At 48.8% G+C, this 56,184-nt stretch carries 63 protein-coding genes, 1 other RNA gene, 1 riboswitch and 1 other annotated feature (1 of these 66 only partly in view); of the genes, 50 read left to right on the forward strand and 14 right to left on the reverse strand.

The annotated features are described in order from the left end of the window. On the forward strand, positions 1–253 hold a 253-nt coding region (locus ACKTSG_RS02990), incomplete at its 5' end, for a transposase (protein ID WP_407891817.1). An 81-nt stretch (positions 254–334) separates the two neighbouring features. Here ACKTSG_RS02990 and ACKTSG_RS02995 read toward each other — a convergent pair. From ACKTSG_RS02995 to ACKTSG_RS03030, 8 genes are all read right to left on the reverse strand, one after another. Continuing rightward, complete coding sequence (locus tag ACKTSG_RS02995) at positions 335–1,111, reverse strand: acyltransferase family protein (protein WP_407891819.1); 777 nt, start codon at positions 1,109–1,111, stop codon at positions 335–337. Between the two features lie 3 nt (positions 1,112–1,114). Beyond that, positions 1,115–1,819, reverse strand: coding sequence for an ABC transporter ATP-binding protein (locus ACKTSG_RS03000; RefSeq protein WP_407891820.1), 705 nt, complete (start codon positions 1,817–1,819; stop codon positions 1,115–1,117). Between the two features lies 1 nt (position 1,820). Continuing rightward, a complete protein-coding gene (locus ACKTSG_RS03005; protein WP_407891822.1) occupies positions 1,821–2,627 on the reverse strand; it encodes an ABC transporter permease subunit in 807 nt (268 codons plus the stop codon). Positions 2,628–2,779: 152 nt separating this feature from the next. Beyond that, positions 2,780–3,292, reverse strand: coding sequence for a sigma factor (locus ACKTSG_RS03010; protein WP_407891977.1), 513 nt, complete (start codon positions 3,290–3,292; stop codon positions 2,780–2,782). A 174-nt stretch (positions 3,293–3,466) separates the two neighbouring features. Then, positions 3,467–4,447, reverse strand: a complete 981-nt coding sequence (locus ACKTSG_RS03015) for a polyprenyl synthetase family protein (RefSeq protein ID WP_407891824.1) — start codon at positions 4,445–4,447, stop codon at positions 3,467–3,469. Continuing rightward, positions 4,441–4,995, reverse strand: a complete 555-nt coding sequence (locus tag ACKTSG_RS03020) for a Gx transporter family protein (protein WP_407891826.1) — start codon at positions 4,993–4,995, stop codon at positions 4,441–4,443. The genes ACKTSG_RS03015 and ACKTSG_RS03020 overlap by 7 nt, the downstream gene beginning before the upstream one ends. Beyond that, a complete protein-coding gene (locus tag ACKTSG_RS03025; RefSeq protein WP_407891828.1) occupies positions 4,992–5,426 on the reverse strand; it encodes a NusG domain II-containing protein in 435 nt (144 codons plus the stop codon). Before ACKTSG_RS03025 ends, ACKTSG_RS03020 begins: the two co-directional genes overlap by 4 nt. Positions 5,427–5,535: 109 nt before the next feature. Further along, entirely contained in the window at positions 5,536–7,443 is a 1,908-nt protein-coding gene (locus tag ACKTSG_RS03030; protein ID WP_407891830.1) for an FAD-dependent oxidoreductase, read from the reverse strand. A gap of 298 nt (positions 7,444–7,741) precedes the next feature. On the opposite strand from ACKTSG_RS03030, the gene pplA reads away from it, so the two are divergent. The 9 genes from pplA to rplA all read left to right on the forward strand — a co-directional run bounded on the left by pplA (position 7,742) and on the right by rplA (position 14,625). Then, positions 7,742–8,620 carry an extracellular electron transfer flavoprotein PplA gene (gene pplA, locus ACKTSG_RS03035; RefSeq protein ID WP_407891832.1) on the forward strand — a complete coding sequence of 293 codons (879 nt, stop codon included), beginning with the start codon at positions 7,742–7,744 and terminating at the stop codon, positions 8,618–8,620. Positions 8,621–8,725: 105 nt separating this feature from the next. Next, positions 8,726–9,799: an FAD:protein FMN transferase gene (locus ACKTSG_RS03040; protein ID WP_407891834.1), complete on the forward strand. Its 1,074-nt coding sequence runs from the start codon at positions 8,726–8,728 to the stop codon at positions 9,797–9,799. Continuing rightward, positions 9,796–10,740, forward strand: a complete 945-nt coding sequence (locus ACKTSG_RS03045; RefSeq protein WP_407891835.1) for a 1,4-dihydroxy-2-naphthoate polyprenyltransferase — start codon at positions 9,796–9,798, stop codon at positions 10,738–10,740. The genes ACKTSG_RS03040 and ACKTSG_RS03045 overlap by 4 nt, the downstream gene beginning before the upstream one ends. After that, positions 10,737–11,693, forward strand: a complete 957-nt coding sequence (locus tag ACKTSG_RS03050; protein WP_407891836.1) for a UbiA family prenyltransferase — start codon at positions 10,737–10,739, stop codon at positions 11,691–11,693. Before ACKTSG_RS03045 ends, ACKTSG_RS03050 begins: the two co-directional genes overlap by 4 nt. A gap of 31 nt (positions 11,694–11,724) precedes the next feature. Further along, positions 11,725–11,874, forward strand: a complete 150-nt coding sequence (gene rpmG / locus ACKTSG_RS03055) for a 50S ribosomal protein L33 (RefSeq protein WP_407891837.1) — start codon at positions 11,725–11,727, stop codon at positions 11,872–11,874. A gap of 26 nt (positions 11,875–11,900) precedes the next feature. Continuing rightward, complete coding sequence (gene secE / locus ACKTSG_RS03060) at positions 11,901–12,071, forward strand: preprotein translocase subunit SecE (protein ID WP_407891838.1); 171 nt, start codon at positions 11,901–11,903, stop codon at positions 12,069–12,071. 92 nt (positions 12,072–12,163) lie between these two features. Beyond that, positions 12,164–12,712 (forward strand): transcription termination/antitermination protein NusG, encoded by a 549-nt coding sequence (gene nusG / locus ACKTSG_RS03065; protein ID WP_407891840.1) that lies wholly within the window; start codon positions 12,164–12,166, stop codon positions 12,710–12,712. A gap of 707 nt (positions 12,713–13,419) precedes the next feature. After that, a complete protein-coding gene (rplK, locus tag ACKTSG_RS03070) occupies positions 13,420–13,845 on the forward strand; it encodes a 50S ribosomal protein L11 (protein ID WP_125711125.1) in 426 nt (141 codons plus the stop codon). Positions 13,846–13,935: 90 nt separating this feature from the next. Next, positions 13,936–14,625, forward strand: a complete 690-nt coding sequence (gene rplA / locus ACKTSG_RS03075) for a 50S ribosomal protein L1 (RefSeq protein ID WP_407891843.1) — start codon at positions 13,936–13,938, stop codon at positions 14,623–14,625. A gap of 72 nt (positions 14,626–14,697) precedes the next feature. Here the strand turns inward: rplA and ACKTSG_RS03080 are convergent, their stop codons facing one another. Continuing rightward, positions 14,698–15,249 (reverse strand): GNAT family N-acetyltransferase, encoded by a 552-nt coding sequence (locus ACKTSG_RS03080; protein ID WP_407891845.1) that lies wholly within the window; start codon positions 15,247–15,249, stop codon positions 14,698–14,700. Positions 15,250–15,468: 219 nt separating this feature from the next. On the opposite strand from ACKTSG_RS03080, the gene ACKTSG_RS03085 reads away from it, so the two are divergent. The 13 genes from ACKTSG_RS03085 (at position 15,469) to ACKTSG_RS03145 (ending at position 30,590) form a co-directional block, all read left to right on the forward strand. Continuing rightward, a complete protein-coding gene (locus ACKTSG_RS03085) occupies positions 15,469–17,196 on the forward strand; it encodes an ABC transporter ATP-binding protein (RefSeq protein WP_407891847.1) in 1,728 nt (575 codons plus the stop codon). Next, a complete protein-coding gene (locus ACKTSG_RS03090) occupies positions 17,189–18,946 on the forward strand; it encodes an ABC transporter ATP-binding protein (RefSeq protein WP_407891849.1) in 1,758 nt (585 codons plus the stop codon). Before ACKTSG_RS03085 ends, ACKTSG_RS03090 begins: the two co-directional genes overlap by 8 nt. Positions 18,947–19,185: 239 nt before the next feature. Continuing rightward, positions 19,186–20,106, forward strand: coding sequence for a hypothetical protein (locus ACKTSG_RS03095; RefSeq protein ID WP_407891851.1), 921 nt, complete (start codon positions 19,186–19,188; stop codon positions 20,104–20,106). A 46-nt stretch (positions 20,107–20,152) separates the two neighbouring features. Next, positions 20,153–20,614 (forward strand): hypothetical protein, encoded by a 462-nt coding sequence (locus ACKTSG_RS03100; protein WP_407891853.1) that lies wholly within the window; start codon positions 20,153–20,155, stop codon positions 20,612–20,614. A gap of 419 nt (positions 20,615–21,033) precedes the next feature. Continuing rightward, on the forward strand, positions 21,034–21,693 hold the full coding sequence (locus ACKTSG_RS03105) for an EAL domain-containing protein (protein ID WP_407891855.1): 660 nt from the start codon (positions 21,034–21,036) through the stop codon (positions 21,691–21,693). Positions 21,694–22,353: 660 nt separating this feature from the next. Next, complete coding sequence (locus tag ACKTSG_RS03110) at positions 22,354–23,004, forward strand: WxL domain-containing protein (protein ID WP_407891857.1); 651 nt, start codon at positions 22,354–22,356, stop codon at positions 23,002–23,004. 178 nt (positions 23,005–23,182) lie between these two features. Beyond that, positions 23,183–24,235: a WxLIP family cell surface protein gene (locus ACKTSG_RS03115; RefSeq protein ID WP_407891858.1), complete on the forward strand. Its 1,053-nt coding sequence runs from the start codon at positions 23,183–23,185 to the stop codon at positions 24,233–24,235. A 41-nt stretch (positions 24,236–24,276) separates the two neighbouring features. Next, positions 24,277–27,042 carry a hypothetical protein gene (locus ACKTSG_RS03120; RefSeq protein WP_407891860.1) on the forward strand — a complete coding sequence of 922 codons (2,766 nt, stop codon included), beginning with the start codon at positions 24,277–24,279 and terminating at the stop codon, positions 27,040–27,042. A gap of 287 nt (positions 27,043–27,329) precedes the next feature. Further along, complete coding sequence (locus tag ACKTSG_RS03125; RefSeq protein WP_407891862.1) at positions 27,330–27,926, forward strand: WxL domain-containing protein; 597 nt, start codon at positions 27,330–27,332, stop codon at positions 27,924–27,926. Positions 27,927–28,122: 196 nt separating this feature from the next. Beyond that, entirely contained in the window at positions 28,123–28,731 is a 609-nt protein-coding gene (locus ACKTSG_RS03130) for a WxL domain-containing protein (protein WP_407891864.1), read from the forward strand. 48 nt (positions 28,732–28,779) lie between these two features. Continuing rightward, positions 28,780–28,899, forward strand: a sequence feature (ribosomal protein L10 leader region). Positions 28,900–28,929: 30 nt separating this feature from the next. Next, positions 28,930–29,436 (forward strand): 50S ribosomal protein L10, encoded by a 507-nt coding sequence (gene rplJ, locus ACKTSG_RS03135; protein ID WP_407891866.1) that lies wholly within the window; start codon positions 28,930–28,932, stop codon positions 29,434–29,436. Positions 29,437–29,484: 48 nt separating this feature from the next. Further along, on the forward strand, positions 29,485–29,853 hold the full coding sequence (gene rplL, locus ACKTSG_RS03140; RefSeq protein WP_407891868.1) for a 50S ribosomal protein L7/L12: 369 nt from the start codon (positions 29,485–29,487) through the stop codon (positions 29,851–29,853). Positions 29,854–29,993: 140 nt separating this feature from the next. After that, positions 29,994–30,590 carry a class I SAM-dependent methyltransferase gene (locus ACKTSG_RS03145; protein WP_407891870.1) on the forward strand — a complete coding sequence of 199 codons (597 nt, stop codon included), beginning with the start codon at positions 29,994–29,996 and terminating at the stop codon, positions 30,588–30,590. Between the two features lie 65 nt (positions 30,591–30,655). Here ACKTSG_RS03145 and ACKTSG_RS03150 read toward each other — a convergent pair whose 3' ends face one another. Further along, positions 30,656–31,477, reverse strand: a complete 822-nt coding sequence (locus tag ACKTSG_RS03150; protein WP_407891872.1) for a PucR family transcriptional regulator — start codon at positions 31,475–31,477, stop codon at positions 30,656–30,658. Positions 31,478–31,819: 342 nt separating this feature from the next. On the opposite strand from ACKTSG_RS03150, the gene ACKTSG_RS03155 reads away from it, so the two are divergent. The 16 genes from ACKTSG_RS03155 to ACKTSG_RS03230 all read left to right on the forward strand — a co-directional run bounded on the left by ACKTSG_RS03155 (position 31,820) and on the right by ACKTSG_RS03230 (position 42,597). Further along, on the forward strand, positions 31,820–31,993 hold the full coding sequence (locus ACKTSG_RS03155; RefSeq protein ID WP_407891874.1) for a hypothetical protein: 174 nt from the start codon (positions 31,820–31,822) through the stop codon (positions 31,991–31,993). A 203-nt stretch (positions 31,994–32,196) separates the two neighbouring features. After that, positions 32,197–32,523, forward strand: coding sequence for a tyrosine-type recombinase/integrase (locus ACKTSG_RS03160; RefSeq protein ID WP_407891876.1), 327 nt, complete (start codon positions 32,197–32,199; stop codon positions 32,521–32,523). 298 nt (positions 32,524–32,821) lie between these two features. Continuing rightward, complete coding sequence (gene tadA / locus ACKTSG_RS03165) at positions 32,822–33,328, forward strand: tRNA adenosine(34) deaminase TadA (RefSeq protein ID WP_407891979.1); 507 nt, start codon at positions 32,822–32,824, stop codon at positions 33,326–33,328. A 60-nt stretch (positions 33,329–33,388) separates the two neighbouring features. Continuing rightward, an RNA gene (gene ffs, locus ACKTSG_RS03170) (signal recognition particle sRNA small type) lies at positions 33,389–33,475 on the forward strand. Positions 33,476–33,550: 75 nt separating this feature from the next. Beyond that, a complete protein-coding gene (gene dnaX / locus ACKTSG_RS03175; protein ID WP_407891878.1) occupies positions 33,551–35,221 on the forward strand; it encodes a DNA polymerase III subunit gamma/tau in 1,671 nt (556 codons plus the stop codon). A gap of 18 nt (positions 35,222–35,239) precedes the next feature. Then, on the forward strand, positions 35,240–35,551 hold the full coding sequence (locus ACKTSG_RS03180) for a YbaB/EbfC family nucleoid-associated protein (protein ID WP_407891981.1): 312 nt from the start codon (positions 35,240–35,242) through the stop codon (positions 35,549–35,551). 11 nt (positions 35,552–35,562) lie between these two features. Next, positions 35,563–36,162 (forward strand): recombination mediator RecR, encoded by a 600-nt coding sequence (recR, locus tag ACKTSG_RS03185; RefSeq protein ID WP_407891880.1) that lies wholly within the window; start codon positions 35,563–35,565, stop codon positions 36,160–36,162. Positions 36,163–36,392: 230 nt separating this feature from the next. Next, positions 36,393–36,653: a YaaL family protein gene (locus ACKTSG_RS03190; protein WP_407891882.1), complete on the forward strand. Its 261-nt coding sequence runs from the start codon at positions 36,393–36,395 to the stop codon at positions 36,651–36,653. A gap of 86 nt (positions 36,654–36,739) precedes the next feature. Then, complete coding sequence (tmk, locus tag ACKTSG_RS03195) at positions 36,740–37,372, forward strand: dTMP kinase (RefSeq protein ID WP_407891883.1); 633 nt, start codon at positions 36,740–36,742, stop codon at positions 37,370–37,372. A gap of 12 nt (positions 37,373–37,384) precedes the next feature. Next, positions 37,385–37,714, forward strand: a complete 330-nt coding sequence (darA, locus tag ACKTSG_RS03200; protein ID WP_407891885.1) for a cyclic di-AMP receptor DarA — start codon at positions 37,385–37,387, stop codon at positions 37,712–37,714. Next, positions 37,714–38,691 (forward strand): DNA polymerase III subunit delta', encoded by a 978-nt coding sequence (gene holB, locus ACKTSG_RS03205; protein ID WP_407891887.1) that lies wholly within the window; start codon positions 37,714–37,716, stop codon positions 38,689–38,691. The genes darA and holB overlap by 1 nt, the downstream gene beginning before the upstream one ends. Positions 38,692–38,802: 111 nt before the next feature. Beyond that, positions 38,803–39,141 carry a DNA replication initiation control protein YabA gene (locus tag ACKTSG_RS03210; RefSeq protein ID WP_407891889.1) on the forward strand — a complete coding sequence of 113 codons (339 nt, stop codon included), beginning with the start codon at positions 38,803–38,805 and terminating at the stop codon, positions 39,139–39,141. Continuing rightward, positions 39,141–40,004: a 16S rRNA (cytidine(1402)-2'-O)-methyltransferase gene (gene rsmI, locus ACKTSG_RS03215; RefSeq protein WP_407891891.1), complete on the forward strand. Its 864-nt coding sequence runs from the start codon at positions 39,141–39,143 to the stop codon at positions 40,002–40,004. Before ACKTSG_RS03210 ends, rsmI begins: the two co-directional genes overlap by 1 nt. Beyond that, a complete protein-coding gene (locus ACKTSG_RS03220; RefSeq protein WP_407891893.1) occupies positions 40,001–40,723 on the forward strand; it encodes an acyl-[acyl-carrier-protein] thioesterase in 723 nt (240 codons plus the stop codon). The genes rsmI and ACKTSG_RS03220 overlap by 4 nt, the downstream gene beginning before the upstream one ends. Continuing rightward, complete coding sequence (locus ACKTSG_RS03225; protein ID WP_407891895.1) at positions 40,720–41,457, forward strand: TSUP family transporter; 738 nt, start codon at positions 40,720–40,722, stop codon at positions 41,455–41,457. The genes ACKTSG_RS03220 and ACKTSG_RS03225 overlap by 4 nt, the downstream gene beginning before the upstream one ends. Positions 41,458–41,529: 72 nt before the next feature. Continuing rightward, on the forward strand, positions 41,530–42,597 hold the full coding sequence (locus ACKTSG_RS03230) for an endonuclease/exonuclease/phosphatase family protein (protein WP_407891897.1): 1,068 nt from the start codon (positions 41,530–41,532) through the stop codon (positions 42,595–42,597). Positions 42,598–42,622: 25 nt separating this feature from the next. Here ACKTSG_RS03230 and ACKTSG_RS03235 read toward each other — a convergent pair whose 3' ends face one another. Next, positions 42,623–43,264: an endonuclease III domain-containing protein gene (locus tag ACKTSG_RS03235; RefSeq protein ID WP_407891899.1), complete on the reverse strand. Its 642-nt coding sequence runs from the start codon at positions 43,262–43,264 to the stop codon at positions 42,623–42,625. Then, complete coding sequence (locus ACKTSG_RS03240; RefSeq protein WP_407891901.1) at positions 43,251–44,222, reverse strand: asparaginase; 972 nt, start codon at positions 44,220–44,222, stop codon at positions 43,251–43,253. Before ACKTSG_RS03240 ends, ACKTSG_RS03235 begins: the two co-directional genes overlap by 14 nt. Before the next feature lie 390 nt (positions 44,223–44,612). Beyond that, a riboswitch (THF riboswitch) is annotated at positions 44,613–44,707 on the forward strand. 69 nt (positions 44,708–44,776) lie between these two features. On the opposite strand from ACKTSG_RS03240, the gene ACKTSG_RS03245 reads away from it, so the two are divergent. From ACKTSG_RS03245 to ACKTSG_RS03265, 5 genes are all read left to right on the forward strand, one after another. Continuing rightward, entirely contained in the window at positions 44,777–45,292 is a 516-nt protein-coding gene (locus ACKTSG_RS03245) for a folate family ECF transporter S component (protein WP_407891903.1), read from the forward strand. A 111-nt stretch (positions 45,293–45,403) separates the two neighbouring features. Continuing rightward, positions 45,404–46,126, forward strand: a complete 723-nt coding sequence (gene tsaB, locus ACKTSG_RS03250; protein WP_407891905.1) for a tRNA (adenosine(37)-N6)-threonylcarbamoyltransferase complex dimerization subunit type 1 TsaB — start codon at positions 45,404–45,406, stop codon at positions 46,124–46,126. Then, the gene (gene rimI / locus ACKTSG_RS03255; protein ID WP_407891907.1) at positions 46,110–46,655 is read left to right on the forward strand and encodes a ribosomal protein S18-alanine N-acetyltransferase; all 546 of its coding nucleotides are present in this window, start codon (positions 46,110–46,112) and stop codon (positions 46,653–46,655) included. Before tsaB ends, rimI begins: the two co-directional genes overlap by 17 nt. Before the next feature lie 10 nt (positions 46,656–46,665). Next, on the forward strand, positions 46,666–47,682 hold the full coding sequence (gene tsaD, locus ACKTSG_RS03260; RefSeq protein ID WP_407891909.1) for a tRNA (adenosine(37)-N6)-threonylcarbamoyltransferase complex transferase subunit TsaD: 1,017 nt from the start codon (positions 46,666–46,668) through the stop codon (positions 47,680–47,682). Continuing rightward, positions 47,675–48,499, forward strand: coding sequence for an HAD family hydrolase (locus tag ACKTSG_RS03265; protein WP_407891911.1), 825 nt, complete (start codon positions 47,675–47,677; stop codon positions 48,497–48,499). The genes tsaD and ACKTSG_RS03265 overlap by 8 nt, the downstream gene beginning before the upstream one ends. Positions 48,500–48,588: 89 nt before the next feature. Here ACKTSG_RS03265 and ACKTSG_RS03270 read toward each other — a convergent pair whose 3' ends face one another. Continuing rightward, entirely contained in the window at positions 48,589–50,532 is a 1,944-nt protein-coding gene (locus tag ACKTSG_RS03270) for an ABC-F family ATP-binding cassette domain-containing protein (protein WP_407891913.1), read from the reverse strand. Positions 50,533–50,743: 211 nt separating this feature from the next. Between ACKTSG_RS03270 and ACKTSG_RS03275 the strand changes: the two genes are divergently transcribed. Beyond that, positions 50,744–51,400 (forward strand): redox-sensing transcriptional repressor Rex, encoded by a 657-nt coding sequence (locus tag ACKTSG_RS03275; RefSeq protein WP_407891915.1) that lies wholly within the window; start codon positions 50,744–50,746, stop codon positions 51,398–51,400. A 305-nt stretch (positions 51,401–51,705) separates the two neighbouring features. Here ACKTSG_RS03275 and ACKTSG_RS03280 read toward each other — a convergent pair whose 3' ends face one another. Continuing rightward, positions 51,706–52,785 carry an LCP family glycopolymer transferase gene (locus tag ACKTSG_RS03280; protein WP_407891917.1) on the reverse strand — a complete coding sequence of 360 codons (1,080 nt, stop codon included), beginning with the start codon at positions 52,783–52,785 and terminating at the stop codon, positions 51,706–51,708. A gap of 221 nt (positions 52,786–53,006) precedes the next feature. Between ACKTSG_RS03280 and groES the strand changes: the two genes are divergently transcribed. From groES to ACKTSG_RS03305, 5 genes are all read left to right on the forward strand, one after another. Then, positions 53,007–53,291 carry a co-chaperone GroES gene (gene groES, locus ACKTSG_RS03285; RefSeq protein WP_407891919.1) on the forward strand — a complete coding sequence of 95 codons (285 nt, stop codon included), beginning with the start codon at positions 53,007–53,009 and terminating at the stop codon, positions 53,289–53,291. Between the two features lie 42 nt (positions 53,292–53,333). Further along, positions 53,334–54,959, forward strand: coding sequence for a chaperonin GroEL (gene groL, locus ACKTSG_RS03290; protein ID WP_407891921.1), 1,626 nt, complete (start codon positions 53,334–53,336; stop codon positions 54,957–54,959). A gap of 195 nt (positions 54,960–55,154) precedes the next feature. Continuing rightward, positions 55,155–55,427, forward strand: coding sequence for a hypothetical protein (locus ACKTSG_RS03295; protein ID WP_407891923.1), 273 nt, complete (start codon positions 55,155–55,157; stop codon positions 55,425–55,427). Between the two features lie 35 nt (positions 55,428–55,462). Further along, entirely contained in the window at positions 55,463–55,819 is a 357-nt protein-coding gene (locus tag ACKTSG_RS03300) for a DUF1827 family protein (protein ID WP_407891925.1), read from the forward strand. Between the two features lie 275 nt (positions 55,820–56,094). Continuing rightward, positions 56,095–56,184 carry the beginning of an APC family permease gene (locus ACKTSG_RS03305; protein WP_407891927.1) on the forward strand. Its footprint extends 1,746 nt past the window's final position, so only the first 90 of its 1,836 coding nucleotides appear in the window; the start codon lies at positions 56,095–56,097; its stop codon lies beyond the right edge, outside the window.

Genomic DNA, 56,184 nt, shown 5'->3' on the forward strand with positions numbered 1-56,184 from the left:
CTCAACTTTTGCACGGAACACTGCACGAGCCTTGATCACCGGTATTGCCTATAACCTGGTTCAGCTCTTTAAACAGCTCTTTGTCTCGGAAGACCGTCGTTCAACCATCTCCTCGCTACGGTTCAGTCTCTTTCACATCGCCGGTAGGATTACTTGGCACGCCCGTCGTGTGGTGATCCATCTTGCTTCTAACTATGTTTACAAGAACTGGTTTAGTCGGCTCATGGACGAAGTCCATCAGTTGGCGACCTGAACTGAGTAACTGAATAGGTCGTGCGTCGAGCCGAAAACTGGGTCGGTCTGTTCGTGGTGCATCGATCACCAACTTCTCCGCTCAGTCAGTATTCGCAACGCTCCAAACGTTGCTTTCAGACCGGCCAGATGCGATTTCATGTCCCAAATACCGAGGTGAATAATCCAGGTTGATGAAGGCGACCATGGCTTGATAATGCAGCGACGTGAACGCACCGAAGATAAAGTAGAACTGATAAGTGAAGACATTGACGCCATAAGCGCGCAGCCACCAGATCCAATGCGAATCATCGATATGTGGCAAGCCGTATTTGATCGCCACCATCAACAGCATTTGGATGGCGAAACTGATGCCTAATACCCAGCCGTGATGGCCAGTGGTTTTTTTAAATAGCCACACCAAAAACGGAAACAGCACATACAGCTGCAAGGTGACTAAAATGTAGTACATGTAGAATTGATTGCCGTGAATGATCGCGCTGTAATAAGTCGATGCGAAGTTATTCAAGGAAAATCCTGGGGTGCCGACTAGCAAGGCAAACACCATCAAAATGAAATTCCATAACAAGTAAGGCCAACCTGATCCAGCAAAGCGCTTCTTGAAGAAATTCGGCCAGTCGTCTTTTTTGTAGTAGTTCAGCGTCAAAACCAAGCCAGTCATAAACATGAAGCCCATTCGAGTGAAGTGGATGGTCAAATGCGTCGACAGCAACAGCATATGCGCCCAGCCAGTGGCATTGGTCATACTTTGCGCAAAAGCGGTGGTGGTGTGGTTCAACAACACGCCAAAAATAAACATGATGCGCATGGCATCGACTTCATATAAGTATTTGCGTTTTTTCTTTTGTCCGGTTGCCAACGATCAAACCTCCTGTGCCGTGTTTAAGATCACGCCTAACACGTCTTCTGAAACAGTGGCGATGGTGGCGGCATCTTTGCCTTTGGCCCCGTCAGCTTCATAAACATTGGTGCCATCTTTGACCACGATCACCCGATCAGCCATGCGCGCCGCTTCTTCGACATCATGGGTGATCAACAAGGTGGTGAGGTGTTGTTGTTCGCAGATCTGGGTGATCGAATCTTGCATTTTACGCCGCGTTAAAGCATCAAGCGCCCCGAGGGGTTCATCCAACAACAACAACTGCGGGTCGGCCATCAACGCTCGGCCTAATGCCAAGCGCTGTTTTTGCCCACCAGATAACGAGCTGGGGTAAGAATCCGCGAAATCTGCTAAGCCAACAGTTTCAAGCATGGCTTTGGCGCGGTTTTGTTGGGTTTTGTCACTGGACTTAAAAGATAAGTTTTGCACATTGGTCATCCAAGGCAATAAGCGATCATTTTGAAACATGACGCGGGTGACCATCGCTTTTTTGGCGTAATGGATCGTGCCGCTAGTGGGTTGTTCCAATTGAGCAATCAAGCGCAAGATCGTGGATTTACCGCCGCCAGACATCCCGACTAAAGCGATGAATTCGCCTGGATAAATGGAGAAGTTGACGTCATGCAAAGCCGTTTTGTCACCATAAACTTTGCCGAGGCGTGCTAAAGTTACTAAAGGTTCAGTCATGTTAACGGCTCCTTTCTGCTTGCCAATCTAAGCAAATGTCTTCTAGTAATTTGGCGATCAGATCTGAGATCTTGCCTAATAACGCGTAGATCACGATACATAACAAAACAGTTTTCATGTTCATGAACTCTTGGGCGTTAGTGGCCATGTAGCCGATACCTGACGTGGAGCTGATGGTTTCAGCCACGATCAAAGTCGTCCACATCACCCCAAGCGCATAGCGGACGCCTACTAAGATCGTTGGCAACGCGCCTGGGAAAACGATTTTTGTCAGCATTTCGCGTTTGGATAAGCCATATGCTTGACCCATTTCGATCAATTCTGGATCCACACTGGTGATGCCATGGAAGGTGTTGATATAAATCGGAAACATCACGCCGACAGTGACCAAGGAGATCTTGGCGGTTTCGCCGATCCCAAACAAAATGATCACCACTGGGATCAAAGACAAATGGGGGATGTTGCGCAACATTTGGATCGTGGAATCAAACAAGGCGCGCGCAGTTTTGGATAAGCCGTTGAGGAGGCCAAAGATAAAGCCCACCGAACCACCAATGGCAAACCCGACTAAGGCGCGATATAAACTGATGCCCATGTTTTTTTGTAATTCGCCGCTTTGCCACAAGCTCACGCCATCTTGAAAAACTGACCAAGGCGTCGGCAACAGCTTCGTCGAGATCCACCCAAAGTTGCCGGCGATCTGCCAAATGACGATCAAGCCAATTGGGATCAACCAAGGCAAGAACTGCTTGAAACTATAGGTGTGGGATCGTTTTGCGTGGCGCGTCAAGTCCGTCGCGTTATCCATAATGTCATCTCCATCGATTAATTGTTTAATGAGGTTATGTTGCCCATACTAATCAGACAAGCTTAAACCCAACTTAAAAGACGATACTTTTGTGAAAATGGCGGTGGCGGTGGTTAAAAAAAGTCGAGGTGATCGACCTCGACTAAGATGCGTTACTGGTGGTAGTCAGCGATATAGTTTTCCAATTTGCGCCGTGTGCGTTCGCGGGCGCGGCGCACTTTAAGCGGTTGTTGGCTCAAGGTGCCATTCATTTCGGCGATAAAACTTTGGGCTTCGATCGCCGACAAGTGATCGAGAAACTCCCGAAATTCGATCCCCATCAACAAGGCATCTTCATAAGCACGCGGGGATTCGTGCACGCGATTTTCTGGGACTTTGGGCATGAGTAAGGCATTTTGATCGATGGCGCGTTTCAATGCAAAGTTGAGCCGCACCAAACCGTTGAGTTGTGAGTAGACGACGAGGCGAAAATAAGCACCGAATTTCGATCCTGAAGTGCCGTTAAAGCTAAGGATCGTGCGCAACAATGCCGCTCGGGATTCTTGCAGCCAATCATCGCGGTCAAAGCCTTTTAAGTGATAGCGTGCCACCACATGCAACAACAAAGGCTGATATTGCGCAAACAGCGCTTCAAAGGCATCAGAATCATGGGCGGCAACTTTCACCAAAGCCAAGATCTCTGCTTCTGTGATGTTCTCACCCCCAATGATCGGGCAGTGACTACCCCATGCTTACATTATATAAGCACAAAGGCCGTCGACCTAAAATTTCCCCGCCGACGCGTTGATGCCCAAGCACAAAAAAAGCCTTGACCCCATGTGGGTCAAGGCTTAACGCATTTAACTGCGGCGGCGCAAAAGCTGTTTGGTCAAGCGGATCAAGGTGTGCTTAACTGGCGCTTCTGGCAAGCGCGCCAAACCATCCAGTGCCTGTTTTGTGTAATCTGCCGCCATGTCGCGCGCTTGTTCGACGCCGCGATATTTGGTCACCAGCGCCATCACCGCTTGTAAGTCTGCTGCGGTCATCTGCTGTTGCTGCTGCAAATATGGTAAAAAAGCGGCGCGATCTTGGCTCATCGCTAAGATCAATGGGGCAGAGTACACGCCTTGTTTCATATCTTCATGGACTGGTTTGCCTAAGGTGTTAGCGTCTGCGGTGTAATCTAAAATATCATCTAACAATTGAAAGGCGATGCCGATATTTAAACCGATGGCTTCGACTTTTTTGGCAAAGCGCAGTGGTTGACCACTTTCATAACTGCCAATAAAACTCGACAGCGCAAACAGCTGACCGGTTTTGCCAGAGACTTGCTTTAAATACTGATCAATGGTCATTTCGTAGTTGTAGCGCGTGGCCATTTGTTCTAACTCACCGTTGAGCAAGCGCTCCATGGACCCAGCATCTTGTTGCACTGAGCGCAAGTCACTGGCGTATTTGGCGATCAACTTAAAGCACACCACAAACAAATAATCGCCAGCATACACCGCCACGTCTTCGCCAAATTGCGCTGAGATCGTGGGCAACCCACGCCGTACGCTGGATTTGTCGATGATGTCATCATGCACCAACGTGGCGTTATGCAACGCTTCAACCGCTGCTGCCAAGGCGATCATTTTGTCTGGGTCGCGCTTGGTGGAAAATTGTGAAAACAATAAACAATATGCCGGGCGCAACAGCTTGCCACCAGCGTTGATCATGTCGATCAAGGCGTCGGCGACTTTGGTATTTTGTGGTTTGATCTCTTGTTGGATCAGTTGCAAGGTATCAGTAAGTTCAGAGGCGACTTCAGGATAGTCCGCCCACATTGGATGGATCAACATGCTTTTCTCCTTTGATGGCGATCAAAGCGCAATCGACTGAGGGTTTGAATATGTTCAAATAAGAAGTTAGCGGCGACCCCAACGGCGATCCCGGCTAATATGCCCATAAAACTGAGGATCGGCAAGTACAACATCACGGTCCAAGATTGTGCGATCCAACTGGCTACCACCAACTGGCCGACATTATGCAAAATGCCACCAGCGGCACTGATGCCGATCATCGACACGCGTTTTTCACCAAGTTGTTTGATCATGAGCATCCCCAGCCACGATAAGATCGCGCCAGCCCCTGAATACATGAAGGTCGATAACGTCCCGCCTAGCAACGTCGTCAACACGATGCGCAAGATCATCAATAAGAAGCTGTCAGATGTGGACATGGTGAATAAGGAAATGATCGTGATCAAATTGGCTAAGCCGAGTTTGGCGCCAGGCGCAAAGGCAAAAGGAAAGGGGATCATGCGCTCTAGCAAGCCGATGATCACGCCTTGGGCACACAATAAGGCGATAAAAATGACTTGACGGGTCCGGTCTGGTCGATAATTCATTCTGTTACCATCCCTCCCGTATTGTTGCCGCTACTGTGGCCAGTGGATTTGATCTCGACGAGTAATTTGTGCGGCAAGCACACAATGGTTTGTCCAGGTTTGGAGATCTTACCTTTGCGCACACAGACTTGGTCTTGGCAGTTGGCATCTTTAATCTGGATCTGGTTGCCAGTGGCGACGATGGTGTTCCAGTCATGGCCGTCATTGTATCGCCAAGTGGTGGTGCCTTTGTGCCCAGTCAACTTCAAGCGGTAAACTTCTTTGCCGTTATGCGTGACTACCGCCGTATACACTGGCTGGCTGGCTGAACGGGTAGCTTGTTGCGTTGCTTCTTGATGGGCAAACACGACGTAAGGGATAAACGACGCCACCAACAACAAGATCACAATGATGTAATCGAAGGGCTTGATCATGTGTAAATAGTGTTTCATAAAAAGCTCCCTTCGAAAATAGTTTGTGGCAGGTTTGGCGCTGATAAGAAAAAAGGTCCTGGGGTCAATTTTACCCCAGAACCCAAATCCGGAAAACCGTTATTCCCAACTACTTGGCATCATTGCCATATAGTGCTTGGGGTTTGCCATACCACCACTTGCCAAAGGTCTTTTGCAAGTAAGGAACGACCCACTTATCCAAGCCAAAGGAGCGACCGGAACCATTCATTGTGGCCAAGGCCATTGGGATCATCCAAATGTTGACCCAATAAAACATCCCGCTTAAGCAGAAGATCACAGTGAAGGCCACAGACATCCCACCAGCGACCCAAGTGAACAAGCCAGCGACTAAAGCTAACCCGATCAAAATTTCGATGACCGTCATCGACTTTTGCATGAAGAAAGCCACTTGTTGGTTTGGAATGAAGATCTTGGTCACTGAAGCCATCCAATCAGGCATCACGTTAAACACAGCCATTGGGTCTTTGCCGTATTGATAAGACAACGAGAAGACTTGCTTGGCGGTGCTGGCTGCACTAGCTGCAGCATCAGCGCCACCACCAGAAGCAGCAGACGTGGCATCAGCACCAGCGGCACTGGCACCAGATGTGGCAGCGGGCTGCAACCAAGTGAATGGCAAGTGCAGTTTGTCGATGAACCAAGATTCTTTGCCAGAAACTTTATAAGCACAATCGACTAACCACATAGCGCCTAAGAAGATCCGCGCCGGCACTGCCCACAACACGTTACCTTGACGGGAAATGTGGCCACGCATCAAGTTGCGATCGTTGCGGGTACGGAAGAATTCGTGCATCAAGTATTGGAACAAGTAGTAACCAGAATAGATCTGCACGAAATACAACATGTTGACCAAATGCTTCATCAACATCGCAAAGAAGCCGGACAAATGCATGAAGCCCATTAAGTTGGCCACACCATAACGCGAGCCTAAGCTGACCATGAAACCAGAATAAGAAGCTTTGTAGTCAGCGTCTGGGGTTTGACCATTCATTTGCTTGGTGATGTTATCCAAAGCTGTTTGGGCACTGGCTTCAGCGCCTTGCACGATTTGCGGTTCACCACGATCGGAATTGCCGCCAAAGAAGGACACATCCCCGACGACATAGATCTTGTCATCGTCAACAGATTGCATGTGGGAGTTGACCACGATGCGCCCGGCGCGGCCTTGGGTCAACTTGAAGTTGGCCGCTTGGCTGGAGGCTTTGACCCCGGCAGTCCAGATCAACGTGGCCGTGGGATATGTGGACCCATCTTTTAAGTCCACATGATCTTCGTGCACACCGACCACACCAGTGTTTTTCATCACGTTGATGCCGCGCTTGCGCATGTACTTTTCGGCTTTAGCCGCATCGGTACGATCGAGCATATTCATGATGGTTGGCGCCATTTCCATTAAAGTGAACGTCAACTCGGCTGGATCAAGTTTGAATTCTTTGGCTAAGCTTTCACGCCAGTCACGTAATTCACCAATGGTTTCCGTCCCAGTAAAGCCGGAGCCGACGACCACGATAGATAACAAGGCCTTGCGTTTTTCAGGGTCATGTTCAGTGGCGCCACGACGCACCACGTCACGCACATGTTCTTTAAGTTGGATGGCTTGTTCCCATGAACCTAAAGTGAAGCCATGTTCTTTGACCCCTGGGGTGCCAAAGTCATTTGGTTCTGAACCGATACCTAACATCACGTAATCGTATGGGTAAGCCCCATGCTTGGTTTTGACCAGCTGGTTTTTACGATCGATCGTGGTGACTTCATCGGTGACCAGTTTGACGTTCTTGCGACGACAGAACAAACGTTGTAAATCGTATTGGATCGCATTTTCGTCGACGCGGTCAGCGGCGATTTCATGCAATTCAGTCATATAAGTGAAGTATGAATGCTTATCGATCAAGGTGATGGTGACATCTGGATCTTTTTTAAACTTCTTGGCTAACCGCTTAGTTGCATAAACCCCTGCAAATCCGGCGCCGATGACGACGATATTTTTTTGCGTCATGGCAATAACACTCCTTGTGTGAATTCTTGATTAAATGATTGCTGATTACGCTTGTCATTATACCTTTAACCCAATCTGTTTGTCCATAATTTCACACGGTTTGAAATGGTTTCTCATAATCAACTCGCAATTCAACAACGACGTACACTTGTAAGCGGTAATTGGTCTAGTAAGAATCTGGTGTGAAAGCGCTAAATTTTTTCGGAATTTGTTGCTTTTTGCACAAACACTGAGTACACTTATTTTGTGTGAAAGGTAACACAAATTTAGGCATTATTCAAAAAAGGGGTACTGACAGATGAAATTAAAGACAGTGACTAGCATTTCCGTGATCGCATTGACCGCCTTAAGCTTAGCTGCTTTTGGGAACCCGTCCACCAACACCGTTGATGCTGCAAGCAAAGCTGCAGCCAAACAAATCGCTGGCGGCAAGTTGAAGAATGGTAAATACAAGCTGCAAGAAACGGGCTATTCTCATGGCTACAAAGTCAAGATGGGCATGACCGTTAAAAAAGGCAAGATCACCAAGACCACATATGACTATGTCGACAAAAACGGCAAGTCCAAGACCAAAGACAAAGCTTACGAAAAGCAAATGAAGAAAGTCGCTAAGACTGGTCCTAAAGAATACATCCCACAACTGAACAAAGCCTTCAAGAAGGCTGGCAGCAACACGTCTGCTATTGAAGTTGTTTCTGGTGCCACTGAATCTTCATGGTCTTTCAAGAACTATGCGGCACAATTAGTTCAAGCTGCCCAAGCTGGCAACCACAAGACCATCAAGATCCAAAACACCAAGAAGATGAAAGACGGCACCTACTCCTTGGCTGAAAAGAACTATTCTCATGGCTACCGTGTGGTATTTTCCATCACTGTTAAAGACGGCAAGATCACCGCTTCTAACTATGACAACGTCGACAAGAACGGCAAGTCCAAGACTAAAGACACTGACTACGAAAAGTCGATGAAGAAAGTTAACAAAGTCGGCCCTGTTGAATACACTAAGGAATTGAACGAAGCTTTAGTTAAGAAGCAAACACCTGCTGAAGTTGACGTGGTTTCTGGTGCCACTCACAGTTCCACTTCCTTCATTCAATATGCTGAACAATTGATCAACGCTGCGCAAGCTGGCAACACCAAGAAGATCACTGTTGACAACGTCGTGTACGCTGAATAAGCACACACATTTGCACACAATAATGGGTAGTATCCTTGTGGGTACTACCTGTTTTTGTTCTCAACTGGTATCCTAGAATTATTCTGTGCTGGAAGGAATTTGATAATGAAAAAGTTTTGGATCGGCGTCGCGACGCTGTTGTTGGCCGTCACGACGCTTGCAGGCTGTGGGCAACAAGCCGCCCCAGTGAAAAAAGCCCCAACATTGCTGAAGACGCCTTATGAAGACACCCAATTTCTGATGGGTACAGTCGTCACCTTGCGGGTGTATGACAAAGGCAAAGAAAATGCGTTAAATGACGCGTTTGATCGCATCAAAGTCCTAGCGCGCGAAACCACGGTCAACCAAAAAGGCTCTGAAGTCGATGCCGTCAATGCGCAAGCCGGCAAAAAAGCCGTTAAAGTGACACCGGCGATCTATTCGATGATCAAATATGCCAAAAGTTACTCTGATCGCTCGCAAGGCGCTTTTGACTTGGCCATTGGGCCGATCACCAGTTTGTGGCATATCGGCTTTTCTGATGCGCGCAAACCCAGTCAAGCTGAGATCGATGCCAAATTACCATTAGTCAACTATAAAGACGTGGTGCTCAACGACAAAAAACAAACCGTTTATTTGAAAAAACCAGGCATGGCCATTGACCTTGGGGGTATCGCCAAAGGCTTCATCACCGATCAAGTGGTGAAAGTTTTAAAGCGCGAGCATGTGTCCACTGCCATCATTGACCTTGGCGGCAATATTTATGTTTTAGGCCACTCACCAAAAGGCGCCAACAAGCCTTGGACTGTCGGGATCCAAGATCCGAAGAAGTCTCGCGGTACCGCCATTGGGACAGTCCCAGAAAAGAACATGACCATTGTCACCAGTGGGATCTATGAACGCTACTTGAAAGTTGACGGTCACGTTTATTCGCACTTGATGGATCCCAAAACTGGCTATCCATTTGAAAATAACTTAATGGGCGTGTCGATCATCACCAAAAAGTCTGTCGATGGGGATGCCTTGTCCACGGCAACTTTTGATAAAGGGTTGCAAGGCGGCATGGCCTTCATTGAAAAAACCGGCTATGCACAAGCGATCTTTATCACCAAAGATAAGAAAGTCTATGTTTCTAGCGGCTTGAAGAAAGACTTTAAGTTGTTGCCAAACTCAGGCTATACGTTGGCTGAATTGAAATGAGTATCGCCGCTTTCTTAGAAGTGGTTGAAGCACGCACCAAGTTGGCTAGCATTTTGCCATGTTTGGTGGGAGCCGGCTTCAGCTTGGCTTACTTTCATCAATTCAACTGGCTCAACAGTTTCTTGTTTTTTGTCGCGCTTTTGGCCATTGATATGGCGACTACGGCGATCAACAACTTAATGGATTACCATCACGCAAAGGCAAAAGATTATCAACGCCACACCAATGTGATCGGGCGCCGGCATTTAAAGCCACAAAGCGTCTTGCATCTGATCATGACTTTATTGCTTTTGGCGTTGGTGCTGGGGTTGGTGTTAGTATGGCGGACGCAATGGGTCTTGTTTTTCATCGGCGGATTTTGTGTGCTGATCGGGATCTTTTATACCAGCGGACCGTTGCCGTTGAACCGCTTGCCTTTAGGCGAAGTGTTTTCTGGCGTCACCATGGGCTTGGGCATTCCCGCTTTAATGGTGTTTGTGAATGTGTTGCCGCAAAGTTTCATCGCGGTGACTTGGCAATGGCCAGATCTGTTTGTATCAGGCAACTGGGTGGCTTTATTGACCTTGGGGCTGGTGTGCGTGATGCCCATGGGCACGATTGCCAATGTGATGTTGGCCAATAACTTGTGTGACTTAACTGAAGATCAAGCCAATCACCGCATGACGCTACCGATGTATTTGACCCACAACCAAGCGTTAGGGTTATATGCAACCCTGGCATTTGGCGGGTTTGTCGCGATTTTAGCGGCGGTGATGTTTGGCCTGTTGCGCTGGCCGGCATTGTTGGTGTTGGTGGTGTTGCCATTGGTGTGGCACAATACCCGCAAATTCTTGGCCGCTCAGATCAAAGCACAAACTTTTAAAACCGCCTTGGTCTCATTAGTCGCGGAAAATGCGGCGTTGGTTTTGGCGCTGCTAGTGGATTGGGGGACCAGCAGATGACGACGAAGAAATTAACTTGGCCGCTATTTTTAGAACTGATCCGCTTGCCTGCCAAAGCCGCCAGCTTATTGCCGTTTTTGTTCGGGGTCAGTTACGCTTGGGTGCATTACCACCAGCTTAACTGGGGCAACACGGTGATCTATTTCATCGGGCAAATGAGCATTGCGTTATTTGTGACTGGCTTTAACAACGTGCAAGACTTCTACAAAGCCAAAGATGACCATTACCGGACCACCCAAAATATCATCGGCCGCGAGCACTTGGACCCTAAGCGTATTTTGGCGTTGATGCTAGGCTTTTTGGCGGTGGCGTGCTTGGCTGGTTTATGGTTGGTGTGGCGCACCAATTTAAGCTTGTTGGTGATCGGCGGCGCCGCGATTTTTGTGGCGATCTTTTATACCTTTGGGCCAGTGCCGCTGTCGCGGATCCCTAGCGGCGAATTTCTGGCCGGGATGTGTGAAGGCTTTGGCACGATCTTCATCGCCGTATTCGTCAATGTGGTGCCGCAACCGCTGACGTTGGCGCTGAATTGGTCACAGTTTCGCTTTGGTATCGACATGGCGCAGTGCTTGCAGCTGTTGTTGGTGGCATTGCCGATCGTGATTTTAGACGGCACGGTGATGTTTGCCGATAACATTTGCGACTTGGCGCAAGATCAGCGCAATCAGCGGTTTACCTTACCTTATTATTTAGGCAAGCGACAGGCGCTGAAAGTTTATCCTTGGTTGCCACGCGTGGCGTTTTTGGCTATTGTGTTGGCTGTGTTATTGCGCGTGTTGCCATGGCCTTTGTTGTTGACGTTGTTGTTGTGGCCGGCAGTGGCGAAAAATACTGCTGGGTTCATGGGGGTGCAAGACAAGCAGCAAACCTTTAACTTGGCGATCAAAACGCTTTTGACCACAGCGGCGGCAGAAGTTGGCTTACTCTTAGTTGCAGGGGTTTTGAATTTCTGATACATTGTAACTAGTCTGGAGGAAATTCCTAATGTCTGTAAAAAAAATCGCGATGGCATGTTCCGTATGTGGACGTCGCAATTACTTTGTCCCTGAAAACAAGAAACGTACCGAACGCTTGACTTTAAACAAATACTGTAAGTACTGCAAAAAAGTGACTGAACACCGAGAAACCAAATAAGCCATTTGGCGTTGGGAGGAAAATTCATGAAATTTATCAAAAGTGTGATCCAAGAAATGAAAGCTGTCACTTGGCCCAACGCCACTGAAACGCGGCGTGATACCTCAACTGTGGTGGGGACGTCGATTTTATTTGCGATCTACTTTGCCTTAGCTGACTTTGTGATCTTGGCCTTGTTGAAGGCATTTGTATTCTGATATCAGTTTTGCTATACTGAAAGCAACGAAAAAACCGTGCCGGTAATGGACGGTTTTTTATTTTGCCGCAATCAAATTAAAAGGAGCGCATCATGGTAGAATCTGTCGAAAAACAATGGTATGTCTTGCATACTTACTCTGGTTACGAAAATAAAGTTAAACAAAACTTGGAATCCCGGGCTGGATCCATGGGCATGGGCGACTACATTTTTCGGGTGATCGTACCAGAAGAAGAAGAGACCCAAACCAAAAATGGGAAAGCCAAGCAAGTGATGGAAAAAACCTTCCCTGGTTACGTCTTAGTGGAAATGATCATGACAGATGAATCTTGGTTCGTGGTGCGTAACACCCCAGGTGTGACTGGCTTTGTTGGTTCTCACGGCGCAGGTTCCAAGCCGGCACCACTGGAACCAGAAGAGATCACTAGCATCCTGCATTCCTTAGGCATGAGCGCCCGCAAAACGGCTAACGTTGAATTTGATCTTGGCGAAACCGTCACCATCATCGACGGCGCCTTTGCTGGAATGGAAGGTAAAGTCACAGCCAACGACAAAGAAAAGCAAAAGTTGCGCGTGACCATCAACATGTTCGATCGCGAAACTGCCGCCGAACTGGATTACGAACAAGTCGACAAAAACTAATGGCTTTAAGCGCCTTGGCCCACGATGTAAATCGCGGGGCCAAGGCGCTTTTTTCGAATAAACGTTTTGACCTTTTGTACTTGTTTTTAGTTTACAATGGTGTCATGATAATGCCAGGAGAAGTAGACGACTTAGCGCAGGCCGCCTGTACCACTTCATGGCAAGGCGGCAGAGCCTTGTTAAACCGAATGAGACTGACCCGCAGTGTCTGGGCGCAAGTTCAGCTCCGCTGGCTCTCTCGTGTCAGAAATGCCGGCATCGAAGGACCCCCGTGGGGTTCAATCAAAGATGACAACGGGTTGTAGTCCCCATGGCAACATGGGCAGCAAGCGAAGCCTGTGGATGAAAGGCAATGCAGAGCTTAGTAGTCCCCAACCGTGGTCTTGGGCCAAGCCCCCAAGGCGACACAGAAACGCACTTGATACACAGCCAATACGGCACTATCGTAATTGAATCGGCTAAACGCCAACCGTCCACGAAATTGGTTTCAGTTTCGTGGACTTTGTGTGCCGTCGACCAGTTTGCGCGCTGTTTTTTCCATTATCAGGTGGTTGTGGAAACATTTTGTTTGGTGGGGTTGGGGTTTTCGCTTGCAAAGCCGGCTGTTGTCTGATATTCTATTCTGGTATGTTTTGTGCATACAAGTGGGAGGCCAAAATTGACTTGGCCATCATGACCACATCACGGACTTAAGGAGGTTATGTTTCGTGGCTAAAAAAGTAGCAAACATCGTTAAACTCCAGATCCCTGCGGGGAAGGCAACTCCAGCTCCTCCAGTAGGTCCTGCTTTAGGGCAGGCCGGGATCAACATCATGGGTTTCACCAAGGATTTCAATGCACGCACTGCTGATCAAGCAGGCATGATCATCCCTGTAGTGATCACTGTGTTCGAAGATCGTTCCTTCGAATTCGTTACTAAGACCCCTCCGGCTGCTATCTTGCTGAAGAAAGCCGCTGGCGTTGAACACGGTTCTGGCGAACCAAACACCAAGAAAGTCGCTACTGTGACTAAGGATCAAGTTCGTCAAATCGCTGAAACGAAGATGCAAGACCTTAACGCAGCAGACGTTGAAGCTGCTATGCGCATGGTTGAAGGGACAGCTCGTTCCATGGGCTTCGTTGTCGAAGGCTAAGAACTGTCCGGATCCCCGGCAAAAGCCGAGTGAATCAAGTGGAAGGGCTAAGGCCCGCTGACCACATTTGCAAGGAGGAAAATTCCCAAAATGGCTAAAAAAGCAAAGAAGTTTCTTGAAGCACAAAAAAAGGTTGATGCCACTAAAGCTTATACCCCAGCAGAAGCTGTCGCATTAGTTAAAGACATCGACTTCGCTAAGTTTGACGCAACTGTTGAAGTTGCTTACAACTTAAACATCGACGTAAAACAAGCTGACCAACAGATCCGTGGGGCCGTTGTGCTTCCTAACGGGACTGGCCGTAGCCAAACTGTTATCGTCTTCGCCGAAGGCCCACAAGCCAAAATGGCTGAAGAAGCCGGCGCTGACTTTGTTGGCGGCGACGACTTGGTTCAAAAGATCCAAGATGGCTGGTTGGACTTTGACGTTGCTGTGGCAACGCCACCGATGATGGCTAAAGTTGGTCGTTTAGGCCGGGTCCTCGGTCCTAAAGGCTTGATGCCAAACCCAAAGACCGGTACTGTAACGATGGACGTGACCAAAGCGGTCAACGATATCAAAGCAGGTCAAGTGGCTTACCGTGCCGACAAGGCTGGTATCGTTCACGCACCGATCGGTAAGGTTTCCTTCTCTGAAGAAAAGCTTACAGAAAACTTCAAAGCGATGAACGACGTGATCACCAAAGCACGTCCTGCATCCACGAAGGGTGTTTACATCAAGAGCTTGACTTTGACTTCCACCTTCGGGCCTGGTGTCAAAGTTGACGTCCAAGCTTTCTAATCAACTGATTATGAAGTAAAAGCCACCATCGGGAATTTTTCTCGATGGTGGCTTTTTTTATTTGGACGATGGTCAAGCCGTGTGCGCTTGGGGACGTTTTGCAAGTTGGGCAAACGGAATGAACGGTTGCGGCTGGCTGGTTGTGAGGCGCTTTTCAAACCAGTGGATATCGACCCACTGGCCAAGCTTGTAGCCGATCTGTTCAAAATGTCCCACTTCATGAAAACCTAACTGGGTGTGAAACGCTAAGCTGCGCTGATTATTGCCGGTGACACACGCCATCATGATCTGGACATGTTGTTGCTTGAGGATCTGCGTTAACGCGGCATATAGCGCAGAACCCACACCTTGGCCGGGCTGGCCGACGTAAATACTGGTTTCCACCGTCCAATTATAGCCAAGGCGTTCTTTATAGCGATGTGCGTAGGCATAACCTAAGATCTCGCCATGATCACCACAGGCGACTAAATAAGGGTAATATGGCAACGTGGTGGCAATGCGCTGGGCAAATGCCGCAATGGTAGGCAATTCAGTTTCTAACGTCACAGTGGTATCCGTGACAAACGGCGCGTAGATCGTGAGTAATGCCGCGGCGTCTTGGACTTGTGCTTGGCGAATCAACATCGCAAACCCTCCAAAATTCGATATGCCTTAGTTTACCGCGAGAAGCTTGTGGCGTAAATATCAGAATCATTGGCGAGATCGTGAGTTTTCATGGTAGGATTAAAACATTAATAACTGATGAGCGTTTCGGCGAAAGGAACTTGTGGGATGAAAAAGGCGAGCCAGCCGGTTTGACTGGCTTGGTAACAGAATTTTTATTTAACCGCGGTAGGGGGAAACATGAAAACTTTATGGCCGTACTTACGGCGTTTTGGCAAACCAGCGATCATTGCCACAGTGGCAACGGTGATCATGGCGTTTGCCACACTTTGGCAACCACGCTTATTACAGCTGATGATGACGGCTATCATCGCCAATGACCAACCAACGGTGTTGCGTTTAGGGATCTGGCTATTGGTGTTGGCTGGATTAGGCATTGTCGCTGGGATCGTGAACACGTATTATTCAGCCCGCACGGCTGTTGGCGTGGCCACCACGATGCGGCGCGATCTATATGCGCAAGTGCAAAAATTTGCTTTTGCCGATATTGAGCAGTTCGCCGCCAGCAACTTGGTGGTGCGCATGACCAATGACGTCAACCAAGTGCAAGGCATGTTGATGTCAGTCTTTCAAATCGTCTTTCGGGTGCCGGTATTATTTGTCGGTGCGCTGATCCTAGCGCTGATCACGATCCCGCGGATGTGGTGGGTCGTGGTATTGATGATCGCCGTGGTGGTGGTGATCGCCATTGTCGGCACCAAGAAAATGGGTGGCTTGTTTGCCCAAGTGCAATCCGACATCGATGATGTCAACACCATCGCCCGCGAGAACTTAATGGGCGTGCGGGTGGTGAAATCCTTTAATCAAGAACCGCAACAGATCAAACAATTCACCACCGCCTCTGATCGCATGGTCAAAATCACCGTGAAGATCGGGTATACCTTTTCTTATATGATGCCAGGGTTCTTTTTGATCGCCAACTTGACTAACGTCTTGGTGCTGTTTTTGGTGGGACGCAGTATCGGCGCGCATCCAGGCGACTTGGCGGCGCTGTCGAGTTTCATCGGGTATGTGATGCAATTGTTGATGGCGATCATCAACGCGTCGTTTATTTTAACTGGTGCCACGCGGGCGTTTGTATCGCTAGGGCGGATCGGCAAAGTGCTCGATCATGAACCATCGATGGTATTACCGGCGGGTCCTGAAGAAAAGCTTACCGGCAGTTTGGAGTTCAATGATGTCACCTTTACTTATCCTGGCGACACGACCCCGACGTTAAAAGACATCAGCTTTACGGTGCGACCTGGAGAAATGCTTGGGATCGTGGGCGCTACTGGGTCTGGCAAGTCGACGCTGGCGCAATTGATCCCGCGGCTGTTTGATGTGGATCGCGGGACCATCCGCATCGGCGGGCGTGATGTGCGCGATTTAAACGCCGCTACATTGCGCAGTAATGTGGCCATGGTGTTGCAGCGGGCAACGCTTTTTTCAGGCACCATTGCCAATAACTTGCGCCAAGGCAAACCTGACGCGACTTTGCCAGATATGCGCTGGGCGGCCAATGTTGCGCAATCTGCGGAATTTATCGATCGTTTGGATGCGCATTATGATGCCCAAGTGGAAGAACGCTCCGCCAACTTCTCTGGTGGCCAAAAGCAGCGCTTGGCCATCACGCGAGGGGTGATCGGCAAGCCGACGATTTTGATCATGGATGATTCCACGTCGGCGCTAGATGCGCGCAGTGAACGCATGGTGCAAGACGCGTTGAATCATGAGCTCAAAGATACCACCACCGTGTTGATCGCCGAAAAGCTTTCAGCGGTGATCCGCGCCGATCAGATCTTAGTGATCGATCATGGCCAGATCGTCGCTGCTGGTACGCATGCGCAATTGGTCAAAACCAGTCCGGTTTATCAAGAGATCTATCAAACCCAACGTGCTTTGGAAGGAAGTGAACCGCATGCGTGATTTTAAATTAGCGATGCATTTTTATCGCGTGTACCTGGGACGCTTTTCTTGGTGGCTGATTGCCGCCATCGCCACGGTGTTGGTGTTTGCCGTCACCAATGCGGCGTCGCCAATGTTTTTAGGTCGCGCGATCAACGCCTTGACCAACACGGTGCAACATGGGCAAAGCTTGTCGGTGTTTTACGTGAATGCAGTGATCTTAGCGGCATTGTACACCGCGTCGAGTTTTGGCGACTGGGCCACGTCGATGATCTTGTCATGGGTCGGCGGCACGGCCACTGGTGACATGCGGACTGGTTTGTTCAAAAAAATGCAGCGCCTGCCAGTTAAATATTTTGATACCCATTCAGATGGGGACATTTTGGCACGGTACACCTCGGATCTGGATAACATTTTTAACGCGATGAATGAAGTTTTCGTGCAAATGTTTTATTCGATCTCGCAGTTCATCGGGGCGATCTATGTGATGTTTGCCGCGTCGCAACAACTGGCTTGGGTGACGTTGGCCACCACGCCACTGGCGGCCATCATTGCAGTGATCAATATTCGCCAAGCCAGCCGGGCGGTGAACTTGCAACAAGATAATGTCGGCAAGCTCAACGGCTACATCAATGAGCAAGTCACCGGCCAAAAGGTGATCATCACCAACGGCTTGCAAGCAGAATCGCTGAAAGGCTTTGACGACTTGAACGCTGAAGTGGCCAAAACCACTTTCCGCGGCCAAGTGTGGTCTGGCGTCTTACAACCATTGATGAGTGGCTTGATGTTGTTGACCACTGCCATCGTGATCTTTTTTGGCAGTTGGTTAGTGCTGCAAGGCAACCTGGCCACTGGCGCCGCCTTGGCGTTAGTGGTGGTGTTTGTCCAATACGCGCAACAATACTTCCAGCCGATCGTGATGATGACTAGCTTATATGCGCAGATCCAATTGGCGATCACTGGGGCCAGACGTGTGGCTGAAGTGCATGAAAACCAAGAAGAAGTGCGGCCTGCTGACGGGTTGCCAGTGACTGAGATCAAACATGCCTTGCGCGTGGATGATGTGCGCTTTTCATATTTGCCAGACAAAGAAGTGCTACATGGCGTTTCTTTTGAAGCCCGCCGCGGCGAAATGGTCGCATTAGTCGGGCCGACTGGATCGGGGAAAACCACGATCATGAACTTGTTGAATCGCTTCTATGATGTGGATAGTGGCGCGATCGAAGTCGATGGCGTGGATGTGCGTAAACTTGATTTGACTCAGTTGCGCGATACAGTTGGCATCGTGTTACAAGATCCACAACTGTTTTCTGGTACGGTGGCGACGAACTTGTGCTTTGGCAAACCTGACGCCAGTTATGATGAAATGGTGGCTGCAGCCAAACAAGCCTATATCCATGACTACATCATGAGCTTGCCTCAAGGTTACGACACGCCATTGTCCGATGAACAAAGCCTGTTTTCTGCCGGGCAAAAGCAGTTGTTGAGTATTGCACGGACGATTTTGACTGATCCGAAACTGCTGATTTTGGATGAAGCCACGTCTAATGTGGATACTGTGACTGAAGCTTCGATCCAAAAGGCGATGGATAATGTGATCGCTGGGCGCACCAGCTTTGTGATCGCGCATCGCTTGAAAACGATCCTAGCCGCTGATCGTATCGAAGTCTTGCAACATGGCCGCATCATCGAAGCCGGCACGCATCAAGAATTATTGGCGGCCAACGGTTTTTATGCCAGCTTGTATCAAAAGCAAATGGTATTTGATTAAAGGCTGGCTGAGCCCAAAAGCGGTTTTAGCATCAAGTACACGCCCTCTGACGAGTAGATCCTGCACTTAGGATCTGCTTGGCAGAGGGCGTGTGCGCAAATGCGTTGCTTTTGGGGTCGTACATCTGAGTAACTGTCACATTCAAGCGCTGATTTTAACGATCAGCGCTATTTTAATGCGTGAAATTTGGCAGAATCGCCATTCGCTGATACCCTGAGGTCACATTGGAGGTGACTAAAATGAAAACTTGGGCATATCGCCTCGGCTTTGACCTACCGATCGCGTCGACTGAAGCGTTGAATCAAGCTGATCAAGTGGTGGGTACCGCAGCATTATGGGCAAAAGGCGCTTGTTTGCTGGCGTGTTTGTTGGCGGCGTGGCGGCATCCAGATCAAGGGCTTCTATGGGGACAATGGGTCTTGGCAAGTATCGTGATCGACTGTTTGTACCACAAACGCGTCCAGCACATCGCCAAAGCCGATTCTGCAAAGGTGGCCTTGTTGCGCCACAATGCGCTTTACTATAGTTTATTTTGGTGGGTGATCTTAGCTAGCGGTAGTGGCGCGATATCGAGACGTTGGGGGATGGCGATCATCATCAGCGGCGGGTTGGCGGCTTTAGTCGGGTGGATCAGCTACGCCAAGCATCAACAGCCTGCGCGCCAAGCTCGCCTTGAAATTCAGCCGCCATCTCAGCCCTGGCATCGGTGGGTGTATCGCTGGGTTTTAGGCGCGGCAGTATTAGATGAAGCGGCGGTGCGCCAAGTGGATGCCCGCTTTGGCATGCCGTTGGTTGGGTTACAGTTGTTGAGCTTTTGGAGCTATATCGTTCCGGGGTTGATGCAGGCGGATTCAGGAGACTGGTGGATCGGTTTGTGGGTGGCGTTTACCGTTTTTGAGGCAGTTGCGCATCAAGTGTCAACCAGTGGGTTAGATCAAGAAGTTTATCACGAAGTCGCGCAATTCAATCGCCGGCGCCGGCAACTGATGATTTGGCAATTCGTGAACATGACAATTTTTGCCGGTGCGCTTGGCGGATTGGCTTGGTTAAGTGGTGGGGACACCTTTGTGATGGTGATCGATATTGGGATAGGCATCGGGATGGGCCATGCCTTATACACGAATCGACTGGCGAAAGTATTTTTCAGTGCAAAACGCTGACGAATTTGATATGCTTTGGACAAAATCAGCTTGGAGGAAGCCTGTCATGATGCGATGGTTGTATTGGTGGCTATTTGACGTGGAGATCATGAGCGTTGCGCAAGCACAAAAAGTCCAAAAGGTGATCCCCAGAGCCTTTGTGGCGGCGCTGGTCGGTATATTGGTGATCCTTGCTGGGTTAGTGGTCGTTTATGGCAATACGACTTGGTATGTGTTTGCTGTAGCGGTGGCAGTATGTGGGCTGTTTTTGCTGTTTTGGTATCACGCTAAGGTATCGGCACTGGTCGATCAAAATCCCAGTCGGTATTTGCCTGATGAGACCAAAGCATTTATTTGGGTGAAACGCCTCATGTACTTGGTGCAATTCGTGTGGTTCCTGCAAGCGCTGCAAGTCCATCAAATGTGGCAGCGAGCGTTGTGGCTAGCGGGCTTGGCGCTAGTTGCTGGCGTTTGGTCTTGGTGGCAGTGGCGACGCTTAAATCAGAGGCTCCACATTCGTTATCAGTGATATTTTCATGATTTTAGCTGTGAAAATCGATATTGTCTTGCAAATATGTAACCGGCGCGATAGAATCAAACTTGTACTTGAGAACAAATGAATAAATCTGCTCACCTCAACGTGGTCTTTGATCAGTTGAGGACGACCCGCACACAGAGACGAATTCGGTCTGCTGTGGCGGGTCGTTTTATTCTCAAATCGATATGCGATGATCTTCCCCCAAACCATCATCGCAGGTGTGTGCAACGCGAGCCTTAAGTGGCAACAGTTTTGTAAATGAGTCATCGCTAGGATGGCTTTTTTTCGTGAGATCGCTTTGAAATTATTTCACAAACTGTGGAATTTTAGCTATTGATTTCACACAATCATTCTAAAAAGCGACGGTCACGCAAACCAGCTAAGGTGATCGACGAGAAAGTGAGCCGGTTATGATCAGATTCTTCGGGCAACCTAAATATTCCCTTGACGAGCCTCAAACCTTGATCGGGTACGAGTTTTTATTGCGCGAGTGGCATGAAGATCACTGGCAAGTGCCTGATGATTTCAGCCAGTTTCAAGCCAGTGAGATCGTGACGCTGTTGGATCAAACATTAGCGGCTTTGCCTGAAGATTTGCCTTTGTTGTCGTTCAACTTGGACCAAGCACAATTCATCGATCCGGCTTTTGAAGAGGCTTTAGTGAAGCTACACGCCAAGCGTCCAGTGCATCTGGTCGTTGAGCTGACTGAACAAGATGATCATGTGCCGTTACCAGCATTGAGCCAAGCCGCTTCAAAATACGCGGCATCAGGGCTACGCGTTTGTGTGGATGACGTCGGCACCGGCGCCAACAATCGCGACTTAGTGGAAGCTTTAGCGCCTTATATCGCGGAGTACAAATTTGCACTACAAAACTTCCGCGCCTTGGGCACCACCAAAGAAGCGTTGCCTTGGTTGAAGTTTTGGCGCGATCTGGCCACTAAAGAGCACAAAGTCTTTGCTCTTGAAGGTATTGAAGATCAAAGTGATCTGGACATTGTGTCTGAATATGCGCCTGATGTGTTGCAAGGCTACTATTATGGCAAGCCGCAGCTGATCGAAGTGGCATGATTTAAGCCATCTGATGAAAGATGGCTTTTTGTTTGGAAAAAACTATACCAATTTGTGATTTTCGTCTCTTATCGGCAATTTTTTTGGCGGATGATGACGAATAAGACAAGTATGCGGTTACAATTGACGACGCATGTTAGCATTGCTGAACTTTAATTAAAGAGAAATTGATGTGAAACCAGTTGACGATTTTGCTAGATGTGCGAATCGTGTTGCGACGATTTTGATACCGATTTAGCGAAATATATTTTGGTGAAGCTGGTGCTGTCCTTTTCAAAAGAACGCCGATATCACAACGAATGTCGGTTTTGAAAGCGTAAAGCATCCAGATAACCAGCAGACACCTGCACTTAAACGTTCAGTAATCACTTAATTATTTATCACTGTTTGGCACACCTAAAATCAACCCTGCGAAACGCTTAAGTTTTTCCGAATAAATTGTTCAAAACCGGTTGACCTTTATGCGAATATTGCGAATATTACATATTTGTAAGCATTCGATTTATTAGATATACCAATTTAATTTAACTGCTCACCTTTTCCGCATCTCGAAAAGGACGACCCGTCTACTGGAGGTATCACCTTGCAGTAAGGACGGGTCATTTTTATTTTTTCACTAACATTTTGTCAATTAAACGCACTTATTGGAGGAAAATCACCATGAAGAAGATCACCCTTGTTTCTGCCATTGCCGCTGCAGCATTTGCCGCTACCGCCGCTTTCTCTGCGACTAGCGTGTTTGCCGCTGGTGAACCAGCCGGTACAACAACAGACACAACAACAGACACAACGCCTACGAAGACTAAGGCAAACACGACAGCAAAGATCAACCTTACCGTTGAAAACAGTAAGGTTGGCTTGAATGGGATCACCTTGGATCAGGCACCTGCAATTGATTTTAGTGATCAAACGTTGGTAGCAACCGGCTACACGTACAAGTCAAAAAGTATCACTGGGGCGCTTCAAGTTACTAACCCTGGTGTTGACCAAGGCTGGACTGTCCAAGTTTCTTCTAGTGCGTTCGCATCTGACAAGAATACGCTGAAAGGTGCTGTATTGACGCTTAATGCTGGTACTGTTTCAAACGGACAAGATAACCAAAGCAAAGCTGCAACTCCTAATGCCGTTACTTTAAATGGTTCAGGTGCTGAAAACGCGAATGCTTTGACTGCTGCTGATGGCACAGTTGGTGTTGGGGTAACGACTGAAAGCTTTGCTGCTACGGACGCTTCGTTAAAGGTTCCAGCTGGTAACGTTGCTGGTGATTACAGTGCCAACTTGAATTGGACTTTGACTGACTCCGTTCAATAATCACTCAATATTTCATATGACTTGGGCTGATCCATTCGCAATTTGCGAGATTGGCTGGTACACTGATGGTGTATGCGCATGAGAGCGTCAGCCTCAGCATTTCTGAACTCGCAAGACTTCAGAAGCGCGGGTTGACGCTTTTTCTTTGCCAGTTAACGATTTCGGGGGAAACTTTTTTATGAAGAAACTGTTGTTATCGCTGTTTGCTATTGTGGCGGCAGTATTGATGGTGCCAGGGCACGCGACTCACGCCGAAGCCCTTCATTATTCGGTGTCTGCTCAGATCCCAGCGAACCAAGTTGATAAAAACGTCTCTTATTTCGCATTGAAAGTCACACCAGGCACCACGCAAGATCTCGGCGTGACGATCTCAAATTCAGATACTGCAGAACATACTTACCGCGTGTCCGTCAACCGTGCAGCCACCAACACCAATGGGGTCGTGGACTATTCCAAGCGCGGTATCAAAAAGCCGTCGAGTTTAACGGCTGATGTGGAAGCGATGACGCCATCGGCTTTTACCATTAAAGTGCCGGCCAAGTCTTCAAAAGCAGCTGTGATCAAATTAACGGTGCCGACGAAGCCTTTTGCTGGGTTGGCTTTAGGCGGGGTGCGCGTGGCCGAACTGGATACTACCAAAACTACCACCAAGTCCAAAGGCTTGAGTTTAAACAACAAATTCGCTTATGTGATCGGGTTGGCGCTACAAGAAGATGCCACTTATGACAATATTGCGCCTGACATGACGTTGCATAGCGTCAATGCCAAGCAGATTAACTATCGCAACTATATCTCTGCCAATCTTGAAAACACCAAGCCAAATATGATGCGCAAGTTGAAGATCACGGCCAAAGTGTCTAAACAAGGTTCTAGTGACCCGATTTTTTCAACGACTAAGTCAGATATGGCTATGGCGCCAAATTCTGACTTTGCGTTTCCAATCAGCACCAAGAACAACCCGCTACAACCTGGCGACTACACCTTGGATCTGAATGCTTGGGCGTCTGGTGGCAAGTATCACTGGCATTTCACCAAGAACTTTACCATCACTGCGGCAGAAGCCAACAAACTTAACAAGACGGCTGTCGAATTGAAGAAGACCAAGCCAAATTACTTGCTGTGGATCTTGATTGCGATCGGCATTTTGATCTTATTGCTTTTGTTGTTGATCTTGTTCTTGTTGTTCAAGCGGCGCAAAAAAGATGACGATGAAGACGAAAACGCGCAATAGCAGGTTCTGATCTCGTGAATCAGAACTGGGAGGCTTTAAAAATGAAGAAAATAACGCCAATTCATCTGTTACGCTGGGCGATCTTTGCGTTTACACTTACCCTCAGTGTGCTTTTTGCAAATGGGTCAAATATCCATGCCGACGACAACTCACTGGCTCAAAATTCGCCTTGGGGCCTCAATGATGGCATGACGCAAGTGTTTACTTCTGGCGGTATTGGTTGGGGCGCACAGCAAGGGAGTTCGATCTATAATCCGTTACTGTTTAAAGCAAATTCCGGGAGTTCACCAGCGTATCTGTGGACTAACGACAATTACTCGCTTGATTTAATGCATGATGCCACGATGTCTTATTGGATCGAATTGGGTACTTCCAACGGTCTTGACCCGTCCACGGCTAATGATGGGCTGGCTTTTGTGATCAATGGTGGTACTCAAACGGCCAATGGGACGAACGGCAAAGGTATTGGTGGGACTTCGTTGGGTGTTTGGGGAGATTCGACTGCCTACAAACCTCAAGAAACTGCTTTACAAAACAGCTTAGCCGTTGAGTTTGATACGTACATGAACCGTGATAATTATGATACGAATGCCGGACAGTCAGTTAATTATGATATCGGGGCAGCATATCCTGGTGAAGCTGAAACTTACCATTACACTGGTAAAGGCTCAAAGCCGCAAGATAACTTGAACTTGCAAGGCGTGATTGCAGCCGTCAATAACACTGTGATCACCGGACGCTGGATCCATGTGACATTTACCTATAAAGCCCCAACGACGAGTACAAATAATGGCTCATTGACTTACGCTTTTGATGATGAAGATCCGGTGACTGGTGAAAGTACGGCGACGTCTGCCAATACCGCTAGCGTTAATGTTGATCGCGCAAAGTTAGGCAATGCGACCACCGCTAAAATTGGGTTTGTCTCTGCCAACAAAAGTAGTAACGCCAATATGGTGATCGTGGATACCGATTCGTCTTTGATCAATGCTACTGTAAGTTCAAAGCTGATGGATACGGCGCCGGCGGATGGTACTGGCGAAAAAGAAGTTGGTAATGGTGGTTTTGTCTATGGTGGCGATCCGTTAAGCTATCAGTACACGGTAACCAATAACAACTCTACCAATGCCCCTAATGGTTTACGAGGCGCGACGATCCGCACTAAACTGCCGCCTGAATTGAACTTGGCGGGTTATTCTAAATCGGATATCATCGGTAAAGTGACTTATGGCAATAACGTCCATACGTCAGAGAACATTACTGGTGCGTCTGTTGATCAAGCGACGCATACGCTAGAGTATCAGTTGTCCAGTAGTAACCCGTTGCAGGCAAACCAAACCGCAACGATCAGTATCAATGGGACGGCTGAAAATGTCTTTTCCGATAAACTCGTTTCCGCAACGAACTGGCGCGCGTTCAATGGTGGCTTGGCGCAAGCTGGCTCAAACCCATCCTTCACGATCAAACCGGGGATCATTACCAGCACCCAAGGCACGATCCGCAACTTAACCGAAGTCGGGCAACCTTTGATCGCCAATGCGCATGTGTTCACCGGCGACGACATTGGGTATACGTTCAAGCTTGATTACGATGCCAAACAAAGTGTGATCGATTGGAATGGCCCAATCTACGCCAAACTAAGCATGCCGCAATTGCTGGAGTACAAGCAAAATTCTGGCACAGCCACAACGGTTTTTCATGTGGCAACCACTGACGATGCTGGAAATGTGCTATTTTCGAAGGATTACACTTCAGCAGATATCGCCGCTGGTCAAGTAGCCGTGACTGATGCCAAAGGGTTAACGCGCAATCCGGTGCGCAATCACATTACCGTCACGGTGACCGGTGAAGTGAATGCGCAGATCAACGGACATCAAACGATCCCTGCGGCTACCGCCAAGTTTGCCACGGCGATCCACACAGATATGGCAACGGCACCAAGCTTCAATGTGACTGGCGTTAATTCTTCCAGTGACATCACCTTGACGCCTGACACGCAAACGATCGATGCCGATCAAGTCGGCGACGCCTACGAAGGCAAAGACTATGTCAATATCTCTGGTCGTTTCGCTGATTCGTCAGTGACAAATGATGATCAAGTGGCGATTTTTGCGGCAGTCGATGGCAAGGATGCCTCTGGCAACGTTGTTGAAAATGGCAAGCATATTCAGCTGGCAGCAGGCAATACCAAGCGATTCAATCTTGCTTTTAGCAAGCCGACCATTTCCGCTCAAGCATATGACGGCACAGTTTCGCCAACGCAAAAAGGGCAACTGATGGATGACGCCAATAAGCCAATGTTGCATATGGGGGTCAATACCATTTCGCTATATGCCGTTGATCAAAACGGCCATGCCAGTGTGCCGCTGTTGGTGACGGTGAATGTTGGGTTATTCAAGTTCATGAATGCCACCACCAACTTGGATTTTCCAACAACCAAGCTCGATGGTGCCAGTCAAGATGTTAACTCGTCAAATGATATGGTTTTGACGATGAACAACTCCCGTCAAGAAACCGACTGGTCAGTGACTGCCAAGGAAGAAAGCCCGATCTCGGCTGGTAAAGATCAACCGGTGCGCTTGATGTATCGTGATTATTCACGTGAAGATTCACAGGATCAGTCATTAGCAGTCGCCGCACAGATTGCGTCGAGCCAGTCAGGGTTGAAGACTGATAGTCAAGGCAACATCATCTTGATCGACAGCAACAAAGATCTGCATGTCAATGTCAATGGTGGCGCAGTGCACAACACTTATCAAACGACGGTCGATTGGACTTTGGTCAACTCGGTCAACACAGGCAACTAACTCAAAGCACTTAGGCAGCGATGTCTAAGTGCTTTTTTGATGCACAGCTGAAATTAATTCAAGAAATTTTTACGCCATTAAACAACACCAGCCGAATTTGAAATCCTACTGTAACAGTAAAGCTGTTCGAATTCAATATCAGAAATCGCTTTCAAAATTCTAGGCGGTTTGCGATGAAACAAATTTATTTTAATAAAAAATGTAGTATTGACTAAAAATTAGTGGTAGTCTATTACCATACTAATAATGCACACATCACTTGTCACAATTGGTTTGGGGGAATCATTATGATCAAGCAATCTGCTTCTTTGCGCCTTTTTGCGCTTTTAGGTGGTATTATTACCGCCGCTCTTTTAGCTGTCGCCGTACCAACGCATGTTCACGCCGACACTACCACACAAGCTACGGTCAGCTTTTCAATGGCTGACGATGCCGCAGTATCGATCTCAGATATGCCAAACATCGATTTTGGGACCCAACAAGTTACGGCTCAGGCCCAAGACGTTGAGGCGCAAAGCGTCAGTGCACCTGTCACGGTCACCAACCCAGGTTTTTCAAATGGCTGGACGTTGACCGTTGCCGCTAGTGATTTTTCCAACTCTGATAACACGCGGTCCATCAAAGGCGCGAATATGACTTTCGATCAAGCCCATGTCACTGCCGCGGATTCGAGCAACGTGTCGGCTGCACCAACCAGTACCAGTGCGAAAGTCGTTGCTGGTGGGGATGCCCAACCGATCATCACTGCTGCTAAAAATACCGGTATCGGGACTTACAACACGCAATATCAAACTACTCAAGTGCACTTACGTATTCCATCAGGGAACGTGGAAGCTGCTTATAACGCGGATCTAAACTGGTCGATGACCAATTCCGTGCAATAACACATTTTGCACTCCCGAATATTCTATGTTTTGATTGCAAATTCAGGTTGGATTTATTATCATCTATAATAGGTATGATGAACTGAATGAATTTGCTCACCTGATCGAATGTTGATCAGGACGACCCGTCTGCAGGGACATAATTGTCTGCTGTGGCGGGTTTTTTTATCAAAATCAAGAAAAGGAGGTTGGGCAGTTGTTTAAAAAGTTAATGGTTTTCAGCTTGGCACTGATCGGCGTCAGCGTTGCAACTGCCCAACCGGTTTTTGCCGATGAAAGCAAACCTACTGTGACCCCAATGCGCAGTGACGCGAAAACCAATGCCGGCATCACGTTGACGGCAGGGGATCTGTTGATCGAAGAGGCCCCAAATATCAACTTTGGCACCGCCCAGATCACGGCGAAGGGAGACAGTTACCCAGCAACTAGTGTGTCGCCATGGCTTTCCGTGTTAAATGCTGGCCAAGATACAAATTGGGCCGTGCAACTTAAAGTCGGTGCCTTCAGCAATGGGACTCGGACGTTGAAAGGTGCGTCCTTGTCTTTGACCAACACCCAAGTCACTGCATCAGGTGGCGTCGTGAGCCAAGCGCCAACTGGTGCCGATGTGACGATCGCCGCAGACGGCTCAGCCAAAACCATTTTGGTGGCAGATCGGGACAAGTTGGATACCACGCAATATTCCACGTTAGGCGTGGGGATGTGGTTCAGCAAATTTGGCGCCAGCTTGAATGTCCCTGCAGGTAACGTGCAAGGCGACTATAAAGCCGATTTGACATGGACCTTGAGTAACGCGCCGCAGTAATTTCAGAAATCACTTGACGAAAGCATCGGCCGCATGGTACGATGCTTTTTGTGTTAATTCACTCTACCTAAGACTCAGGTGGCGCAAGCCTTAATATCCTGCCGAGGTGGTATCAGATCGTTAGATACCTCTATGTCTTGGTGGACATGGAGTTTTTTTATTGCAAAAACTTCAACCAAACTACAGGAGGTGAATCAAATGAGTGAAGCAATTCTCGCAAAAAAGGCCGAAGCTGTTGACAAGATCGTCAAGCAGTTTGAGGCTGCTACTAGCGCTGTTGTTGTGAACTACCGTGGCTTGACCGTTGATGAGGTGACCGCACTTCGTAAAGAATTACGTGACGCCGGTGTCAAAATGGAAGTTCTCAAGAACACTTACTTGCGTCGTGCTGCTGATATTTCCGGCTATGAAGGCTTGGACGATATCTTCAAAGGCCCTACAGCGATCGCATTTTCTAACGAAGATGCTGTTGCCGCAGCCCGCATCATGGCAAAGTACGCTGACCAATACGACGCCCTTGAAATCAAAGGTGGCTTCATCGAAGGCAAAGTCGCAACTCTGGACCAAATCTTGGAACTTGCCAAGTTACCAGACCGCGATGGCATGCTTTCCATGTTGCTTTCCGTATTGCAAGCGCCTGTCCGCAACGTCGCATACGCCGTCAAGGCCGTTGCCGAAGCAAAGGACGAAGAACCAGCCGCTTAATACTCGCAGCCTAGCTGCATAAAACCCAATAAATTGGAGGAAACAATCATGGCTTTAGATACTCAAGCAATCATCGACCAGATCAAAGACGCTTCTATCTTGGAACTCAACGATCTCGTTAAAGCAATCGAAGAAGAATTTGGTGTTACCGCTGCTGCCCCTGTCGCAGCTGCTGGTGCAGCTGGCGGCGACGCTGCTGCAGCCAAGGATTCCTTCACTGTTGAATTAACTGAACCTGGCCAAGCCAAGGTTAAGGTTATCAAAGAAGTTCGTGCCATCACTGGCTTGGGCTTGAAGGATGCCAAAGGTCTTGTTGATAACGCTCCTTCTGCTGTTAAAGAAGACGTTACTGAAGACGAAGCTAACAAGCTCAAGGAACAACTTGAAGCCGTTGGCGCAACTGTTACCTTGAAGTAATTCATTACTTTCAGTTAACAAATTAAGAGCCTCGTGACACCAGCAATGGTGTGGCGAGGCTCTTTTTTTCTGCAATTTACGCTTCATTTTCGTTTAGGAGTAAGGTACGCTAGAGCCAGACGCAAAACAAGGAGAACACAATGAACCAATATTTTACCAATGATCCAGATCTTGCTCATGATGAACACAGTTTTGATTTCACGCTGGCAGGCCATGATTTACATTTTACTTCCGACAATGGGGTGTTTTCAAAGCACACTGTGGATTACGGCAGTCGCGCCTTGATCGCTGTGGTCGCTGACACGGCGCCACAAGGTCGCTTGTTAGATGTTGGGTGCGGGTGGGGACCGATCGGCTTGAGCCTCGCCAAGGCCCAACCTGCCCTTGAGGTGGTGATGTCTGACGTGAATGAACGCGCTTTGGGTCTGGCCAAGCGCAATGCCGACGCCAATGGCATCCAAAATGTGCAGATCATCGAAAGCTCCGTCTATGACCAAATCGACGGTACTTTTGACACGATCGTCACCAACCCACCGATCCGCGCCGGCAAAGCGATCGTTTCGGCGATTTTGGCTGGGGCTTTTGACCACTTGAATCAAGGCGGCTCGTTGTATGCTGTCTTGCAAAAGAAACAAGGCGCCCCGTCGGCTAAAAAACTGATGGTCGAAACTTTTGGTAACGCACAGATCGTGAAAAAAGATAAAGGGTATTACATTTTACAAGCTACCAAAGCTTAAACAAAAACCGTCGCTCGCGTGAGCAACGGTTTTTTTAATGGGAGATAAATTTGGCTAGCAGGCCTTCACGCGCCTTGCACCAGCAAGTAACATAACACCAAGTCGTCCATTTGCCGTAGCGAAAACCCAGTGGCTTGTTGGAATTTATCCAAGCGATATTGTAAGGTGTTGCGGTGAATGTACAAGGCTTTGGCAGTGGCGGTCAAGTTGCCTAAGTGCTCATACAAACTGACGATCACTGGCCGCATTTCCGCATCTTCAGTGATCACCTCGCGCAAGCTGCCTAGCAGTGGTGAATCGCGCCGCGCGGTATGGGTGTAATACGCCAACGCTGAGCTGGCCAAGCATGCACAGCGCCTGTCGCTGTTGGCAGCTAAGCGTTGTTCTTCGGCAAAAATCGCTGGCAGTTGGGCATTCACCGGCCAAAATTGGCCCAAATAGCCGCGGGTTTTGGTGTCAAAATCCGGATCTAGCGTATCTAAAATCGATAGCAACCCAGGCTCATCCAGTGGCGTGGCAGTTTGTGGCTCCACCACCACGGCATGCGTTGGCGTCAGCCAAAAGCCGGTGACATCGGGCATCAATAAGCTCAACAAGGCATCTAACCATAACGCAGGTTGATTCGGGGCTTCGGCGGTGTTGAATTGAATCAAGCGCACCACCCCGTTTGTGGGAATCGAACCGGAACCCACTAGAAACTGCGCCCAAGGGTTGCGACTGGCAGGTTGTGGGGCGAGCGTTTTTAACAAGGCCACTTCGCGTTGACTGAGATCGCCACCTACCGCCATCGGCATGCCGTCAACAATCAGCTCACAGGCATCAGCAGGAAACGGCGGGGTATGATAAACTGTAAAATATTGTTCGAGAACAGACTGTAGTGAAGCCATTGACATTTCTCCTTGTGAATCGCTTACAATCAGTGTAACACAACCGGAGTTATGTGGCTCTACTGAGCTCTACTGAGGTAATTGCAAAGCCGGTATAATGCGGTTTGTGTTCGTGGGGCTCTACTCTGAGCTCTACTGGCGAAATGGCAAAACTTCACGAATTACTTCCCGAAAAACTTCACTAAAAAAATAGCTATGATCCCGCGTGTGGACTAGGGCGCTGCCGTTCTTGGTGGTGTATTTTTTTGTGCGTGGTGATGCCCCACTGGGGATGGTATTATTCCATTAATTGACGTATTTTAAGGCTAGAAACAGTAATCATGAATGAGGGAGGCAGTCGAGATGGAAATTCACGAGTTCGATGTGGTGTTATTAAAGGACGGACGCGAAGCCGCCATTGTTGAGGTGCTTGATTCCACTCACTTTCTAGCAGACGTGGGAGATGGTCCTGATGACTGGGATACCATCTCGATTACGATTGATGATGTCAATGAAATTAGCTATCATTCAAAGTAAGCATCCACAACTACGTGGATGTTTTTATCTTATGGTGCACCCTTTTTATGTCCGTCAATGTTGATCTAATGCTGATGTACTGTTGTTTTGGGGATTGGTTATGTTCGTTTTATCCAGTTTTCAAATTTTAGATTTGGTCTGTTCCTATGGATGCAGCGACCATGAGCATGTAACGCCACTGGCATGTTGCTCAGATACAAGCCATGCTTGCGGATGGAATCAATGCCATTCAGCCAAAGCGGCTCGTGTTTCCAACGCAAAAAAATACGTTTGCTATCCCGTCTACGATTAACGGCGGCTTCAAGCGTATGCAGAAGTTATGTGGTGTTGGCCATGTAATCTCTGCGCATGGCTTACGTCATACTTGGTCAACTGTTCTTGCTGCGGATGGTGCCGAGCTAAAGACGCGTACGGCAATCACGGGGCACGCGGATGCAACGACTGAGGAAATGGTTTATACTCATACAACGCCCAGCCAGATTCGAGATGCAGCTTCTGCGGCTGCTGCTTATCTTAGAAAAGTGGATTAAGACGGTTTTCAGGAGAAAACTTCACGAATTACTTCACGTTTTGGAGATTTTAGCTAGCTTGAAGTCGTGTAGCCCGCATGGTTGAGGCATTTGTAAAATACCTGTGTGTTACAATCAGTGTAACACAATGGCAGATATCTCGCGCGACTGGTCTTTGTTGGCGTCATATCGCGCCAAGTTGTATCTGATGGCTATGCAATCGTGAGATCAGATCTAGTCGTCGACAGCTGTAAGACGCGCAGTTGAAGCATTTCTATCATTTTGATCAGGTACATCAAAGCAGCCGTTTATGACCGCAATGTATGGAGGTAACATGACGGATTACATGCAAGAAGCATTACTTGAAGCCCATGACGCCATGACCATTGGCGAAGTGCCGATCGGGGCGGTCGTGGTGCATGATGGGCAGATCATCGGCCGTGGGCATAATTTGCGCGAACATAGCCAAGATAGTACGCTACATGCCGAAATTTTAGCGATCCAAGAAGCGTGCATGACGTTAGGCTCTTGGCGCTTGGAAGATTGCGATTTGTATGTCACGTTGGAGCCTTGTCCAATGTGCGCCGGGGCCATGATCAACAGTCGCATTCGCACTTGTTATTACGGCGCCAAAGACCCGAAAGCCGGCGTGGCAGGGTCACTAGGCAACTTATTAACAGATTCGCGTTTCAATCATCAAGTACAAGTGGTATCAGGCGTTGACGAAGCACAAGCCGCACAATTGCTCAAAAGCTTTTTCCAAGCGATCCGCAAAAAGCGCAAAGCCCAAAAACTCGCCAAAAAGCAATCAGCACAACAGGCGTAAGTGCGCCACATGGGTCTGGTCAAATCTCCTGGAGTGCGGTATAATATTTCTTGCCGAAAGGCCTTGAGGCAATGGCAGCTTTTCGAATCGTGTCAGGTCCGGAAGGAAGCAGCACTAAGGATCGTCAGTCATGTGCCTTAAGTTTTTAAGCTAATTACAGGTCACCTACCCAGGTGGCCTTTTTCAATGGTAGAATAATGATTATGGAAAGGATGGTTGCCAGTGAGCTATCAAGCATTGTACCGGGTCTGGCGCCCGCAAACTTTTGGCGATGTGATCGGCCAAAATGCGGTCACCCAAACGCTGAAAAACGCGTTGATCAGCGGTCAAACTAGCCACGCTTACTTGTTTTGCGGGCCGCGGGGCACAGGGAAGACTTCTGTTGCTAAAATTTTGGCCAAGGCGTTGAACTGTTTGCATTTGCAAGATGGCGAACCGGACAACACCTGCGAGATCTGCCAAGCGATCACCAATGGGTCAATGACCGATGTGATCGAAATCGATGCCGCGTCCAATAACGGCGTCGATGAGATCCGCGACATCCGCGATAAAGCCAAATATGCGCCGACCATGGCGCGCGTTAAAGTTTACATTATCGATGAAGTGCATATGTTATCCACTGGCGCGTTCAACGCGTTGTTGAAAACGCTAGAAGAACCACCGGCGCATGTGGTGTTCATTTTGGCCACCACTGAGCCGCAAAAAATTCCTGCCACGATTATTTCGCGGACTCAGCGCTTTGATTTTCGCCGCATCACCACAGAAGACATTGTTGGCCGCTTAGAAACCGTGCTGGCTGACAAGCAGATCACCTATGATGATCATGCTTTAGCAGTGATCGCGCGTGCGGCAGAAGGCGGGATGCGCGACGCGTTGTCGATTTTGGACCAAGTGTTGTCATTTGGCCAAAACCACGTCACCGTAGAAAATGCCTTAGATGTGACTGGTGGAGTGGCGACGGCACAACTTGGCGAGTACTTACAAGCGGTCCATGATCATGATGTGGCCAAAGCCTTGACCACCGTGGAAAGCTTGTTGGCTGCTGGCAAAGACGCCGGGAGATTGATCGAAGACTTGATCTCGTATCTGCGCGACTTAATGGTGTATCAACAAGCCCCATCGCTTTTGGCGGCGACAGAAACTGAATTGATCGATGCGCATTTTAAGCCGTTGGCACAAGCGTTTGACGTAGAACGCTTGGCGCAAATGATCTCGATATTGAATGACACATCTGGTCAATTGCGCTTGACCAATCATCCCACGATCTATTTGGAAGTGGCCACTGTGCGCTTAGGTGAAGCGACTGTGGCAAAGCCTGTAGCAACGCCTCAAGCACCAAGCGCTGACGTGACGGCGTTGGAACAACAAGTGCAGCACCTGCAGCAAACCGTTGCCACGCTGCAACAAACCGGTGTTGCCAAGCCGGTCAAGCGTCATCAAACAGGCGGCTATAAGCCAAACTTAGCCAAGATCTATCTGATCTTAGGCAAGGCGACGCGCAAAGATCTTGAGGCGCTTAAAGATGTTTGGCCAGATCTGTTGAGCATGTTGTCGGTGTCTAAACGCGCGATGATGAAGATCTCAGAACCTGTGGCAGCTAGTCCTGATGGCGTGATCGTCAGCTTTGACTATGATATTTTGGTTGAGCGCGGCCAACAAGATGCGGCGTTGATGGCAGAACTCAAAGACGGCTTGCAGCGCTTGACCCAAAAGCAATTTGAGATCGTGTTGGTGCAATCTGCGGCTTGGCCGACATTGCGCAAAGAATATCTGCAAACCAATGGCGCGCCGGCTAAAGCTAAACAGCCGGCGAAACCTACGACTCCGCCAGTCGTGAAAGCTTTGTCGGATATGTTCGGCGAAGCAGATAATATTACTGTAACTGATGATTAATAGGAGGATTTGAATATGATGCGTGGTGGCATGGGCAATATGCAAGGTATGATGAAGCAGATGCAAAAAATGCAAAAGCAAATGATGGCAGATCAAGAAGCGCTGAACCAAAGCGAATTTTCTGCCAGCTCTGCGTCTGACATGGTCAAGGTGACTTTTTCTGGTGACAAAAAGCTCAAAGATATCCAAATCAAGCCAGAAGCCATCGATCCAGATGACCCAGACATGTTGCAAGATCTGATCATTGAAGCCGTTAACGTAGCCATGGCTGATATCGACAAAGAAACGCAAGCCAAAATGGGTAAATATTCTCGCGGCTTAGGAATGTAATGAGGTGATCCATGCAATATCCGGCACCTATTGAAAAACTGATCGATAGTTATATGAAACTGCCAGGTATTGGGAGCAAAACGGCGACCCGCTTGGCGTTTTACACCATCGATATGGACAAATCAGATGTGCAAGCTTTTGCAGACAGTTTGATTTCGGCTTCAACAAAATTGCATCATTGCACTATCTGTGGCAATATCACGGAACAAGACCCGTGTGAGATCTGTAGTGACCCCACGCGCGATCAAAAGTCGATTTTAGTCGTCGAACAGCCTAAAGATGTGATGTCTTTTGATCGCACCAACGAGTATCATGGGCTGTATCATGTGCTACACGGCGTCTTAAGTCCGATCGAAGGCCGCGGACCAGAAGACTTGAACATTGAGTCGTTGATCAAGCGCCTGCAGCACAATACTGCAGTGCAAGAAGTGATCGTGGCAACCAATGCCACGCCTGAAGGGGAAGCCACAGCCCAATATTTGGCGCGCTTGATCAAGCCAGCCAAAATCAAAGTTACCCGCTTGGCCCATGGCTTGGCGGTTGGCTCTGATATCGAATACGCTGATGAAATGACGTTATTAAAAGCCGTTGAAGGGCGTACTGAGATCTAAATGCCGATTAGATGGTCAGGCATGACTACGGTGAATTGGATAAGTTGTCGTGCGGCCGGCTGCAGCACTCGAACCCAAACCGTTCGAGGCGCTTTCGCCTAGATCTTGAACCAAAGAAATTCGCTTTGTTTCAAGATCTGCCGGTGAAAACTGCGCGAGCCGCCACAAAACGGCGTCTCACTTGTTTTCACTGCCACTGGATAGACCCACAAAAATTTGGAGGCACCAAGATGTTTTTCAAAAAGAAACCTCAATTGAAAACTGAAGCCGATCGTGAATTGATGACGACGGTGTATCGGGTGCGCGACCAAATGACGCATGAGCGCAAGTTGATGGCGACATTCCGCGAAGTCGATGCGGTATCGCGCTCGCAATATGCGCTCCAAGCCGGCTTGTTTGACTTTTTGTATCGTGAAGCGCGGGTGCGGCAAGTGTCCGGCGACTTGGTTCAAGAAATGGCCGCAGAACAATTACACCAAGCGAACTTGTAAAAGGCGTGCGGGAAACCGGACGCTTTTTGCTGTTAATCATCACCAGATTCCAGTAAACTAAAGGTATCAGACAGGAGCGATTTGTTGTGGCAGGGAGATTCATCACTTTTGAAGGACCAGACGGGGCAGGCAAAACCAGTGTCTTACAAGCGGTATTACCGCAACTCGAGCAAGCACTTGGCCGCTCAGTGGTGTTAACGCGTGAACCAGGTGGCGCTAAAATATCTGAAAAGATCCGCGACTTGATCTTGGATCCGGAAAACACCGAAATGGATGCGCGCACTGAAGCACTGTTATATGCCGCTAGCCGGCGGCAACATTTAGTTGAAAAGATCCTACCTGCTTTGGCCAAAGATCAAGTGGTGGTGTGCGATCGCTTCGTGGATTCGTCAGTGGCCTATCAAGGTGCCGGTCGCGGGATCGGTGAATCAGCGGTCCTGGCCATGAATCAATTTGCCACGGCTGGTTTGGAGCCCAGTTTGACGATCTACATGGATGTGCCGGCGTCAGTGGGCATCGCGCGCATCAAGTCTCATCGCCAAGGCATTCAATATGATCGCTTGGATCAAGAACAACTTGATTTTCACGAACGGGTGCGGGCCGCCTACTTGCGCTTAGCTCAGGCCAATCCGCAACGCTTCGTGACCATCGATGCCACGCAGTCGTTTGATGAAGTTGTGTCGCAAAGTTTGTCGCAGTTGCTCAAGCATTTACAATAGGAGGTCGCTATTATGAAAATGATCATGGCCATCGTGCAAGACAAAGACGCCAACCAACTAAGCAGTGAGTTTATCGACAACAACGTCCGGGCCACCAAGCTGTCGACCACTGGCGGCTTTTTGAAGTCTGGCAACACCACCTTTTTGATCGGGATCGATGATGAACGCGTTGACGAAGTGCTACAGATCATTAAAGACACCTCCCAAACGCGAGAACAATTCATGACCCCACCAGTGAACTTGGATGCCACCAGCGAATCGGCGATGGCTTACCCGATCGAAGTGCAAGTCGGCGGCGCCACTGTATTCGTCTTGCCAGTTGAGTCTTTCCACCGCTTCTGATGCAGATCACAGACTTACAGCCCAGCTTGGTCAAACAATTCTCAGCGATCATTGACCGCCACCAACTGGGACAAGCGTATGTGTTCAGCGGTTTGCCTGGCACTGGCAAAGCCCAACTGGCCCAGTGGATCGCTATGCGCTTATTTTGCCAAAATGTGCAAAATGGCCAACCTTGCGGCCATTGTCCAGAATGTCAACGCATCCTTAGTCACAACCATCCAGATGTGGTGGTATTGGCCACTGATGCGCGCAGTTTGAAAGTTGATGACGTGCGCGGGCTGAAAGCTGAGCTCACCAAATCTGGGGTGGAAGGCCAACAGCGCGTGTTTGTGATCCAAGACGCTGAGAAAATGACGCCAGGCGCAGCTAACAGCTTGTTGAAGTTTTATGAAGAACCGGTAGCCGGCGCAGTGATTATTTTGACGACTGCCGCCAAAAACCAGCTGTTGCCGACGATCTTGTCGCGCGCGCAGATCATCAACTTCCCTGACCCGCCAGTCGCGTCGATCCAAGCGCAACTAGAAGCAGCTGGGGTGGACACCAAGTCAGCTGCGCTGGCAGTGAAGTTGACGGCAGATGTCGCCAAAGCGCAAAGCTTGGTGGCGGATGCGGCGTTTCAAAGTCGCGTCCAAGCAGTGTTGAATCTCGCGGCGCAACTGGCTAACCGCGATGCGTCGGCGTTTGTGGCTGTGCAAGCGAGCTTATTGCCCAACGCCAAGACCTTGCCTGAGCAAAATCAACTGCTGGCTTTGTTGGCGTTGGTGTATGAAGACGCGATGAATCGCCATTTTAAAGTGGACAGCCAAGCGGCCTTTGTCGGCGCTGACGTAGTGTCGCAACTGGCAGGCTTATCTAGCCAAGCGTTGAGCGCGAGTTTGCAAGCGATCTTAGCGGCGCAAGTGCGCTTGCGGCAAAATGTCACCTTCCAATCGGCGACTGAAGCCTTGGTGTTACAACTGTTGAAAGCTGAGTCTTAGGACTGAGCTTTTTTTGCCTGACGAAGCCAGGATTTGCGCCAGGCCAACGCACGTGTCAGCGGCGGGGTATGATATACTGGACTTATCATATCCACACAAGAAGGGGAGCACATGGAGAAAAAAGATCTCTATGACGGATTCGTCGAGCTAGAACAAGAAACTCAAGCCATGTTAAGCAAATTGGCAAGCTTGAAGCAAAATATGGCGCAGTTAGTCGAAAAAAACGCCGAACTGGAAATTGAAAATCGTCACTTGCGCGAGCATTTACAAGAATTGCAAACCAGTGCCGATCACAAATCCAGCGGTGCCGTTGAGCTGTCCAAATCTAAGCTCAACTTAGAGAACCTTTATGAAGAAGGTTTTCATGTGTGCCCATATTACTATGGCCAACGCCGCATCGATAATGAACCTTGCGCGTTTTGTGTCGACATTATTTACGGGGAGCGCTAATGCAAAATCAACACAGTTTTGACCAACACGATAGCGGCACGCTTTACTTGGTGCCAACGCCGATCGGCAATTTAGATGACATGACGGTGCGCGCAGTCAAAACCTTGCAAACCGTCGATTTGATCGCCGCAGAAGATACGCGCAACACCCAAAAGCTGCTGAATCATTTCGACATTGCCACCAAACAGATCTCGTTTCACGAACACAATACCCAACAGCGCATTCCTGAGCTGATCGAAAAACTGCAAGCGGGCTTGTCGATCGCTCAAGTGTCAGATGCGGGGATGCCGTCGATTTCCGATCCTGGCAAAGAGCTAGTCGCCGCTGCGATCCAGGCTAACTTACCAGTAGTGCCACTACCTGGCGCCAACGCCGCGACCACGGCTTTGATCGCTTCAGGGTTAGCACCACAGCCGTTTATGTTTTACGGCTTTTTGCCGCGCAAAGCCAGTGTGCAACAGGCGGAATTGGCCAAACTCGCTCAACAAGAACAAACGGTGATCTTTTACGAGTCACCTTATCGCGTCGCCAAAACTTTGACGGCCATCCAAGCGGTTTTCGGGGATCGTCAAGCAGTATTGGCGCGGGAATTGACCAAGTTGCATGAAGAATTTATTCGCGGCAGCTTATCTGAGTTGATCACTTGGGCCGTGGAATCCGCACGCGGTGAGTTTGTGATCATGGTGCAAGGCGCCCAGCCAAAAGCACCACAAGCTTCAGATGTGCCGTTGGTTGAACAAGTCCAAGCGCTGATCGATGACGGCAATAAACCTAATGCTGCGATCAAAGCGGTGGCCAAAGTCAATGGTGTTTCACGGCAAGTGGTTTACAACGCATTTCATGGATTGGAGGCGCTTGAATGAAGTACACCGAACCTTACACGATCCCATTTTTCATGGCCACGCAAAAAGGCACGGCTAGTTTAGCCACCTTGGTCAATGCGATGCTGATGGGCTCCGAACACCAATTAGATGCCGTTGACGCGGGGATGGATGCGGTGTTAGCGCGCGGGATCGGTTGGGTGATCACCCAATATGAACTTGACGTCAAACGCATGCCCAAAGCTGAAGTGCCGCTGATCTTAGGTACTGAAGCGACGAGTTATAACAAGTTGATGTGCTACCGCGATTATTGGATCGACACCACTGATGGCGAGCGTTTGGCCACCATGCGCGGGGCTTGGGTGATGATGGACCTGACTGCCCGCAAAGTGGTGCCAGTGGTCAAAGACTTGGTCGAAAAAGTCGGGGCCCCATATTCTACTCATGTTGAGCGCTTCAAGCGCTTGACCAAGCTCACCCGCGTGGATCGCCAGCAAGCCTATCCAGTGCGCTATTTTGATATTGATGCCAATGGTCACGTCAACAATGTGCATTATTTTGAGTGGATGGAAGATTCACTAGGGGCCGACTTTTTAGCCAGCCACGAATTAGCCAGCATGAAAATCAAATATGCCAAAGAGTTGCCAGTAACGGCGATCCCTCAAGCCCAAGTGCAAATCGAAGGGGCAACAACGATCCATCAAGTGGTCACTGACGGGCAGATCAACGCGGAAGCAGAAATGACCTGGCGCAAGCGATGAGTTGGATCTTCGTGATGTTGTTGGCGGCGATTTTAGCCAGTTTGGTGCAAGGGGTCACAGGGTTTGGCTCTGGGATCATGTTGATGATCTTTTTGCCGACGATGTTGCCGATCGGCCAAAGTGCTGGGGTGTCGACATTAACGATGCTGATCGCCGAAGTGGTGTTGGTGTGGCGTTATCGCCATGCACTACAGTGGCGCCGCTTGCCGTTGCCGTTTTTGGTGTATGCCAGTGTGGCAACGTGGTCAGTGCATCTTGGCAAGATCTTGCCGACGCATTTTTTAAAAGCGTTACTTGGGGCGCTGTTGATCGCGTTATGTCTGTATTTCACTTTGAATCATACGGCTGGTAGCCGGCGCTTTCCGTTGGTGGTGGCGGTAGGCTTTATGATCATTTCTGGCTTTTTCAATGGGTTGTTTGGCATCGGCGGGCCGCTGATGGCGCTATATTTTTTGACCTTAGCCAAAACCAAAGAAGAATACTTAGTAAGCATTCAAACTTTCTTTTTGATCGACACTTTCTATGTCACCACGGTGCGCTTCGCTCAACAGGTGTTGCGTGTGGCGGATCTAAAATATGTGGTAGTGGGGATGATCGGTGCGGTGATCGGCACCATCGTAGCCAATCGCATCGTGGATCACTTGAATGTGGCGATGATCACTCGCGTCGTGTATGGCTTTATCGGGGTGGCTGGCGCGTATTATTTGATCACTGCGTTAGTCACCAGTGGATAAGTATTGAGCCGGCAAGTTGTCCACAAGGGATAACTTGCCGGCTTTTTGGTACAATAGTGGCGGAGGTGTCAAATGAAGCCATTAGTCAAAGCCTTAACCGTCGCGGCAGGCAGCGCGGTGTTGCTTGCAGGCGGTTATATCGGGTATTTATTTGCCAGCTACCACCGCTTGGCAGATGCCTTGCCGCTGAACGTCGCGCATGCGCATCATCACGCGTTGTCCACAGATCAAGTGTATACCGCCATGTCTTATAACATCGGCTACGGTAGTTATCCACCGAGTTACAGCTTTTTCATGGATGGTGGGAAGTATTCGCGGGCGTATAGTGCCCAAGCTGTGGAAAAAAGTTTGGCTGGGGTGGTGCAAACGACGCATCAAATCGCGCCAGATATCGCCTTTTATCAAGAAGTGGATGTGGATGGCGACCGCTCGCGACATGTGGATGAAGTGCAAAAGCTCGCGGCGGGGATGCCTGAATATGATCGCGTTTTTGCGCAAAATTATGATTCGGCGTATTTGTTTTATCCGTTCAACCAGCCGATCGGCGCCGCCAAGTCAGGCTTAGTCACGTTAGCCAAAGCGCCGATCATCAAGGCCACGCGGTATCAGTTGCCTGTGGATACGGATTACAACAAGTTGATGGATCTGGATCGCGCATTTTCCATGAGCCAGGCAAAGGTGGCCAATGGGCATGAGTTGGTGTTGGTAAATATCCATTTGTCAGCGTTCACGCCAAATCACGCGGTGCAAGCTGCACAATTCGCCAAGTTATTTCAAACCATTGCCAAAAGTTATGCCCAAGGGGACTATGTGATCGTCGGTGGGGATTATAATCACCGGCTTATCCCCAATGCGCCGCAAGTTTTCCACACCAGTGACGCCGCGAAAACTTGGACCCATCCGTTTCCGATCGATCAACTACCCGCTGGCTTCAGTCAGCCGACTGCTGGCTTGGCGCAAGCGGCGATTCCGTCAGCGCGCGGGTTGGACCGTCCATGGGATCCTGCACACAGTTTCAAAACCTTGATCGATGGCTTCATTGTGTCAGATAATGTGCAGGTGCATCAGGTCCAAGTTGTCGACACAAATTTCCAATACTCGGATCACAACCCAGTCAAAATGACTTTCAGTTTAAACTAAAATAACCGTCGCATTGTTGCGGCGGTTATTTCAATGCCAAGATCGTGTGCGCCAGCGGACTTTGGGCAAAGTCTGCTTCAGATTTCACTGTTTTGCCAAAATTATCGATCAACCCGTGAAATTCTTGCGCATCATGCAATGCCCAAGTGTCAACGGCGTGGGTTTGGGCTTTGAGCTTGGCGTAAGTGGCAAAGTCTTGCCCCAGCCAGCCAAACAACTTGCGGCTATAGTGATCAGCGATGAACGTTGCTTGATCAAACACATATAAGCGCATGGCGTCGGCAGTTTCTTCACCGATGCCTGGTAAAGATAGGAGTTGTTGGCGCAAACGCGTCGGTGTCGTGGTCGCAATGTGTGCCAGGTCAAAGTCAGCTTGGCTTAGCCAATGAAACAAGGCCATGATCGCGCGGCTTTTATTGCGGTAAAAGCCGCTGGGGCGGATCAGCGTTTGCAGTGCAGTTGGGGATAGCGCCGCCAGTGCTTGAGGATCAAACGCGGTGGCTTGGCGTAAATTGGTCAGCGACTTGTCGACATTTTGCCAGTTGGTGTTTTGCACCAAAATCGCGCCGACTAAGATCTCAAATTTAGAATCTGCTGGCCACCAGCCGCTAGGACCCAAAGTATCGGCAAGTTCATGGTAAAGTCCGTCAAGATCAAGAGATCGCATTGTCGACATAGTCTGCCAAGACCTTTCCGGTTTTGCCAGCAGATAACCCGACGATCAATTTGATGCGCGCTTTTTGACCGTTGAGTCCTTGGCAAAAGGTCACGCCCATTTTGGCCAATTGCGCGCCGCCGCCGGCATAATCGTAAAAGCCTTCAGCCACGCCATTGAAACAACGCGATACCAAAACTACTGGGACGTTGCGATCTAACAAGCGCTTGAGGCCTGGCAAAGTTTCCGGCGGTAAGTTTCCAGCGCCTAACGCTTCGATCACCAAGCCTTGGGTGGTGTCTGGCAGCGCATCAAACAAGGTGCTGTCCATGCCAGCATAGGCTTTTAATAAATATACGGGAGCCACCAAGGCATCGATCGGTAATGCCACTTGATTGATCAACTCTTGAAAGAAGCGCACGCCGCCTTTGGTGACCAAGCCGATCGGGCCAAAAGTCGGGGTGCGGAAAGTGGCAACATTGGTGGTGTGAGTTTTGGTGACAAAGCGCGCGGTGTGGATCTCATCATTCATGACCACTAAGCAGCCTTTGTGGCGCGCAGCTGGTGTAGCGGCAGTGCGAATGGCTGACACATAGTTATAGCTGCCATCTGCGCCGACTTCGTTGCTAGAGCGCATCGCGCCAGTGACGACCACTGGGATCGTGGCATCTAAGGTCAGATCCAAGAAATACGCCGTTTCTTCTAACGTATCGGTACCATGGGTGACCACGATGCCATCGATGCCGTCAGCTTCTGCTTGGCGGATCCGCTGAGACAATTCCAGCATGCGCTGAGGCGTCATATGCGGTGACGGCAAATTGAAAAAATCTTCTGAAGTAACGTCGATGTCTTGGCCGACTAGCGCATGTAGCGCCATTAACGGATTTGTTGCGTTAGGGGAAACGGCGCCGGTTTCGTCTTGGCTCATCGCAATGGTGCCACCAGTATGCAAGGCTAAAATATGGGTCATGAGATCCCTTCTTTCAATAAGTAAGTGTATCAGAAAAATCGGTATAAAAAAACACTTCACAGCAGGAAGTGTCGTTTAAGGGAAGCTTTCGCACGCGAAAGCGATGTTGCGGTTTGGTTACTGGTGAACACTATACGCGGCGTTGGTTAAATTCAGTGTTGGGCGCAGTAGCAAAGCTAACATAATTTCGTGTGAGAGATTTAACTTTTTTCTCATTTAGTGTGAGAATATTTAAGATTTAATTGGTAGGTTTCGACGGGGAAAACGCTTATAAGTTTATTCCCGAACTTATTGAGAATATCCAACCCACATTTTGCCAAGAATATCGGATGATATTTCTCTTGAGTTTTAAAATGTTTGGGTTATGATTAAGCGCGTACCACAAAAATCCAAGGAGTAGAACTTGTTGCGTTAAGTGCCAGTGGAACGGAATGTGAACACTGGACGAAAGCAATTGCTGCGGTAACAAGTTCGCATTCGCCAATCAGTCAGGCTCAAGGGGTGCGCGCCTCCTTGGATCAGACTCGGCGTCTCCACCAAAGGGGATAGTCTTTATGCAATTATCATTTCACACGACCAAACTTGGCACCAAAACTTGGGTCAGCCTCGGGTTATTGATGGCCATGGACTTGGTGTTACGCCGGTTTAGTTTCGGAAACAGTTTCGTGCGCTTAGGGCCGGAATTCATCGCCACGATCATGATGGCGTATTACTTAGGCCCGTGGTTAGCCGCAGTCGGGGCGGCATTGTGTGATCAGATCAACGTGTTGATCTTTTCACCAGGCGTCAATTTCTTAGGCTTTACGCTGACGGCTGTCGTGGCGGCGATCATTTACGGGTTGTTTTTTACCAAAAAGCCGGTGCGCTTGTGGCGCGTGGCGTTGGCGGTATTAGCAGTAACGGTATTGTGCAATATTTTAATGAATACGTTGTGGCTACAAATGATGGGTACGCCTTGGCAAGGCATCATCGTGGTACGCTTGATCAAAGATGCGATCGTGTATCCGATCCAAGTGGCGGTGTCTTATGCGGTATTAACAGCCGTCACCCGCGTCAAACCCACGTTATAACAGATAAGGCTCAGACTGTATCCGGTCTGGGCTTTTTGTTCGTTTTCAGCAAGTCCCGCAAGTTTTTGAAAAAATGTTATAATGGCTAAATAAAATCACTCGGAGGCAGACATGTATTTATTGGCTATGGATACGTCAAATCAAGCAATGAGCGTGGCCGTGATGCACGACCAAACGCTTTTGGCAGAAACGACGATCAATCACAACAAAAAGCACAGCTCACAACTGCTGCCAACGATGCAACATTTGCTCCAATTATCAGGATTGACAGTCGATCAAATCGATCGCATCGTGGTGGCCCAAGGTCCAGGCTCTTATACTGGCATCCGCATTGCCGTCACCACTGGCAAAACTTTAGCCTATACTTTAAACAAAGAACTCGTCGGCGTGTCTAGCTTGGCCGCATTGGCCGCAGGCGTCACCGATACGCAAGCGTTGATCGTACCGTTAATGGATGCCCGCCGGCAAAACGTGTTTGCTGGGGTGTATCAATGGGTCAAAGGTGAGTTGATCAATGTGGTCGAAGATGCGCATTTGCCGCTGACGCAATTATTGGAAGAAGTTCATGTGTTGCGCCAACCAGCTGTATTTGTCGGCGCTGACGTTGAGAAATTTGCTGACGAGATTCGCGCCACATTAGGGGCCAAAGCCAACTTAGCCGATCCGCTGCGCGCTTATCCGCGAGCTAGTCGCTTGGCGTTATTAGGGTTGCATGCCAAGCCCGTGTCGGTGATGGATTTTGTCCCCACGTATTTACGGTTAACTGAAGCAGAACGCAATTGGTTAAAGACCCATTCAAATGAAGGACATGAGCCTTATGTTGAGAAAGTTTAAAGACTGGTTTGAAAATAATCCGCCGGAAAGCTTGGCGTTTACTGAAGAAACTGCGCTGATCCATGACCGTGAGTTTACCTTGCGGCGCATGACCAACAATGATATCGATGCGGCATTGGCTATTGAACGCGCGATCTACGCTGACACACCTTGGGATCGGGTGGCATTTTTATCCGAATTGCATAAACGTCAGCGCAGCTTGTATTTGGTGTTGACGTTGCCCGATGATGGCATCGTGGTGGCGTTTATCGGGTGCATGTTTGCCAAAAATGAAGCCCACATCACCAACATTGCCGTCGATCCGAATTTGCAACATCAAGGCCTTGGGCGCTATTTGATGCAGTGGATGATCGCCAAAGCCAGAGATTTTGGCAGCGACCAGCTCACGCTTGAGGTGCGCACGGATAATACCATCGCCCAAGCGTTATATCATGAGTTGGGGTTTCATGATGGCCGCATCAAAAAAGGGTACTATGTGGCCCATCATGATGACGCCATGGAAATGTGGCGACCATTAGACGAGGAATAAGGAGAACACGTTGAATCAACCGGAATTGATTTTAGCTTTTGAAAGTAGTTGTGATGAAACTTCAGTTGCCGTGGTCAAAAACGGCGACACCATTTTAAGCAATATCATTGCCACGCAGATCAACTCGCATAAGCGCTTTGGCGGCGTGGTGCCAGAAGTGGCCAGCCGCCATCATGTTGAAGAAATCACCTCAGTTATTGACTTGGCAATGAAAGAAGCTGATGTCACTTATGCTGACCTCGATGCCGTGGCGGTGACTTATGGCCCTGGGTTAGTCGGCTCATTATTGATCGGCGTCACTGCTGCCAAAACCATCGCCTTTGCCCACAACTTGCCATTGCTGCCGATCAATCATATCGCCGGACATATTTCCGCGGCGCAATTGGTGAAGCCCTTGATCTACCCATTGTTGGCGTTGGTCGTTTCAGGCGGCCATACTGAATTGGTTTATATCAAAAAAGCTGGCGACTTTAAGATCATCGGCGATACGCGCGATGATGCGGCTGGCGAAGCTTATGATAAGATTGGCCGGGTACTAGGGATCAATTACCCAGCCGGCAAAGAAGTCGATCGCTTGGCGCATTTAGGCCATGACACGTTCCACTTTCCGCGAGCGATGGATGATTCTGATGACTTGGACTTCAGCTTTTCTGGCTTGAAGTCGGCTTTTATCAACACCGTGCATCACGCCGATCAGTTGCATCAAACCTTGAATCGGGAAGACTTGGCCACGAGTTTTCAAGCGGCAGTGGTGGATGTGTTGACCCATAAAACTTTGCGCGCTTTGCATCAACACCCAGTCGCCCAATTGGTGGTAGCCGGTGGCGTGGCGGCTAACCAAGGGTTGAAAGAACGCTTGACCAAAGAACTGGCCAACACTGATGTTGACTTGATCGTGCCACCGCTACGCTTATGTGGCGATAATGCTGGGATGATCGGCGCTGCGGCCCATGTGGCATTGGCCAAAAAACAATTTGGTCGCTTGGATCTCAATGCGGATCCGGGCTTGGATTTTGATCATGCTTAATGGTGGGATGATCGCTGCCATCGCCACAGATCTGGACAACACATTCATGCACCACGGCATGACCATCGCCCCGTTAAATGGGCAAATGGTGCGCCAAGCCGTAGCTGAAGGGATCCATTTTGTGGTGGCCTCTGGTCGCCAAGCGCCAGCGATCGGACAAGTGATGGCCAAAGTCGGCGTGACTGGTGCTAAAGTATGTTTAAACGGTAGCTATGTGGAAGATGAACAAGGCCACGTCTTAGTTGCCAGTGCCATGCCCACGGCTCGCATCGTGCCACTGTTACAACTGGCCCAGCAGTATCACACCAATTTAATGCTTTATCGCAAAAATGGGGTGTTTCGCTATGATGTCACCAACTCGCTGCTGTGGCATGCGGCGTTTTTGGTGCATGGCAAAGGGTATAACCACTTGTTCAAAAGCCAAGCGCGGATGTTGAGGCTATTGGCCACCGATCACGTGTATAAAGTCGGCTTCAACCATCCTGATCATGCCGTGTTGATGCAGATCCGCGATCAACTCGTGGATGCGCCAGTGTCGATGGTGTGGGCGTCGGCGAATTTCTTAGAGATCACCAACGCCGGCGTCACCAAATTAACTGGGTTGCAAGCTTTAGCCAAAGCGTGGCATGGGGATGTGGGAGATTTTGTCGCGTTTGGCGATTATGAAAATGATCTGGCCATGCTTGACGGCGTCGGTTACGGCGTCGCGATGAGCAATGCGATCCCTGAAGTCAAACAAGTTGCCGATGCGGTGGTGGCCAATCACGATCACGCCGGCGTTGGACGCAGCTTACAAAGTTTGTTGGCTCATCAATAATAATCAAGCGCACTCGGGCGATCCTAGTGCGCTTTTTTGTGCGACGGTCAAAAAAGGTCACGTCTGGTTTGACGTGACCTGCAAGGACATTATTCAAATTCTTCCAGTTTCAATGACGCTTCTTCCCAAGCATCTTCAGCAGCGCTGGCTTGTTGGTTCAATTCATCCAGTTTGGTTTGTAGGGTTTGCATTTTGACATAATCGCTTAAGACTTCTGGGGCGGTCATTTGTTCTTGAACTGCAGAAACTTTTGCCTCTAAGCTTTCCATGTCACTTTCAAGCTTTTCAACTTCGCGTTCCAGTTTGCGCTGGGCGCGCTGTTGTTCTTTGGACTGTTGATAATTTTTGGCAGCGGTAGGTGCGACGTCAGCTTCTGGTTGTGCTGCCGCGGCGGCTTGGGCTTCTTGCGCTTGTTTTTCGACGAGCTTTTCTTGGTAGTAATCCCAATTTCCTAAGAACATGGTGCCGCCAGTGGGTTCGATTTCGACGATGCTGGTGGCCAACTCGTTGATGAAGTAACGGTCATGCGACACGAATAAGACGGTACCGGCAAAATCGGCAAGCGCAGATTCCAACACTTCTTTGGAGTTGATATCCAAATGGTTGGTCGGTTCATCCAACACCAAGAAGTTATCATGCTTTAAGGATAATTTGGTCAATTCCAAGCGGGCTTTTTGACCGCCGGAAAGATCAGCCACAGTTTTGCTGATGTCATCGGCGTCAAATAAAAATGCCGCCAACGCTGAACGCACGGCTTGTTCCGGCATGGTCGGGTGATCATCCCAGATCTCATCGAGCACGGTTTTGTTCCAGTGCAACTGGTGTTGATCTTGATCGTAATACCCAGTGGTGACATTGGTGCCAAATTGCGCTTGGCCAGCTAAAAACGGGATCTGGCCTAAAACGGATTTCAATAAGGTGGATTTACCGACCCCGTTTTGCCCGATCACGGCGATGCAATCGCCTTTATTGACTTGGAAGTTGATCGGCCCAGCCATGGGCGCATCGGGTTCGTAGCCGACCGTGGCGTTTTGGACTTTCAACACTTCATTGCCACTGGTGGTTTCTGGGGTGAAGCGAAAATGAACGGTTTTTTCGCGGCCTTGAGGCTTTGGCAGCACGTCCATTTTTTCCAGTTGCTTGCGCCGGGCTTGGGCTTGTTTGGTCGAAGAGGCGCGCACGATGTTTTTGTCGACGAAATCTTGCAACTTGTGAATTTCTTCTTGTTGCTTTTCGTAAGCTTTCCACGCCAATGCCAAGTTGTCGGCTTTTTGCTTCAAGTAGCCAGAGTAGTTGGTTTTGTAGTGGATCGACTTGCTTGGCGTCAGTTCGTAAAGTTCAGAAACGACATGGTCTAAGAAGTATTGGTCATGGCTGACAGTCAAGATCGCGCCAGGGTATGTTTTCAAATAGCCTTCCAGCCATGTCAAGGTTTCAATATCCAAGTGGTTAGTCGGTTCATCCAAAATGATCAAGTCGTGATGTTCCAACAGTAACTTTGCCAACGCCAAGCGGGAACGTTCACCACCAGATAAATTGCCGATGGGCTTGTCATAAGTGGTGTCGTCAAATTGGAAGCCGTGCAACACTGAGCGGATCTCTGCTTGATAGCCATAGCCGTTTTGGGCTTGGAAGTCATGTTGGATCTGATCATATTGGCGCATAACTTGCTCATATTGCTCAGGGTCTTGGGCCAAAGCTGGGTCGGCGATCTGCGCTTCTAAAGCGTGCATCCGCTTTTCCATGGCGATCAGCGGTTCAAAAATTGTCAACATTTCCGCAAAAATGGTGCGGTTAGAGTCCAGTCCAGAGTCTTGGGCCAAATAACCGATGGAAATATTCTTGCTGGTGGTGACTTGGCCATAGTCCGGCGGGTTGATGCCAGCCAAGATCTCCAGTAAAGTGGTTTTCCCGATCCCGTTGGGGCCGACTAAGCCGACGCGCGATCCGGTTTGGATCTCCAGGTTGATCCCAGTAAACAAGTCGTTGCCGTCAAAGGTCCGTCCGACTTGTTGGGCCTGCATAATGATCACAGTGATTACATCCTTTTCTTCAGAGTTCTAGGTAACAATATAACACATTCGTTAAAGCTGTTTTATTCTGGGTTGTGAATTTTTTTGCGCAAGTCAAGGGAATTACTTGCGTTAGTTGCGCAAAGCGGTTACTATCGAATGGAAAGCATGAACGGTGATTCACAAAAGTTTCGCGCAATGCTGAACAAATTCTCAGGAGGTTTAGTACCCAATGGCAGAAACGATCATTCCAAAAGCGACTGCAAAGCGTCTACCCTTATATTACCGGTATTTGACGTTTTTAGCGAATGCAGGTACCACCAAAATCAGCTCAACTGAGTTATCAGAAGCCGTGAAGGTAGATAGCGCCACGATCCGCCGCGATTTTTCCTATTTTGGCGCTTTGGGTAAAAGAGGTTATGGATATGATGTCGCGTCATTGATCACCTTCTTCAAGAAGATCTTGAATCAAGATCGCCTGACCAACGTCGCGTTAGTTGGGGTCGGCAATCTCGGCCATGCGCTGTTGAACTACAACTTCCGCCAAGCCAACAATATTCGCATTTCTGCAGGCTTTGATGTCAACCCAGAAATCGCAAGCACCATTCAAAGCGGCGTGCCGATCTATCCGATGACGGAACTGGTCAAGCAACTTAAAGACCAACAAATCGAGATCGTGATCTTGACGGTGCCAACTGATGCTGCCCAAGCGATCACGGATGATCTGGTCAAAGCTGGCATCAAAGGGATCATGAACTTTACGCCGTTGCGGATCTCGGTGCCAAATTATGTCCGCGTTCAAAATGTGGATCTGGCCACAGAATTACAAACGCTGATCTACTTTTTGGAACATTATGGACCAACGTTGCAAGAAACCGACAAACAGTAAACTAGCTGTTCTTGGTGCCAAGTCGCAAGTTGCGGCTTGGCACCTTTTTGCGTTGGTGGCAGGCACTGGTGTAAGAATGAGCAAACAAAATAGGCTAATTGTGCAATAAAATGTCAAAGTCCGACGATCAGTCGGGTGAATGCGCATTTTGTGCAATCAAATGATCGCTGTGTGCACACTAGTACAGCTTGCAAATGTTGTATTATCTGACATTGGTACACTGCACCCCGCTAGACACACAAACGCCTTTGCGAAGTGATCTTAAAAGGCTGAGATCACCAAGCAAAGGCGTTTATTGATGAAGCCTATTGCAGTTCTGGGTTGTAAATGGTGTAGGTTTGATCAACATTGGTGTTCCAAGAAAAACCACTGTTCATCGCATTTTCCTTCACGTTTTCGTTGTTGATGGTTTCTGAAGGCAAGCCTAAAGCTGCGCGCAGTTGATCGGAAACTTTTTGGATCGCGTCAGTGGACGGGATCTGATAATCCAAGTAAGTGTCATACAAACTGGAGTAAACGTTGGCCGATTGGCCTTGCAAGGTGCCAGTGGAAATGTTTTTGGTGGCTGAGCGGTAGTTGACGAAAATGCTTTGCATGTCATCGAAAGTCAAGTTGGTTTGGATATTAGACGAAACAGTATCCAACAATTTGGTGAAATGCGTCAAACTATTCAACGACACGGCTTTTTTCAAAATGGCTTTGATCACTTGTTGTTGGCGCTTTTGGCGGCCGTAGTCACCTTGAGGATCTTCATGGCGCATTCGCGCATAAGCCAAGGCCCATTCGCCATTGAGGTGCATTTTGCCTTTGGTGAAGTGTTTGTTGTTGGAATGCGAATCATAATAGGAGAATGGCACATCGACATCGACGCCGCCAACGTCATCGACCACTTTCTCCAAGCCGCCCATGTTAATGGTGAGGTAATATTTGATCGGCACATTGACAAGCTTTTGCACGGTGTTGACCGCCATGTCTGAGCCGCCAACGTTATACGCAGCATTGATCTTTTGCATGTTGAAAGATTGGGTGCCGATGAGTTGCGCCACGGTGTCGCGAGGAATAGAAACTAACTTGGTGGTATGTTTTTGCGGATTGACTACCGCAATGATCATGGTGTCAGAATTACCTTTGTAAGTCCGCCCCAACGCGCCGGTATCCACGCCTAACAATAACGCCGCAAAAGGTTTTTTCTTGGCAATGTCAGTGGCGACTTTTTGGGTTTTTAAGCCAGAGTAAGTACTGTTGATGGCATATTTGGCTTGACTGTAAAGCCTCAAGCCATAAGCGGCAGCAGAAAAAATCGCGACCGCTAAGATCAACCCCAGCCATTTGTGCCAAGGCTTATTTGCATGTGGTTGTTGCCGGCGTGAACTTCGCGTTTGCATAGTCGGCCTCCTTTACGTTGTCACTAGTGTACCGCGTGGCAGGACATCTTTGAAAGTCCCAAGGGTTTATTTAAGAAAATTGAAAATTAGCACTCTCAATACAATATTGCTAAAAAAGGCTTGCATTCTAACTTAAAACTAGTTATAGTAGCAGTTGTGGTTAGCACTTAGGAACTAAGAGTGCTAAATAAATTATACCAATTATTTATGGAGGGATTGCCTTGTTAAAGCCTTTAGGAGATCGCGTTATCGTTCAAGTTGTTGAAGAAGAAGAACAAACTGTTGGTGGGATCGTATTAGCCAATAACGCCAAGGAAAAGCCGCAATCAGGCAAAGTCGTGGCAGTTGGTGCCGGCGAGCGCACACCAGAAGGTAAAGTGTTAGCCCCTAGCGTCAAAGTTGGCGACGTCGTGGTTTATGACAAGTATGCAGGTTCTGAAGTGAAGAATGACGGTGAAAAGTACCTGGTCTTGCATGAAAAAGACCTCATGGCCATCGTTGACTAAAAACGTTTTGATCAAAAATAATTTATGAGGTGAATGATACACATGGCAAAAGAAATTAAGTTCTCTGAAGACGCTCGTCGTTCGATGCTTGCCGGTGTCGACAAGCTGGCAGATACAGTTAAAACCACGCTTGGCCCGAAAGGCCGTAACGTGGTTTTGGAAAAGTCCTATGGTGCTCCTGAAATCACTAACGATGGTGTGACCATCGCTAAAGGCATCGAATTAGAAGATCACTACGAAAACATGGGTGCTAAGTTAGTCGCTGAAGTGGCCACTAAGACCAACGATATCGCTGGTGACGGCACGACGACTGCCACGGTTTTGGCCCAAGCCATTATCCGCGAAGGCATGAAGAACGTTACTGCCGGCGCTAACCCTGTGGGCATCCGTCGTGGGATCGAATTAGCTACCGACGCTGCCGTTAAGGAATTGCACAACATTTCCCACATCGTTTCTGGCAAAAAGGAAATCGCTCAAGTCGCTTCGGTTTCGTCCGCCAGTGAAGAAGTTGGCGAATTGATCGCCGACGCCATGGAAAAAGTCGGCAACGATGGCGTCATCACCATTGAAGAATCCAAAGGCATCAAGACGGAATCTGATGTGGTCAAAGGGATGCAATTTGATCGTGGCTACTTGTCTCAATACATGGTCACTGATAACGACAAGATGGAAGCTGATCTGGACAACCCATACATCTTGATCACTGACAAGAAGATCTCCAACATCCAAGACGTTTTGCCATTGCTGCAAGAAATCGTGCAACAAGGTAAGGCCTTATTGATCATTGCCGACGATGTTGACGGCGAAGCTTTGCCAACCTTGGTCTTGAACAAGATCCGTGGGACGTTCAATGTCGTTGCCGTTAAGGCGCCAGGCTTTGGCGATCGGCGCAAGGAACAACTCCAAGATATCGCGACGTTGACCGGTGGTACTGTGATCACTTCTGACCTTGGGTTGGATCTGAAAGACACCAAGTTGGAACAATTAGGGACTGCCAACAAAGTTACCATCACCAAAGATAAGACCACGATCGTTGAAGGCGCCGGCGACAAGGCCGCTATTGACGAACGTGTCGCGATCATCCGCAAGCAGATCGAAGAAACCACGAGCGACTTTGATCGTGAAAAGTTGCAAGAACGCTTGGCTAAGTTAGCCGGTGGGGTTGCAGTGATCAAAGTTGGTGCGGCAACTGAAACTGAACTCAAAGAACGCAAGTACCGCATTGAAGATGCTTTGAATGCCACTCGCGCAGCGGTTGAAGAAGGTTACGTGGCCGGCGGTGGTGTTGCTTTAGTTGACGCCATGAAGGCTGTTGCCGCCCTTAAAGAAGAAGGCGACGTTCAAACTGGGATCAACATCGTGCTGCGTGCCCTTGAAGAACCAGTTCGTCAAATCGCCATCAATGCTGGGCTTGAAGGCTCTGTCATTGTTGATCGCATGAAGAAAGAAGCAGTTGGCTTCGGCTACAACGCCGCGACTGACACTTGGGAAGATATGGCCGCAGCCGGCATCATCGACCCAACGAAGGTGACCCGTTCTGCCTTGCAAAACGCCGCTTCTGTTGCCGCTTTGATGTTGACGACTGAAGCCGTCGTCGCTGACAAGCCTGACGAAAACGCCGCTACTGCACCTGCCGCACCTGCTGCTGGCATGGGCGGTATGATGTAAACCATTTGATCAATTGATCAAATGAGGCTTGATCCGACGTGACAGACGATCATTGTGATCGTTTGTCACGCCGGATTTTTTTATCATCCAAAACATGGGCAAGGGAAGTTTTCCAGCGTTTTGTTTGCGCTGACAAGGCTTCTAGGTGTATATTGTCGGCATACCAGCGAATTGTTGGATCGGGGGAAAAGCACCATGTTCAAACACCATAAACCAGATATTCAAGTCCTGGCCGCATTGACGGCGGCGATCACCGTCACCAAAGCTTGGCCACAAGTTCAGCAGTTGTTGACGGCTTTTACCAAAGAGTATCAACAAGGCAAAGTGTCACCCATTGGCATCGGCGTATTTTCGCGGCGCATTTCCCATGTGATCTACACGCGTGATTACCAGGTGCCCACCGAACTGTTGACCTTGTTGTCACTGCTCAATCAATCCAGCACCCCAGTTGACCCCAGTTGGTCATAGCGATGTGTTACAATTAGTTTAAAGGAGTGATTCCGATGAAACTGATTGAAAACCCAATTCGCTTAAATGCGAGTTTGCACAAAATGTTGCCTTACACCATGCGCTATTTATTCGGCCAACATAATGGCACCGTTAAAACATTTCGCTTGTACACGCTAGGTTCCGTGCATGTTCATTACGTCGAAGGCTTTGCCAAAACCGACGTGATCTTGACGCAAGAGACTCGGCAGATCAAACAAGCTGAGATCGATTTTATCGTGGACAAGTTGTTTACTGCAGATCAAAAGGCTCAGCTTAAAATCGATGATGAAGCCAAAGCCCGAGTGGAAGCCAGCGCGAAGCGGAAATTACCATTCAAAGACATCGTGATCATTGAATTGGCTAACGCGTAACCGCAAAATAATCCCGTCGAACCAACCTTGTTGGGGAGCAGGATTTTTTTGCGCTTTGAAAGCAGCAGGATTTTTTTGCGCCATCAAGGCGGCAGGATTTTTTTGCGCCTTGAAAGGAAATAACCATCAAGACGTGCCGATTTCATTTGCGAGATCGCCACTTTTACTAGCACCGAGAGCCAATATTTTCAAGCCCGTGCAAAGTCTTTATAGCTTTTCAGAAACTGGTGCGCTAGAATAGCATCTGTTTGATTTTTTGAAAATGGAGAAATGACATGCCTCATTTAAAACGCTTTTTAGTGGGCAAACCGCTTAAGTCTAACGAAGAAGGTGGCCAAAAGCTCGGTAAATTCAAAGCTTTAGCC

This window comes from Lacticaseibacillus salsurae, assembly GCF_045862175.1.
Classification (GTDB): Bacteria; Bacillota; Bacilli; order Lactobacillales; family Lactobacillaceae; genus Lacticaseibacillus; species Lacticaseibacillus salsurae.

Excerpts from the sequence above, each read along its gene's own strand:
- ACKTSG_RS03000 (WP_407891820.1), bottom strand. The coding sequence starts at position 1,819 with ATGACTGAACCTTTAGTAACTTTAGCACGCCTCGGCAAAGTTTATGGT.
- ACKTSG_RS03005 (WP_407891822.1), bottom strand. The coding sequence starts at position 2,627 with ATGGATAACGCGACGGACTTGACGCGCCACGCAAAACGATCCCACACC.
- ACKTSG_RS03015 (WP_407891824.1), bottom strand. The coding sequence starts at position 4,447 with ATGTTGATCCATCCAATGTGGGCGGACTATCCTGAAGTCGCCTCTGAA.
- ACKTSG_RS03020 (WP_407891826.1), bottom strand. The coding sequence starts at position 4,995 with ATGAATTATCGACCAGACCGGACCCGTCAAGTCATTTTTATCGCCTTA.
- ACKTSG_RS03025 (WP_407891828.1), bottom strand. The coding sequence starts at position 5,426 with ATGAAACACTATTTACACATGATCAAGCCCTTCGATTACATCATTGTG.
- ACKTSG_RS03030 (WP_407891830.1), bottom strand. The coding sequence starts at position 7,443 with ATGACGCAAAAAAATATCGTCGTCATCGGCGCCGGATTTGCAGGGGTT.
- pplA (WP_407891832.1), top strand. The coding sequence starts at position 7,742 with ATGAAATTAAAGACAGTGACTAGCATTTCCGTGATCGCATTGACCGCC.
- ACKTSG_RS03040 (WP_407891834.1), top strand. The coding sequence starts at position 8,726 with ATGAAAAAGTTTTGGATCGGCGTCGCGACGCTGTTGTTGGCCGTCACG.
- ACKTSG_RS03045 (WP_407891835.1), top strand. The coding sequence starts at position 9,796 with ATGAGTATCGCCGCTTTCTTAGAAGTGGTTGAAGCACGCACCAAGTTG.
- ACKTSG_RS03050 (WP_407891836.1), top strand. The coding sequence starts at position 10,737 with ATGACGACGAAGAAATTAACTTGGCCGCTATTTTTAGAACTGATCCGC.
- rpmG (WP_407891837.1), top strand. The coding sequence starts at position 11,725 with ATGTCTGTAAAAAAAATCGCGATGGCATGTTCCGTATGTGGACGTCGC.
- secE (WP_407891838.1), top strand. The coding sequence starts at position 11,901 with ATGAAATTTATCAAAAGTGTGATCCAAGAAATGAAAGCTGTCACTTGG.
- nusG (WP_407891840.1), top strand. The coding sequence starts at position 12,164 with ATGGTAGAATCTGTCGAAAAACAATGGTATGTCTTGCATACTTACTCT.
- rplA (WP_407891843.1), top strand. The coding sequence starts at position 13,936 with ATGGCTAAAAAAGCAAAGAAGTTTCTTGAAGCACAAAAAAAGGTTGAT.
- ACKTSG_RS03080 (WP_407891845.1), bottom strand. The coding sequence starts at position 15,249 with ATGTTGATTCGCCAAGCACAAGTCCAAGACGCCGCGGCATTACTCACG.
- ACKTSG_RS03085 (WP_407891847.1), top strand. The coding sequence starts at position 15,469 with ATGAAAACTTTATGGCCGTACTTACGGCGTTTTGGCAAACCAGCGATC.
- ACKTSG_RS03090 (WP_407891849.1), top strand. The coding sequence starts at position 17,189 with ATGCGTGATTTTAAATTAGCGATGCATTTTTATCGCGTGTACCTGGGA.
- ACKTSG_RS03095 (WP_407891851.1), top strand. The coding sequence starts at position 19,186 with ATGAAAACTTGGGCATATCGCCTCGGCTTTGACCTACCGATCGCGTCG.
- ACKTSG_RS03100 (WP_407891853.1), top strand. The coding sequence starts at position 20,153 with ATGATGCGATGGTTGTATTGGTGGCTATTTGACGTGGAGATCATGAGC.
- ACKTSG_RS03105 (WP_407891855.1), top strand. The coding sequence starts at position 21,034 with ATGATCAGATTCTTCGGGCAACCTAAATATTCCCTTGACGAGCCTCAA.
- ACKTSG_RS03110 (WP_407891857.1), top strand. The coding sequence starts at position 22,354 with ATGAAGAAGATCACCCTTGTTTCTGCCATTGCCGCTGCAGCATTTGCC.
- ACKTSG_RS03115 (WP_407891858.1), top strand. The coding sequence starts at position 23,183 with ATGAAGAAACTGTTGTTATCGCTGTTTGCTATTGTGGCGGCAGTATTG.
- ACKTSG_RS03120 (WP_407891860.1), top strand. The coding sequence starts at position 24,277 with ATGAAGAAAATAACGCCAATTCATCTGTTACGCTGGGCGATCTTTGCG.
- ACKTSG_RS03125 (WP_407891862.1), top strand. The coding sequence starts at position 27,330 with ATGATCAAGCAATCTGCTTCTTTGCGCCTTTTTGCGCTTTTAGGTGGT.
- rplJ (WP_407891866.1), top strand. The coding sequence starts at position 28,930 with ATGAGTGAAGCAATTCTCGCAAAAAAGGCCGAAGCTGTTGACAAGATC.
- rplL (WP_407891868.1), top strand. The coding sequence starts at position 29,485 with ATGGCTTTAGATACTCAAGCAATCATCGACCAGATCAAAGACGCTTCT.
- ACKTSG_RS03145 (WP_407891870.1), top strand. The coding sequence starts at position 29,994 with ATGAACCAATATTTTACCAATGATCCAGATCTTGCTCATGATGAACAC.
- ACKTSG_RS03150 (WP_407891872.1), bottom strand. The coding sequence starts at position 31,477 with ATGGCTTCACTACAGTCTGTTCTCGAACAATATTTTACAGTTTATCAT.
- ACKTSG_RS03155 (WP_407891874.1), top strand. The coding sequence starts at position 31,820 with ATGGAAATTCACGAGTTCGATGTGGTGTTATTAAAGGACGGACGCGAA.
- ACKTSG_RS03160 (WP_407891876.1), top strand. The coding sequence starts at position 32,197 with ATGCTTGCGGATGGAATCAATGCCATTCAGCCAAAGCGGCTCGTGTTT.
- tadA (WP_407891979.1), top strand. The coding sequence starts at position 32,822 with ATGTATGGAGGTAACATGACGGATTACATGCAAGAAGCATTACTTGAA.
- ACKTSG_RS03180 (WP_407891981.1), top strand. The coding sequence starts at position 35,240 with ATGCGTGGTGGCATGGGCAATATGCAAGGTATGATGAAGCAGATGCAA.
- recR (WP_407891880.1), top strand. The coding sequence starts at position 35,563 with ATGCAATATCCGGCACCTATTGAAAAACTGATCGATAGTTATATGAAA.
- ACKTSG_RS03190 (WP_407891882.1), top strand. The coding sequence starts at position 36,393 with ATGTTTTTCAAAAAGAAACCTCAATTGAAAACTGAAGCCGATCGTGAA.
- darA (WP_407891885.1), top strand. The coding sequence starts at position 37,385 with ATGAAAATGATCATGGCCATCGTGCAAGACAAAGACGCCAACCAACTA.
- holB (WP_407891887.1), top strand. The coding sequence starts at position 37,714 with ATGCAGATCACAGACTTACAGCCCAGCTTGGTCAAACAATTCTCAGCG.
- ACKTSG_RS03210 (WP_407891889.1), top strand. The coding sequence starts at position 38,803 with ATGGAGAAAAAAGATCTCTATGACGGATTCGTCGAGCTAGAACAAGAA.
- rsmI (WP_407891891.1), top strand. The coding sequence starts at position 39,141 with ATGCAAAATCAACACAGTTTTGACCAACACGATAGCGGCACGCTTTAC.
- ACKTSG_RS03220 (WP_407891893.1), top strand. The coding sequence starts at position 40,001 with ATGAAGTACACCGAACCTTACACGATCCCATTTTTCATGGCCACGCAA.
- ACKTSG_RS03225 (WP_407891895.1), top strand. The coding sequence starts at position 40,720 with ATGAGTTGGATCTTCGTGATGTTGTTGGCGGCGATTTTAGCCAGTTTG.
- ACKTSG_RS03230 (WP_407891897.1), top strand. The coding sequence starts at position 41,530 with ATGAAGCCATTAGTCAAAGCCTTAACCGTCGCGGCAGGCAGCGCGGTG.
- ACKTSG_RS03235 (WP_407891899.1), bottom strand. The coding sequence starts at position 43,264 with ATGCGATCTCTTGATCTTGACGGACTTTACCATGAACTTGCCGATACT.
- ACKTSG_RS03240 (WP_407891901.1), bottom strand. The coding sequence starts at position 44,222 with ATGACCCATATTTTAGCCTTGCATACTGGTGGCACCATTGCGATGAGC.
- ACKTSG_RS03245 (WP_407891903.1), top strand. The coding sequence starts at position 44,777 with ATGCAATTATCATTTCACACGACCAAACTTGGCACCAAAACTTGGGTC.
- tsaB (WP_407891905.1), top strand. The coding sequence starts at position 45,404 with ATGTATTTATTGGCTATGGATACGTCAAATCAAGCAATGAGCGTGGCC.
- rimI (WP_407891907.1), top strand. The coding sequence starts at position 46,110 with ATGTTGAGAAAGTTTAAAGACTGGTTTGAAAATAATCCGCCGGAAAGC.
- ACKTSG_RS03265 (WP_407891911.1), top strand. The coding sequence starts at position 47,675 with ATGCTTAATGGTGGGATGATCGCTGCCATCGCCACAGATCTGGACAAC.
- ACKTSG_RS03275 (WP_407891915.1), top strand. The coding sequence starts at position 50,744 with ATGGCAGAAACGATCATTCCAAAAGCGACTGCAAAGCGTCTACCCTTA.
- ACKTSG_RS03280 (WP_407891917.1), bottom strand. The coding sequence starts at position 52,785 with ATGCAAACGCGAAGTTCACGCCGGCAACAACCACATGCAAATAAGCCT.
- groL (WP_407891921.1), top strand. The coding sequence starts at position 53,334 with ATGGCAAAAGAAATTAAGTTCTCTGAAGACGCTCGTCGTTCGATGCTT.
- ACKTSG_RS03295 (WP_407891923.1), top strand. The coding sequence starts at position 55,155 with ATGTTCAAACACCATAAACCAGATATTCAAGTCCTGGCCGCATTGACG.
- ACKTSG_RS03300 (WP_407891925.1), top strand. The coding sequence starts at position 55,463 with ATGAAACTGATTGAAAACCCAATTCGCTTAAATGCGAGTTTGCACAAA.